This window comes from Pauljensenia sp. UMB0895 (assembly GCF_030218905.1).
Taxonomy (GTDB): Bacteria; Actinomycetota; Actinomycetes; order Actinomycetales; family Actinomycetaceae; genus Pauljensenia; species Pauljensenia turicensis_A.
Genome location: NZ_JASOQR010000012.1, coordinates 115,343 through 173,013, shown reverse-complemented (window position 1 = coordinate 173,013; position 57,671 = coordinate 115,343). Strand labels below are relative to the sequence as shown.

Annotated in this window: 53 protein-coding genes, 1 tRNA gene and 2 pseudogenes (2 of these 56 running past the window's edge); 38 read left to right on the top strand and 18 right to left on the bottom strand. The window is 54.7% G+C overall.

Annotated features, from left to right (window positions below):
- The 12 genes from alaS to QP503_RS05290 form a co-directional block, all read left to right on the top strand.
- A protein-coding gene (gene alaS / locus QP503_RS05345; protein ID WP_103632588.1) for an alanine--tRNA ligase crosses the window boundary here: on the top strand, positions 1–520 show its end. It extends 2,183 nt beyond the left edge of the window; the window shows 520 of its 2,703 coding nt (coding positions 2,184–2,703); the start codon falls outside the window, past its left edge; its stop codon occupies positions 518–520.
- Complete coding sequence (gene ruvX / locus QP503_RS05340; RefSeq protein ID WP_103632589.1) at positions 517–999, top strand: Holliday junction resolvase RuvX; 483 nt, start codon at positions 517–519, stop codon at positions 997–999. Before alaS ends, ruvX begins: the two co-directional genes overlap by 4 nt.
- The gene (gene mltG / locus QP503_RS05335) at positions 996–2,273 is read left to right on the top strand and encodes an endolytic transglycosylase MltG (RefSeq protein WP_103632590.1); all 1,278 of its coding nucleotides are present in this window, start codon (positions 996–998) and stop codon (positions 2,271–2,273) included. Before ruvX ends, mltG begins: the two co-directional genes overlap by 4 nt.
- Positions 2,274–2,277: 4 nt before the next feature.
- The gene (locus tag QP503_RS05330; RefSeq protein WP_006681085.1) at positions 2,278–3,105 is read left to right on the top strand and encodes a shikimate dehydrogenase; all 828 of its coding nucleotides are present in this window, start codon (positions 2,278–2,280) and stop codon (positions 3,103–3,105) included.
- Positions 3,102–3,809, top strand: coding sequence for a prepilin peptidase (locus tag QP503_RS05325; RefSeq protein WP_006681084.1), 708 nt, complete (start codon positions 3,102–3,104; stop codon positions 3,807–3,809). The genes QP503_RS05330 and QP503_RS05325 overlap by 4 nt, the downstream gene beginning before the upstream one ends.
- A 136-nt stretch (positions 3,810–3,945) precedes the next feature.
- Positions 3,946–4,311, top strand: coding sequence for a phosphoribosyl-AMP cyclohydrolase (hisI, locus tag QP503_RS05320; RefSeq protein ID WP_103632591.1), 366 nt, complete (start codon positions 3,946–3,948; stop codon positions 4,309–4,311).
- Between the two features lie 84 nt (positions 4,312–4,395).
- On the top strand, positions 4,396–5,241 hold the full coding sequence (gene trpC / locus QP503_RS05315) for an indole-3-glycerol phosphate synthase TrpC (protein WP_103632592.1): 846 nt from the start codon (positions 4,396–4,398) through the stop codon (positions 5,239–5,241).
- A 1-nt stretch (position 5,242) separates the two neighbouring features.
- Positions 5,243–6,544 (top strand): tryptophan synthase subunit beta, encoded by a 1,302-nt coding sequence (gene trpB, locus QP503_RS05310; RefSeq protein ID WP_103632593.1) that lies wholly within the window; start codon positions 5,243–5,245, stop codon positions 6,542–6,544.
- Complete coding sequence (trpA, locus tag QP503_RS05305) at positions 6,541–7,350, top strand: tryptophan synthase subunit alpha (RefSeq protein WP_006681080.1); 810 nt, start codon at positions 6,541–6,543, stop codon at positions 7,348–7,350. Before trpB ends, trpA begins: the two co-directional genes overlap by 4 nt.
- The gene (gene lgt, locus QP503_RS05300; protein ID WP_103632594.1) at positions 7,347–8,276 is read left to right on the top strand and encodes a prolipoprotein diacylglyceryl transferase; all 930 of its coding nucleotides are present in this window, start codon (positions 7,347–7,349) and stop codon (positions 8,274–8,276) included. Before trpA ends, lgt begins: the two co-directional genes overlap by 4 nt.
- Before the next feature lie 9 nt (positions 8,277–8,285).
- On the top strand, positions 8,286–9,731 hold the full coding sequence (gene pyk / locus QP503_RS05295; RefSeq protein WP_006681078.1) for a pyruvate kinase: 1,446 nt from the start codon (positions 8,286–8,288) through the stop codon (positions 9,729–9,731).
- A 298-nt stretch (positions 9,732–10,029) separates the two neighbouring features.
- Entirely contained in the window at positions 10,030–10,245 is a 216-nt protein-coding gene (locus tag QP503_RS05290) for a hypothetical protein (protein WP_006681077.1), read from the top strand.
- A 114-nt stretch (positions 10,246–10,359) separates the two neighbouring features.
- On the opposite strand, the gene QP503_RS05285 is transcribed toward QP503_RS05290, so the two are convergent.
- Positions 10,360–10,953, bottom strand: a complete 594-nt coding sequence (locus QP503_RS05285; protein WP_006681076.1) for an ANTAR domain-containing response regulator — start codon at positions 10,951–10,953, stop codon at positions 10,360–10,362.
- A 66-nt stretch (positions 10,954–11,019) separates the two neighbouring features.
- Here QP503_RS05285 and QP503_RS05280 point away from each other — a divergent pair.
- A tRNA-Leu gene (locus QP503_RS05280) sits at positions 11,020–11,093 on the top strand.
- 77 nt (positions 11,094–11,170) lie between these two features.
- Here the strand turns inward: QP503_RS05280 and QP503_RS05275 are convergent.
- On the bottom strand, positions 11,171–11,488 hold the full coding sequence (locus QP503_RS05275; protein ID WP_442953376.1) for a PaaI family thioesterase: 318 nt from the start codon (positions 11,486–11,488) through the stop codon (positions 11,171–11,173).
- Positions 11,489–11,647: 159 nt separating this feature from the next.
- Between QP503_RS05275 and polA the strand changes: the two genes are divergently transcribed.
- From polA to QP503_RS05245, 6 genes are all read left to right on the top strand, one after another.
- Positions 11,648–14,356: a DNA polymerase I gene (polA, locus tag QP503_RS05270; protein ID WP_103632596.1), complete on the top strand. Its 2,709-nt coding sequence runs from the start codon at positions 11,648–11,650 to the stop codon at positions 14,354–14,356.
- Between the two features lie 194 nt (positions 14,357–14,550).
- Positions 14,551–15,996, top strand: coding sequence for a 30S ribosomal protein S1 (rpsA, locus tag QP503_RS05265; RefSeq protein ID WP_101627759.1), 1,446 nt, complete (start codon positions 14,551–14,553; stop codon positions 15,994–15,996).
- Positions 15,997–16,280: 284 nt separating this feature from the next.
- Complete coding sequence (coaE, locus tag QP503_RS05260; protein ID WP_006681071.1) at positions 16,281–16,967, top strand: dephospho-CoA kinase; 687 nt, start codon at positions 16,281–16,283, stop codon at positions 16,965–16,967.
- Positions 16,968–17,043: 76 nt separating this feature from the next.
- Positions 17,044–19,113 carry an excinuclease ABC subunit UvrB gene (uvrB, locus tag QP503_RS05255; RefSeq protein WP_103632597.1) on the top strand — a complete coding sequence of 690 codons (2,070 nt, stop codon included), beginning with the start codon at positions 17,044–17,046 and terminating at the stop codon, positions 19,111–19,113.
- A 233-nt stretch (positions 19,114–19,346) separates the two neighbouring features.
- Positions 19,347–20,393, top strand: coding sequence for a TerC/Alx family metal homeostasis membrane protein (locus QP503_RS05250; protein ID WP_103632598.1), 1,047 nt, complete (start codon positions 19,347–19,349; stop codon positions 20,391–20,393).
- A 66-nt stretch (positions 20,394–20,459) separates the two neighbouring features.
- Positions 20,460–22,871, top strand: a complete 2,412-nt coding sequence (locus QP503_RS05245; RefSeq protein ID WP_103632599.1) for an HAD-IC family P-type ATPase — start codon at positions 20,460–20,462, stop codon at positions 22,869–22,871.
- A gap of 81 nt (positions 22,872–22,952) precedes the next feature.
- Here QP503_RS05245 and QP503_RS05240 read toward each other — a convergent pair whose 3' ends face one another.
- Positions 22,953–23,234 (bottom strand): YciI family protein, encoded by a 282-nt coding sequence (locus QP503_RS05240; protein ID WP_006681067.1) that lies wholly within the window; start codon positions 23,232–23,234, stop codon positions 22,953–22,955.
- Positions 23,235–23,301: 67 nt separating this feature from the next.
- Complete coding sequence (locus QP503_RS05235; protein WP_179369661.1) at positions 23,302–23,619, bottom strand: YciI family protein; 318 nt, start codon at positions 23,617–23,619, stop codon at positions 23,302–23,304.
- Between the two features lie 83 nt (positions 23,620–23,702).
- On the opposite strand from QP503_RS05235, the gene uvrA reads away from it, so the two are divergent.
- Entirely contained in the window at positions 23,703–26,573 is a 2,871-nt protein-coding gene (uvrA, locus tag QP503_RS05230) for an excinuclease ABC subunit UvrA (protein WP_103632601.1), read from the top strand.
- Positions 26,574–26,816: 243 nt separating this feature from the next.
- Here the strand turns inward: uvrA and mobC are convergent, their stop codons facing one another.
- The 4 genes from mobC to QP503_RS05205 form a co-directional block, all read right to left on the bottom strand.
- Entirely contained in the window at positions 26,817–27,071 is a 255-nt protein-coding gene (gene mobC / locus QP503_RS08870; protein ID WP_442822792.1) for a plasmid mobilization relaxosome protein MobC, read from the bottom strand.
- Between the two features lie 232 nt (positions 27,072–27,303).
- Positions 27,304–27,672 (bottom strand): helix-turn-helix transcriptional regulator, encoded by a 369-nt coding sequence (locus QP503_RS05215; protein ID WP_285101412.1) that lies wholly within the window; start codon positions 27,670–27,672, stop codon positions 27,304–27,306.
- 96 nt (positions 27,673–27,768) lie between these two features.
- Positions 27,769–29,133 carry a sensor histidine kinase gene (locus QP503_RS05210; RefSeq protein WP_103632603.1) on the bottom strand — a complete coding sequence of 455 codons (1,365 nt, stop codon included), beginning with the start codon at positions 29,131–29,133 and terminating at the stop codon, positions 27,769–27,771.
- Between the two features lie 4 nt (positions 29,134–29,137).
- Positions 29,138–29,839, bottom strand: coding sequence for a response regulator transcription factor (locus QP503_RS05205; protein WP_103632604.1), 702 nt, complete (start codon positions 29,837–29,839; stop codon positions 29,138–29,140).
- A 142-nt stretch (positions 29,840–29,981) separates the two neighbouring features.
- Between QP503_RS05205 and QP503_RS05200 the strand changes: the two genes are divergently transcribed.
- From QP503_RS05200 to QP503_RS05175, 6 genes are all read left to right on the top strand, one after another.
- The gene (locus tag QP503_RS05200) at positions 29,982–30,746 is read left to right on the top strand and encodes an ABC transporter ATP-binding protein (RefSeq protein ID WP_103632605.1); all 765 of its coding nucleotides are present in this window, start codon (positions 29,982–29,984) and stop codon (positions 30,744–30,746) included.
- Positions 30,743–31,468 carry an ABC transporter permease gene (locus QP503_RS05195; RefSeq protein WP_103632606.1) on the top strand — a complete coding sequence of 242 codons (726 nt, stop codon included), beginning with the start codon at positions 30,743–30,745 and terminating at the stop codon, positions 31,466–31,468. Before QP503_RS05200 ends, QP503_RS05195 begins: the two co-directional genes overlap by 4 nt.
- Before the next feature lie 16 nt (positions 31,469–31,484).
- Positions 31,485–32,249 (top strand): ABC transporter permease, encoded by a 765-nt coding sequence (locus QP503_RS05190; RefSeq protein WP_103632607.1) that lies wholly within the window; start codon positions 31,485–31,487, stop codon positions 32,247–32,249.
- A gap of 4 nt (positions 32,250–32,253) precedes the next feature.
- Entirely contained in the window at positions 32,254–32,550 is a 297-nt protein-coding gene (locus QP503_RS05185) for a hypothetical protein (protein ID WP_103632608.1), read from the top strand.
- Positions 32,551–33,092: 542 nt separating this feature from the next.
- Positions 33,093–33,527 carry a sigma-70 family RNA polymerase sigma factor gene (locus QP503_RS05180; protein WP_103632609.1) on the top strand — a complete coding sequence of 145 codons (435 nt, stop codon included), beginning with the start codon at positions 33,093–33,095 and terminating at the stop codon, positions 33,525–33,527.
- Positions 33,528–33,531: 4 nt separating this feature from the next.
- On the top strand, positions 33,532–33,666 hold the full coding sequence (locus QP503_RS05175; protein WP_219810934.1) for a helix-turn-helix domain-containing protein: 135 nt from the start codon (positions 33,532–33,534) through the stop codon (positions 33,664–33,666).
- Here QP503_RS05175 and QP503_RS05170 read toward each other — a convergent pair.
- From QP503_RS05170 to glnA, 4 genes are all read right to left on the bottom strand, one after another.
- Positions 33,659–34,393, bottom strand: coding sequence for an SDR family oxidoreductase (locus tag QP503_RS05170; RefSeq protein WP_103632610.1), 735 nt, complete (start codon positions 34,391–34,393; stop codon positions 33,659–33,661). The two genes, QP503_RS05175 and QP503_RS05170, sit on opposite strands and share 8 nt — an antisense overlap.
- Positions 34,390–36,309, bottom strand: coding sequence for an AMP-dependent synthetase/ligase (locus QP503_RS05165; RefSeq protein ID WP_103632611.1), 1,920 nt, complete (start codon positions 36,307–36,309; stop codon positions 34,390–34,392). Before QP503_RS05165 ends, QP503_RS05170 begins: the two co-directional genes overlap by 4 nt.
- On the bottom strand, positions 36,306–38,123 hold the full coding sequence (locus QP503_RS05160) for an AMP-dependent synthetase/ligase (RefSeq protein WP_103632612.1): 1,818 nt from the start codon (positions 38,121–38,123) through the stop codon (positions 36,306–36,308). Before QP503_RS05160 ends, QP503_RS05165 begins: the two co-directional genes overlap by 4 nt.
- 205 nt (positions 38,124–38,328) lie before the next feature.
- Positions 38,329–39,753, bottom strand: a complete 1,425-nt coding sequence (glnA, locus tag QP503_RS05155; protein WP_006681061.1) for a type I glutamate--ammonia ligase — start codon at positions 39,751–39,753, stop codon at positions 38,329–38,331.
- 284 nt (positions 39,754–40,037) lie between these two features.
- On the opposite strand from glnA, the pseudogene QP503_RS08865 reads away from it, so the two are divergent.
- From QP503_RS08865 to secG, 10 genes and pseudogenes are all read left to right on the top strand, one after another.
- Positions 40,038–40,259, top strand: a pseudogene (locus QP503_RS08865) (glutamate synthase central domain-containing protein); the annotation flags it as partial.
- Positions 40,260–40,279: 20 nt separating this feature from the next.
- Positions 40,280–42,292 (top strand): excinuclease ABC subunit UvrC, encoded by a 2,013-nt coding sequence (uvrC, locus tag QP503_RS05150; RefSeq protein WP_285084476.1) that lies wholly within the window; start codon positions 40,280–40,282, stop codon positions 42,290–42,292.
- 114 nt (positions 42,293–42,406) lie between these two features.
- Positions 42,407–43,633 carry a formate-dependent phosphoribosylglycinamide formyltransferase gene (purT, locus tag QP503_RS05145; RefSeq protein ID WP_103632614.1) on the top strand — a complete coding sequence of 409 codons (1,227 nt, stop codon included), beginning with the start codon at positions 42,407–42,409 and terminating at the stop codon, positions 43,631–43,633.
- A gap of 19 nt (positions 43,634–43,652) precedes the next feature.
- The gene (rapZ, locus tag QP503_RS05140; protein WP_006681057.1) at positions 43,653–44,600 is read left to right on the top strand and encodes an RNase adapter RapZ; all 948 of its coding nucleotides are present in this window, start codon (positions 43,653–43,655) and stop codon (positions 44,598–44,600) included.
- Positions 44,601–45,605: a gluconeogenesis factor YvcK family protein gene (locus QP503_RS05135; protein ID WP_103632615.1), complete on the top strand. Its 1,005-nt coding sequence runs from the start codon at positions 44,601–44,603 to the stop codon at positions 45,603–45,605.
- 22 nt (positions 45,606–45,627) lie between these two features.
- Positions 45,628–46,611, top strand: a complete 984-nt coding sequence (whiA, locus tag QP503_RS05130) for a DNA-binding protein WhiA (protein ID WP_006681055.1) — start codon at positions 45,628–45,630, stop codon at positions 46,609–46,611.
- 198 nt (positions 46,612–46,809) lie between these two features.
- A complete protein-coding gene (gene gap / locus QP503_RS05125; RefSeq protein ID WP_006681054.1) occupies positions 46,810–47,817 on the top strand; it encodes a type I glyceraldehyde-3-phosphate dehydrogenase in 1,008 nt (335 codons plus the stop codon).
- 124 nt (positions 47,818–47,941) lie between these two features.
- The gene (locus QP503_RS05120; RefSeq protein ID WP_006681053.1) at positions 47,942–49,132 is read left to right on the top strand and encodes a phosphoglycerate kinase; all 1,191 of its coding nucleotides are present in this window, start codon (positions 47,942–47,944) and stop codon (positions 49,130–49,132) included.
- Between the two features lie 3 nt (positions 49,133–49,135).
- Positions 49,136–49,912, top strand: a complete 777-nt coding sequence (tpiA, locus tag QP503_RS05115; protein ID WP_006681052.1) for a triose-phosphate isomerase — start codon at positions 49,136–49,138, stop codon at positions 49,910–49,912.
- Between the two features lie 144 nt (positions 49,913–50,056).
- Positions 50,057–50,302: a preprotein translocase subunit SecG gene (gene secG / locus QP503_RS05110; RefSeq protein ID WP_006681051.1), complete on the top strand. Its 246-nt coding sequence runs from the start codon at positions 50,057–50,059 to the stop codon at positions 50,300–50,302.
- A 370-nt stretch (positions 50,303–50,672) separates the two neighbouring features.
- Here secG and QP503_RS05105 read toward each other — a convergent pair whose 3' ends face one another.
- From QP503_RS05105 to QP503_RS05095, 3 genes are all read right to left on the bottom strand, one after another.
- Positions 50,673–51,179, bottom strand: coding sequence for a hypothetical protein (locus tag QP503_RS05105; RefSeq protein WP_285084477.1), 507 nt, complete (start codon positions 51,177–51,179; stop codon positions 50,673–50,675).
- A gap of 15 nt (positions 51,180–51,194) precedes the next feature.
- Positions 51,195–51,560, bottom strand: a complete 366-nt coding sequence (locus QP503_RS05100; protein ID WP_285084478.1) for a hypothetical protein — start codon at positions 51,558–51,560, stop codon at positions 51,195–51,197.
- A 78-nt stretch (positions 51,561–51,638) separates the two neighbouring features.
- The gene (locus QP503_RS05095; protein WP_285084479.1) at positions 51,639–51,848 is read right to left on the bottom strand and encodes an Eco57I restriction-modification methylase domain-containing protein; all 210 of its coding nucleotides are present in this window, start codon (positions 51,846–51,848) and stop codon (positions 51,639–51,641) included.
- A gap of 207 nt (positions 51,849–52,055) precedes the next feature.
- On the opposite strand from QP503_RS05095, the gene QP503_RS05090 reads away from it, so the two are divergent.
- A complete protein-coding gene (locus QP503_RS05090) occupies positions 52,056–53,291 on the top strand; it encodes a DUF6688 domain-containing protein (RefSeq protein WP_101627737.1) in 1,236 nt (411 codons plus the stop codon).
- Positions 53,292–53,540: 249 nt separating this feature from the next.
- Complete coding sequence (locus tag QP503_RS05085) at positions 53,541–55,388, top strand: phosphoenolpyruvate carboxykinase (GTP) (RefSeq protein WP_285101383.1); 1,848 nt, start codon at positions 53,541–53,543, stop codon at positions 55,386–55,388.
- A gap of 145 nt (positions 55,389–55,533) precedes the next feature.
- On the opposite strand, the pseudogene QP503_RS05080 reads toward QP503_RS05085, so the two are convergent.
- From QP503_RS05080 to QP503_RS05070, 3 genes and pseudogenes are all read right to left on the bottom strand, one after another.
- A pseudogene (locus tag QP503_RS05080) lies at positions 55,534–55,787 on the bottom strand (IS3-like element ISAar45 family transposase); the annotation flags it as partial.
- Between the two features lie 58 nt (positions 55,788–55,845).
- Entirely contained in the window at positions 55,846–56,889 is a 1,044-nt protein-coding gene (locus QP503_RS05075; protein WP_285084353.1) for a trypsin-like serine protease, read from the bottom strand.
- Between the two features lie 2 nt (positions 56,890–56,891).
- A protein-coding gene (locus QP503_RS05070) for a DUF418 domain-containing protein (RefSeq protein WP_285084352.1) crosses the window boundary here: on the bottom strand, positions 56,892–57,671 show its 3' portion. The gene runs 177 nt beyond the window's last position; the window shows 780 of its 957 coding nt (coding positions 178–957); the start codon falls outside the window, past its right edge; its stop codon occupies positions 56,892–56,894.

Sequence of the window (57,671 nt, the reverse complement as noted above, 5' to 3'; positions counted from 1 at the left end):
GGCAAAGGAACATGCTTTGGTTTCCCAGCTGTCGACCATGGTGGGGGGCCGTAGCGAAGAGCTTCCGGATCGTATTGCTTCGTTGCTTGCTCGAGTGAAGGAATCTGAGAAGGAACTCGAGCGCATGCGCACTGAGCAAGCACTGGCTCAGGCGCAGACGTTTGCTGATACGGCACAGTCGCTCAATGGCATTGCTGTAGTCGCCAATGATGCAGGCGTTATGCCGTCCGCTGACGCGTTGCGCACTCTGGCTCTTGAAGTTCGTGATCGTCTTGGCGATGCGAATCCGGTTGTTGTCGCTCTCATCGGCCGAGTGAACGACAAGCCCTCGATCGTCGTTGTGACAAACGAGAAGGCACGCGAGCGCAAGGCTAAGGCAGGCGCATTTGTTCGCGCTGTCGCCCAGCACCTTGGTGGTGGCGGCGGTGGCCGTGATGACATCGCACAGGGCGGTGGCACCAAGCTCGACGCGATCAAGGAAGCGCTTGACGCGATCCGTCGCGAGGTTGCTCATTCGTGAGTCTTCGTCGCGGAACGCGCATCGGTGTTGATGTTGGAACTGTCCGGGTTGGAGTGAGTCGCTGCGACCCGGACGGCATACTCACAATGCCCGTTGAAACTGTTATCCGAGCTGATGACGGTTCTGACGTTGAGCGTATCTGCTCAATCATCGACGAATACGATGCCTTAGAAGTCATCGTAGGCCTGCCGAAACATCTCAAAGGTGGAGAGGGAATTTCAGCAAAAGGCGCTCGGCGCTACGGCAGACGAATTAAGCTAGCTAGGCCACATGTTCGTGTCGCATTGGTTGATGAGAGGCTATCCTCAAATCAAGCGCATGCGCGCTTACGACAGTCAGGCGTTCCAGAGAGGGAACACCGAGCGGTTGTCGATCAGGTGGCTGCTCAAATCATTCTTGAGCAAGCACTTGAAGCGGAACGAATGAGCGATCGAGCCCCAGGGCTTGAGATCATCATTGAAGGGAAGGATCTTTCGTGACGACGCCCAACTCGCAACGCCCTCCATTTCCTCGACGACGAGATATGCAGGGACGAGCAGGCACTCAGGCTTCGCACCAGCGCGCGCAGACACCGCCCGCAACGCCACAGTCGAATGATCTTCCTCTTTTTGAAACCGTGAGTAGTGAAACGACCGGCATGCGTTCTCGACGCCTAGAACTAGAACGTCGTCAAGCCCGCCGTCGTAAGCGTAATCGTCGTATCCGCGCGTTCATTATCCTGGCAATCGTTATTGCTCTCATTGGCGGTGCAGCAGTGTATGCCGTACGCCAACTGACCGCGCCTTCATCTTCCTTCTCGCAATTGGACGATGACTATCCAGGTCCAGGTTCAGGCTCTGTTGAAGTGACGATCGATGTCGGCGAAACAGGTGCCGAAATCGGTCAGTCACTGGTTGATGCTGACGTCGTCAAGAGCGTTGCAGCCTTTATCCGCTCGTATGACGCGAATAAAGCAGCCACAATGATCCGTCCGGGCACATACACGCTGAAAATGCAGATGAGGGCGTCTGATGCGGTTGCCGCATTGCTTGATGACGCTAATAGGTCTGATAACACGGTGACTGTCACTCCGGGTCAAACCAAGGCAGAAATTGCCGAGCGTATTTCATCTGTCACCGATTTCAGCTTTGATGATGTCACCGCAGCATTTGAAGATGCCAGCGCTATTGGTTTGCCCGATGTGGCTGGGGGAAACGTTGAGGGGTGGCTTGCTCCGGGTTCATACGAAGTGGCGTCTTCGGATACTCCGGTGACTCTGGTTGCCCAGATGGTTGCCACTACGATTTCCACGCTCGATAGTGCCGGTGTCGCTGAAGACCAGCGCGAAATTGTTTTGAACAAGGCTTCAATTCTCGAACGTGAAGTGAATCTCGACGAGTACCTGCCCAAGGTCGCTCGAGTGATTGAAAATCGCCTTGCTGATACTGAAAACGAGACTCGTGGCTTGCTCCAAATGGACTCAACGGTTCTTTACGGAGTTGGTAAAACCGGTGGCGTACCAACTGCTTCCGATCTGCTGGATGAGAACCCGTACAACACATACCTTCATAAGGGGATTCCTCCGAGCCCGATCGCTCAGCCCAGTGAAGCAGCAATCAAGGCCGTGATGCATCCTGCGGATGGCGACTGGCTGTACTATGTGACCATTGATTTGGATACGGGTGAGACGGTGTTTGCTTCAACGCTGGCCGATCACGAAGCCAATCAGAAGAAATTCAAGGACTACTGCGAAGCTCACCCCGGGAAGTGCTGACACAATGAGTTGGGCTGGCGTAATCGGCTCACCCATTGAGCACTCACTATCGCCTCTTTTGCACAGGGCAGCGTGGGATTCTGTCGGCGTGGGTTCTGATTGGACGTACCGCACAATCGAGGTCACGAAAGAAACGTTGCCGTCTTTCCTGTCCTCGCTCGATTCAGGGTGCCTCGGTCTTTCCGTGACCATGCCGTGCAAACAGGACATCATGTCTTTGATTGATGTCTGCGATCCTTTGGCCCAAGCGGTTGGAAGTGTGAATACCGTTGTCCCATCGGCAGGCGTGTTGACCGGTTTTAACACCGATGTGCACGGGATCGTGATGGCTATCGATCAGGCTCGAGCGCGCAGGGGGTGTGATGCGCCGCATTCTGCAGTGATCTTGGGCAGTGGAGCGACGGCGGCCTCGTCCCTTGCAGCCTTGGGCACGCTTGGTATCACTCGCACAACTGTGATCGCGCGTCGTTTTGGCGGACCGGGTTCGATTGTTGTGGCAGCAACGCGGTTGGGTGTTGAGATTGACCAGGTTCTTTTCAGCGATCATGAACGAGTGATGCATGAGATCGCTTCGGCAGACATCCTCATCTCTACGTTGCCCGCACATATTGGCGATGATATTGCCAAGCAATTGAGCCCGAGAACCGATCAGTGTCTGCTTGATGTCATTTATTCGCCTCGTGACACGCAGCTTGTACAGGTGTATGAAGCCAATGGCGCGTGCGTTGTCTACGGTGTCGAGATGCTTCTTCATCAAGCGCATCTTCAGGTTCAGCTAATGACGGGGAAGAACGCTGATGTGGAGGCGATGCGTCAGGTGATTCCTCAATGAGCGATTTTTTAAGTCTTCTGCGCGTCCGTGAAGCAACAACGGTCCAGGACTTGTCGCTTGCGTTAGCACTCGCAACATGGCTGATCATCATCTATTGGCTGTGGCGCTACGGCTGGCGCGTCCAACGCCGATATTTCATTGAAGCGACGCTGACACCGTATAAGCGCACGGGTATCGTGTGGACCTCCGCTTTGTTTGGGGCTGCAACGATTGTGACGCTGCAACTGAAACCGTCGGCACCGGCTATTGTGTCGGTTGCGATGATTGGGGCGCTCTCTGCTTTGGTTGATGCTCGAACGCACAAGCTTCCCAACGCATACACGGCTACGATGGCGATCGGCGTGACCTTCGGTGCGCTGGGCATGATTTTTCACTCGGAAACGCCCGTGAAAGTGATCGTGCGTATTGTCCTGTCGATGGCAATTTGGGCGGTTCCCTTGTGGATCCTTTCTAGGATCCCGGGCGGTGTCGGTTTTGGCGACGTGAAGATTGCTCCTGTCCTTGGAGCGTTGCTTGGGTGCGTTGGTATCCAAGCTGCCTACGGTGGTTTGATTATTTCCTTCGTTTTGGCCGGTGGCGCCGCGTTGTGGCGATTGGTCGTCGGCAATGCGGGGACCGGGGCGCGGATACCTCTTGGACCGTGGCTGATTCTTGGTGCTGCCGGTGGGTATATCGGCTGGGGTGCGATTCTTCAGTGGCAGTAGGCGGTTCTTTCGCCTACGCAGTTGACTGCATTCTTTTTGAGGGTACGAGGCCGGTCGCTTCGATGTGTGCGATGGCGTTATAGCCGGAGAATGAACGGCAGAGGTCGTGTTGACCTGTTCGTGTCAAGATAGATGAATGACTTTAGATCCTTCGATTGCTCAGCGTTTAAAGCGTAATTCTGCCGGTCTTGTTGCTGCTGTCGTTCAGCAGTGGGATACCCGTGAAGTTTTAATGCTTGGGTGGATGGATGACGAGGCTCTTCATCGGACGCTGACGACAGGGCGAGTGACCTTCTGGTCGCGAAGTCGCCAAGAGTATTGGCGCAAAGGTGATACGTCCGGACACCTCCAGTTTGTGAAGGCTGTCAGTCTTGATTGTGACGGCGATGCGTTGCTCATCGAAGTGGACCAGGTTGGGGTTGCCTGTCACACGGGGAAGCGTTCCTGTTTCGAAGAAGGCGGTGACCTTGGTGCAGTCATCGGTCAGCGAGGTGACGTATGAGCACACATGATGAGCCCATTTCAGTATCTCTGCTAGTACCCACTAGCATCGAATTGACGACGGTAGTGGCGAAGGAGCGCAATCATGACAGTCTTAGATGACATCATCGCAGGTGTCCGTGAAGATCTTGCCTTGCGCGAGGCCCACGTCCCCATGGACGAAATCAAGCGACGTGCACTGCGTGCCCCCGATGCCCATGACGCATTCGCAGCCTTCAAGGAACGCGAAGGCGCCGTATCGATTATTTCCGAAGTGAAGCGTTCCTCTCCGTCAAGGGGCGCTCTTGCTGATATTCCTGATCCTGCGCGTCTTGCGTCGATCTACGAAGAAGGTGGCGCAACCGCCATTTCTGTTCTAACGGAAAAACGTCGTTTCTCTGGCTCCCTCGCTGACCTTGATGCAGTGCGTGCCGCAGTGGATATTCCAGTGCTCCGCAAGGATTTTATTGTTACTCCGTATCAGATTCACGAGGCGCGGGCACATGGAGCGGACCTCGTCCTCTTGATTGTCGCCGCACTTGAACAGCCGGCACTTGTCTCGCTTCTGGAACGCGTCCATTCGCTGGGGATGAATGCTCTGGTTGAAACGCATTCGCGTCTTGAGGCGTTGCGAGCGCTCGAAGCGGGAGCACGGATTATCGGGGTCAATGCTCGAGATCTGAAGACCCTTGAAGTTGACCGCGACACCGTTAACCAGGTGATTGATGTGATTCCAGCTGACGTTGTCGCCGTCGCGGAGTCAGGTGTACGAGGCCCCCACGACGTTTTCGAATACGCCAAGTGGGGTGCTGATGCTGTTCTCGTCGGAGAGGCTCTGGTGACCAGCGGTGATCCGTTGTCCTCCATTCGTGACATGGTATGTGCCGGCTCTCATCCGGCTCTCCTGACCGACCGTAAGGCGCGCGTTCGCGCCGCTCTAGAGGAGAAGTAACGTGGCACTGTCAAACGTTCAAGGCCCCTACTTTGGCCAATTCGGTGGACGGTTTGTCGCCGAATCATTGATGGGACCACTCGAGGTTATTGAACGTGAGTGGAAGCGCTTATGGCCCGATCCTGCGTTCCAGAAGCGTCTTCGTGACCTGTTTGTTGGGTATGCGGGTCGTCCGTCTTTGCTGACCGAGGCGCCTCGTTTCTCCCGCGAGCTTGGGGGAGTGCGCGTCTTTTTGAAGCGCGAAGACTTGAATCATACGGGCTCGCACAAGATCAACAACGTGCTTGGCCAAGCTCTTTTGACGAAGGAACTGGGCAAAACCCGAGTCATCGCTGAAACCGGTGCCGGGCAACACGGTGTTGCGACCGCCACTGCAGCGGCGCTTCTTGGCTTGGAGTGCACCGTCTACATGGGCGAAGAAGATACTCGACGTCAAGCACTGAATGTTGCTCGAATGCAGATGCTTGGGGCGGAAGTTGTCGCCGTAGCATCCGGTTCGAAGACTCTGAAGGATGCAATCAATGAAGCATTCCGCGATTGGGTGACGAACGAAGCTACAACCAACTACATCTTCGGTACCGCGGCTGGTCCTCATCCATTCCCGGAACTTGTTCGTGATTTACAGCGAGTGATTGGTGATGAGGCTCGAGCACAGCTTCTGGCAATGGAAGGCCGTTTGCCGGACATCGTCTGCGCATGTATCGGTGGTGGTTCGAACGCAATCGGTACTTTCACCGCATTCCTCGACGATCCCGATGTCGAACTACTCGGGTGCGAAGCTGGTGGAGACGGGGTTGAGACCGGTCGCCATGCCGCTTCGATTACCGCGAATGAAACCGGTGTTCTTCACGGAGCCCGCACGTACCTGCTTCAAGAACGAGACGGTCAAACGAAGGAATCACATTCGATTTCGGCGGGTCTCGACTACCCGGGTGTTGGCCCCGAACATTCGTGGCTCGCTGCGATCGGTCGCGCTCGCTACATTCCCATCAACGATGCCGATGCGATGGATGCTTTCCGGTTGCTATCGCGCACCGAGGGTATTATTCCCGCAATTGAGTCTTCGCATGCTCTTGCAGGTATCCGCCAGTGGGCCGCGCAGAAGGTTTGCGAAAACGGCGGTCCCTTTGCTGAAGGTGAAGGTCCGATTGCCATTGTCACTGTGTCGGGACGCGGAGATAAAGACGTGGACACGGCATCGAAGTGGTTCAACTTGGGTCATGCGACTCGTCAAGTGATTGACCCCAGTGCCGGTTCGACTGGCATTTCCCAGTTGGACGATGATGAAGAGGCGGGCAAGTGAGCAAAGAATTGAAAGCTGGGCATCGCATCGACGAAGCTCATTCACGAGGCGACGCAGCTCTCATCGGATACCTTCCCGTTGGTTTTCCGTCGGTTGATAATTCCATTCGAGCGGGCAAAGTCCTTGCAGATTGTGGTTTTGACGTACTAGAACTGGGCTTCCCCTATTCCGATCCAGGAATGGATGGACCCACGATTCAGAAGGCAACAGTTGCTGCTCTTGAACACGGTACTCACCTTGAAGATCTGTTTCGAGCTGTTGAAGAACTGACCAGTTATGGACTGACCACCGCGGTGATGACCTACTGGAATCCTGTCGAGTGGTGGGGGGTGGAGCGCTTTGCCCGTGATTTTGCTACTGCGGGTGGTTCCGGTCTGATTACCCCCGACCTTCCTCCAGAAGAAGGGGCGCAGTGGGAAGCAAGCGCAGAAGAATACGGCTTGGAGCGCACGTACCTTGTCGCCCCCTCGTCTCCGAGGCGCCGGTTGGAACTGATCAGTGCGCATAGCGAAGGCTGGGTGTACGCTGCCTCGACAATGGGGGTTACCGGTGCTCGCGCATCCGTGGGAGAGCACGTCAAGGACCTCGTTGAACGCACGCGAGATGCCGGGGCTCAGCGCGTGTGCGTTGGTCTTGGTATTTCGAACGGCCAGCAGGCGAAAGAAATCGGTGCGTACGCCGACGGCGTTATCGTGGGCTCCGCACTGGTGAAGACACTGTTTAACGAGCCAATTGACCGCGGCCTTCGTCTTCTTGAAGAACGTGCTCACGACTTGGTTTCAGGAGTGAAAGGAGCCCGATTGTGATCAGCGCCTCCATCCCTTCGCCGTCGCAGGGTGTCTGGTACATCGGTCCGCTACCGCTACGCGCGTACGGATTAATCATCGTTATCGGCATGTTTATCGCCGTCTACTGGACGTCCAAGCGCTACGCACAACGTGGCGGTGACCCTGAACTGATGTATGACGTGGCCCTTTGGGCGATCCCGATCGGTATTATCGGAGCTCGCCTGTACCATGTCTTCACATCACCCGAAGCCTACTTTGGTCCAAACGGTGATCCGGCTCGAATCATTCAAATCTGGGAAGGTGGCTTGGGCATCTGGGGCGGTGTCGCTCTGGGTGCAGTCGGCGCTTGGATTGCAGTGAAACGTTCCGGGAAGCGCCTTGGCCCGCTTGCTGATTCGCTTGCACCAGCATTACTGGTCGCCCAGGCCATTGGTCGCTGGGGGAACTGGTTCAATCAAGAGCTTTTCGGTGGCCCCACGACGTTGCCATGGGGTTTGCAGATCGACGACGCGCATCTGCCCGATGGTTTTGCCTCGGGAACCCTGTTTCACCCAACATTCCTCTATGAGTGCCTGTGGAATTTGACGATGGCAGCAATCATCGTGTGGTGCGATCGTCGTTTCCGTTTCGCCTCTGGACAGGTGTTCGCGCTCTACCTGATCGCATATCCACTTGGACGAAGCTGGATTGAAATGATGCGCATCGACACGGCTCACACCTTCTTCGGAGTGCGCCTGAACGTATGGACATCGCTCGCCATTTTTGCGCTAGGCCTCATTGTCTACTTCGTTGCCGGGAGACTGGGACGATCCACTATCTTGCAGGGCGACGAACGCTTCGTGCCTGCTGAAAGTGGCGAAAACGCTTCTAAAATCGCTGAACATGGGAACGATCACCTTGAAATTGAATCCCAGGATAAGAGTTTTGACGCCCAATCACGGTAGACTTGGGCTATGCGTCGAGCAAAAATTGTATGTACTCTCGGCCCTGCCACTGATTCTTCGGAGCAAGTCCAAGCACTGGTTGACGCCGGTATGGATGTCGCCCGAATCAATCGATCACACGGCACGGCTGCAGAGCACGAAGCTGTTATTGAAAAGGTCCGTCGTGCTTCCGCGACTTCAGGGCGTGCCATTGCAATCCTCGTTGACCTGCAGGGCCCGAAGATTCGCCTGGAGACGTTCGAAGAAGGGCCCCAGGTCCTCGCTGTTGGTGACACGTTCACCATCACAACCCGCGACGTGCCTGGAACTAAGGAACTCGTTGGTACGACCTTCAAAGGTCTGCCTGGTGACTGTGCTCCCGGCGATCGCCTGCTGATTGACGACGGAAACGTCGCAGTCCGCGTTGTCGAGGTCACCGATACCGACGTCATCACCAAGGTTGAGGTCCCCGGCGTAGTTTCCGACCACAAGGGCTTGAACCTTCCCGGCGTCGCAGTGTCCGTTCCTGCTCTTTCCGAGAAGGATAAAGAGGACCTGCGTTGGGCAATGGAAAACGACGCAGACTTCATCGCTCTGTCGTTCGTCCGCAATGCAAAGGATATCAATGATGTCCACGCGATCATGGACGAATACGGTCGTCGTCTTCCGGTGATCGCCAAGATCGAAAAGCCGCAGGCTGTCGAAGCGCTCCAGGAAATCGTCGATGCGTTTGACGCGATCATGGTTGCCCGCGGTGACCTTGGCGTTGAAATGCCGCTCGAGTCCGTTCCGCTGGTTCAGAAGCGCGCCATCGAACTGGCTCGCCGTGCTGCGAAGCCGGTGATCGTCGCAACCCAGGTCATGGATTCCATGATTAAGAATCCTCGACCGACCCGCGCTGAAGCTTCTGACTGTGCAAACGCCATCCTTGACGGTGCCGATGCGGTCATGCTTTCCGGCGAAACTTCAGTGGGTGCGTTCCCGATCGAAGCTGTTCGCACGATGGCTCGTATTATCGAGTCCACCGAAGAAAACGGTGGCGAAATGATCGCCGCACTGACTGGTTTCTTCGTCAACGACCGTGCGGCCGTCATCTGTGAAGCTGCCGCTCAGATTGCTGAGCATCTTGATGCTCGCTACCTGGTGACCTTCACTCAGTCCGGTGCTTCGGCTCGCATGATGTCGCGTCTGCGTCGCCCGATTCCGATGCTCGCATTTACTCCGCTGGAATCAACGCGTCGTCGCCTGGCATTGACGTGGGGTATTCAGACCTACCGCGTTCCTGAGGTCCGTCACACCGATGACATGGTGTGGCAGGTCGACCAGGTTGCGCAGTCGTCGCGCCTCGCTGAAATTGGTGACGAACTCGTGATCGTTGCAGGTATGCCACCGGGGACCGCAGGTTCCTCGAACATGCTTCGCTTGCACAAGGTGGGCGATGAAGTCGACTACTCAATCGGTGGCGGACTTCGCTGACACCAGCATGTGAAAGGTGGCCAGACTGCTTCGGTAGTCTGGCCATTTTTATTCGTGACACGGACGCTTTGATTGTTCGTGATGGACTAGGGACTTCATGGCGTGCAACACGAAGGGGCGCTTCCGATGGCGGACTACGCGAAATCGTGTAGGGTAGTGGGAGTGCCACGGCGAGTAAGAATGCCGATGAGGGTATTTGAGAAAGCTTTCGGCACATACGACCTACCGTATGAGGTTGCCTGCGCGAACAACGCGCATACCTGCATACGGTCTGATGAATGAATGATGGAGAAGAAAAATGAATACGCGTACCCGGACTGTGTCAGTCCATTCTCAGGCACTGAATCGTCAGGCAAACAACCTGGATATCGACCAGCTGGCCAATGCAGTCAAGCCTTGGTTTGACGAAATGATTGATGTGAGTATTGCTCGCGCAATTTCAGATCTTTCCAACCCGCGTTCACGTGGACGCGCAGCTGACTTCCTCGGCCTTGAGCTGATCGAAGCAGCATGATCTGAACGGTGCAGTGGCCTCACTCAAACGGTGATGTAGCTGTGACCAGTACACACTCAAGGTGGCGGGCAGTTCGAAAGAACTGCCCGCCACCGTTTGTGTCAGCCTTCGGGTTTAGTCGTCAACCTGATCGATAACAGCGTCAGCGACCTCGCGCATTGACAGACGACGATCCATCGAGGTCTTTTGGATCCAGCGGAAGGCCTCGGGCTCGGTCATGCCCATGTTCTTCTGCAGCAGGCCCTTCGCGCGGTCAACGCGCTTACGCGTTTCGAAACGGTCAGAAAGATCGGCGATCTCCTCTTCGAGAGATTCGATTTCCTGATGACGCGAAAGGGCAATCTCAACGGCAGGAATCAAATCCGCGGGGCTGAAGGGCTTCACAACATACGCCATTGCGCCCGCATCGCGAGCACGTTCAACAAGCTCTGTTTGGCTAAACGCGGTCAGCATGACGACAGCACACGAAAGCTCCTGAAGGATCTTTTCAGCGGCGGTGATGCCATCCATGCGGGGCATCTTCACGTCCATGACACAGAGATCAGGTTCGAGCTCAAGTGCAAGCTGGACGGCTTCTTCACCGTCTGCGGCCTCACCAACAACCTCAAATCCGGCAGAAGTGAGGGTTTCAACGATATCCAGACGAATCAGGCCCTCATCTTCTGCGACAAGAACGCGGCGTGGTTCGTTTTGAACTTCAGTGGTCATAACTGATCCTCGGTTTGTAGGTTTCCTAGCTCTATCATAAACTTAAACGGCGCCGATTACGGCGACGCCCCGATAGCCCAACTGGCAGAGGCGGTCGGCTCAAACCCGGCTTGTTGTGGGTTCGAATCCCACTCGGGGTACTTGCGAAGGGCGCCACGGTAGTTTTCGTACTACCGTGGCACTTTTCATTTCGCTGATCGTGGTGTGCTGGGAACCATCAAGCTCGTCGCGCCATAATCCGGTTCGTTACGCGCGCCGACGAAATCAGCTTCCCGGCCTCGTTCTTTATTTCAACAAGATGGACTGTCGATGAACCACCCAGGTGAATAGCCGTTGCCGTCGCGATCACTCGACCGGTAGAAACCGACGAGATGTGGGAAATCGTCAGTTCAGTGCCCACCGCGAACCCGCGATCGGCGCCGTGAACGTTACGAGCGTGAATCTGGGAAGCAAATGATGCTGCGGTTTCCGCGAGCGCTGCGCTTGCCCCACCGTGAAGAATCCCAGCTGACTGGGTGTTTCCTTCGACGGGCATTAAGATCACTGTTTTTTCGGGCGAATGTTCTAACACATCCATTCGCATGGCTTCCATCAGGGAATGTGGCCAATGTGCGCCCACGAATCCGCCATTGTGGGAAGGATCGGGCGCGGTTTGTCGTGCGGTTTGTCCATGCATACCTCTAGGGTTACATGTGTGAGTGACACTTTGCTGATTATCGACGGCCATTCGATGGCTTTTCGCGCCTTCTATGCTCTTCCGGCTGACCGTTTCGTGACACATTCGGGGCAACATACGAATGCGGTGTACGGCTTCATCAAGATGATGGTGAAGATGCTCCAAGAGGAAAAGCCGACCCATGTTGCGGTGGCGTTTGACGTGTCGCGCCATTCTTTCCGCACCGAGGAGTATCCGGAGTATAAGGGAACGCGTGATGCGACGCCGGAACCCTTTAAAGGCCAAGTTGAACTGATTAGCCAGGTTTTGGAACTGATGGGTATTCGTTCCCTGCGCAAGGACGGCTACGAAGCCGACGATATTTTGGCGACGCTTGCTCACCGTGGTGAGAAAGCCGGGATGCGTGTCTTGGTCGCGTCGGGGGATAGGGATTCTTTCCAGACGGTGACTGAGAATGTGACGGTTCTCTATCCGGGTGCGTCGACCGAGAACTTGAAGCGCATGACGCCCGCTGCTATTGAAGAAAAGTACGGTGTCCCACCGTTCCGTTACCCGGAAATTGCGGCTCTTGTCGGTGAGACCTCCGATAATTTGCCCGGCGTTCCCGGTATTGGACCGAAGACAGCGGCAAAGCTGATTAACGAGTTCGATGGCCTCGATAACCTGATGGCGAATGCTGATCAGGTGAAGGGTAAGCGTGGCGAGGCTCTGCGCGAACATGGCGATGATGTTGCGCGTAATCGTCGTTTGAATCGTCTGCTCACGGATCTGGACCTGGGGGTTGAGCTGGGGGATCTTGTCCCCGGGGCTACTCAAAAGACTGAATTGCTTGCGTTGTTCGATACGTTGGAGTTTGGGCGCCTGCGTAACCAGGTGCTTGCGGTCAGTGTAGGCGATGACTCAGTAGAAGAATCGGGGAACGAGGCCGACCAGGCTTTTTGGACGGCGCCCTTAACGGTGTCGGTCGCTTCCGCTGCTACTGACATTTCCGGCTGGGCACGCTCGGTCGGCCATATTGATGCGATTTGGGCCGACGGGGAGGGGATCCCTGCTCATGGACACATCGATCTTCTTGCGTTGAGCGCAGGAAGTCGCGTCCTTGTCATTGACCCGACCACGCTCTCTCCGGTGCAGGATCAGGCTTTAGTGAAGGTCCTGAAGCACAGCGATTCGCACGTCGTTCATGATGCTAAAGCCTTGTCTCACGCTTTGGCAGGACACGGGTGGGCGATGGCCTGGCCTTCGAAGGACGTTCAGCTTGCCGCCTATCTTGCACGCCCCGATTCGAAGAACGTCGAGATCAAAGAAATCTTGAACCGCTATTTCAACATTGAGTTGCCCGAAGAAGAAAAGAAGACGGACGCTCTCTTCGAGATCGTTGGCAGCGGTGAGATTCAAGAACGTATTCAACGATGCGCGCGTATCTGCTACTCCCTGCCGTTTGTGTGGAAGACCTTGAGCGCGCTTTTAGCGGATAACGGTGAACTGGACCTGCTGACACAGATGGAGCTTCCCGTATCTAGGGTCTTGGCGAAGATGGAAGCGACAGGTATTGCCGTTGATAGTGACGAGCTGCGCTCCCAGTCGACGCAACTGGGATTCGAAGTTGATGCGGCCCGCAAGAGTGCTCTTGATGTGATTGGTGAAGATGTGAATCTTTCCAGTCCCAAGCAACTGCAGAGGATTCTTTTCGAGGTCCTCGATCTTCCCAAGACGAAGAAGACGAAGACCGGCTACACAACGAACGCTGAAGCTCTTGCTGACTTGCGCGAAAAGACGCGAGATTCGGGTGGTCCAGGCTTCGTATTCCTTGACTCGTTGCTGATGCACCGTGATCGAATCAAATTGAAGCAGATGGTGGACACGCTGATTTCCTCCACCAACCCCGATGGGCGCATTCACTCGACGTTCTCACAGGTTGTTACCACAACTGGCCGTTTGGCATCCAAGGACCCGAATCTGCAGAATATTCCAGCTCGTAGCCCAGATGGTCTGAAGATCCGTTCCGGTTTTGTTGCTGGCCCCAGCTTTGAGTCTTTGATGAGCGCCGACTATTCCCAGATTGAAATGCGCATCATGGCGCATTTGTCGGGAGATGAGGGCTTGATCGAAGCTTTCGCTACCGGCGAGGACCTGCACAAGACGATGGCTGCGATGGTTTTCGATACGCCCGTTGAAGACGTGACGGGTGAGCAACGCTCTCGCATCAAGGCCACGTCATATGGTCTCGCGTATGGATTGTCCTCGTACGGTCTGTCCGCACAACTGCATATTCCAGTCCACGAAGCAGCCGCGTTGCGTGACCGCTATTTCGAACGTTTCGCGGGGGTAGGCGACTATCTGAATTCGCTCGTCGACGAGGCTCGGATCAACGGCTACACGGAAACGATGTTCGGTCGTAGGCGCTATCTGCCCGACCTGACCTCATCGAACCGGCAGCGCCGCGAGATGGCCGAACGTGCTGCTTTGAATGCGCCGATTCAGGGGAGTGCAGCGGATATCGTGAAAATTGCGATGGTCAACCTCATCGACGCTCTGCATCAGGCTGACATGAAGTCACGCGTACTGCTCCAGATCCACGACGAATTGTTACTTGAAATAGCACCGGAAGAACGTCAGCAGGCTGAGGAGCTTGTCCGCGACAAGATGAGCTCGCCAGTCCAATTGAAGGTGCCTTTGGATGTCGCAGTGGGAGTGGGAGCGAACTGGATGGCCGCCGCCCACTAGGTGGATGGGTGATCACATGTGTGTCCGTAACAGATAAACGCGACCGAAACCACGTTTTTATCCACCAAACAGTGGAAAAGATCGCGTTAATGAACTGGTAGACTTACTAGCGGTGTCTTGGCACTCGTGTACGCGAATGCCGATTCGCCACTTCTGTACACCTACTATTCAGTCCGTTTCGGAGACACAACTACATGACCACCAATACGCCGCAGGTCGCGGTTAATGACATCGGCTCGACCGAAGATCTGCTTGCCGCCATCGACGCAACCATCAAGTACTTCAACGATGGCGACATCGTCGAGGGCACTGTCGTCAAGGTTGACCACGATGAGGTCCTCCTCGACATCGGCTACAAGACTGAGGGCGTTATCCTCTCTCGCGAGCTCTCCATCAAGCACGACGTGAACCCTGACGATGTTGTTGCTGTTGGCGACAAGATCGAAGCCCTCGTCCTCCAGAAGGAAGACAAGGAAGGCCGTCTGCTCCTGTCGAAGAAGCGCGCACAGTACGAGCGCGCCTGGGGCCAGATCGAAAAGGTCAAGGAAGAAGATGGCGTTGTTACCGGCACCGTCATCGAGGTCGTCAAGGGTGGTCTTATCCTCGACATCGGCCTTCGTGGCTTCCTCCCCGCATCCCTCGTTGAAATGCGTCGCGTCCGCGACCTCGCACCGTACATTGGTCGCGAGATCGAAGCGAAGATCATCGAGCTCGACAAGAACCGCAACAACGTTGTGCTCTCGCGTCGCGCATGGCTTGAACAGACCCAGTCCGAGGTTCGCACGAACTTCCTCCACACTCTTGGCAAGGGTCAGGTTCGTACCGGTAACGTCTCCTCGATCGTTAACTTCGGTGCGTTCGTCGACCTCGGTGGTGTCGACGGCCTCGTCCACGTCTCCGAACTCTCCTGGAAGCATATCGATCACCCGTCAGAGGTCGTTGAGGTTGGCCAGGAAGTCACCGTCGAGGTTCTCGACGTCGACATGGATCGCGAACGCGTCTCCCTGTCCCTCAAGGCAACCCAGGAAGATCCGTGGCAGGCATTTGCCCGTACCCATGCGATCGGTCAGGTCGTGCCGGGCAAGGTCACGAAGCTTGTTCCATTCGGCGCATTCGTCCGCGTCGAAGACGGCATCGAAGGCCTCGTCCATATTTCCGAGCTTGCTCAGCGTCACGTCGAGCTGCCGGATCAGGTCGTCAAGGTTGGCGACGACGCATTCGTGAAGGTCATCGATATCGACCTCGAACGTCGTCGCATCTCCCTGTCGCTCAAGCAGGCAAACGAAGGCATCGATCCGACCTCCGAAGAGTTTGATCCCTCGTTGTACGGCATGGCCGCTGAGTACGACGAAGACGGCAATTACAAGTACCCCGAAGGCTTCGATCCGGAAACCCAGGAATGGATGGAAGGCTACGAGGCACAGCGCGAGGCTTGGGAAGCACAGTATGCCGAAGCGCAGGCACGCTGGCAGGCCCACAAGGCTCAGGTCGTCAAGGCGCAGGAAGAAGATGCCGAAGCAGCTCCGGTTGCTCCCGAGGCCACCTCTTCCTCGTCCTCCGTCGAGCCGGAGACCGTTGGTACCCTCGCTTCCGATGAGGCTCTCGCAGCTCTGCGTGAGAAGCTCACGAACGGAAACTGAACTGATCACAGAGCCTCGGCTCTGATGTGATGAACGTGTGCCCCACGAACGGTGTTCGTGGGGCACACGCGTTTATTCACACCACGCGTCGAATGATTCTCCTATGACTGCATTCTCCAGCCTGTATGGACGTTGAAGAATATCGGACGCTAGTCGCTCGTCGACTCATATAGGACAATGAAGCTATGACTCATATTGAGGTGTGTTGAGGATCTTCCTAGCGTTGCGATTGCAACGGATCAGGATGAAGTCGCTCGGATCGTAACAGCCGTTAGGAATGCATCATGACCCAGATTCACATGGGAGGCGCATCTGCTGACCTTCTTCGTCCTTTCGTCATTCCAACAGACCGCGCACTGCTCGTCGGTTTGAGCGGTGGAATTGGCTCTGGAAAGTCATCTGTTGCCACTGCGTTTGCGAGTCTTGGCGCGGTCGTTGCCGACGCAGATGCCATCGCACGTGAAGTGGTCGAACCTGGAAGCGTCGGTCTTCGTCGTATCGAAGAAGTGTTCGGCGACGCCATCTTGAATGATGACGGGACTCTCAATCGAGGAGCACTAGCCCAGCAGGTCTTCACCGATGCCAGTGCTCGAAAGACAGTGGAAGCAATCACTCATCCTTTGATTGCTGAGCGTTCCCGCCAGATTCTTTCAAGCGCCCAACCGGGGAACATTGCTCTTTACGATGTTCCTCTGCTGACTGAGCAACATATGCAAGACCAGTTTGACGCCGTGATCATGGTCGATGTTCCGCTTGATATGCGCCTGAGCCGTCTACAAGCCCGCGGGATGACGATTGACGAGGCCCGAAAAAGAATCGCATCCCAAGCGAACAGTGATGAACGACGTGCGATCTGCCACATCTGGATAACCAACACCGGCTCGCTCGTGGATCTTCACCGTCTGGTTGCGACAGTTCATGCCCAATGGCTGACACACTCGGGCACAACTGGCAGTCCGACCGGCAGATGATTCCGGCCTCGTACATCACGAGCAGGCGATAGGTCCTCAATCGGCATGAGTCTGACAAAGTGACTACGGTAGGACTGTGAGCAAACGAGTTGTGCGGCAAGAAGCGTCGTTTGAGGTTGTCTCTGACTACACGCCATCGGGCGACCAGCCGACTGCAATCGCAGAATTGGTCAAGCGCCTGAATGACGGCGAACAGGATATTGTTCTCCTCGGCGCTACGGGCACGGGTAAAACCGCAACGACTGCGTGGCTCATTGAGCAGATTCAGCGACCGGCGCTCATTATCGAGCCGAATAAAACGCTTGCCGCCCAGCTTGCCGCTGAATTCCGCGAACTGTTGCCTAATAACGCTGTCGAGTACTTCGTGTCGTACTACGACTACTACCAGCCGGAAGCCTATATTCCGCAGACGGATACATACATCGAGAAAGACTCGTCGATCAACGATGAGGTCGAACGTCTGCGCCACTCGGCGACGAACAACCTGCTGACCCGTCGTGACACGGTGGTCGTTGCTTCCGTGTCGTGCATCTACGGCTTGGGTACTCCACAAGAGTACGTCGAGCGCATGATTGAGCTGGAACGTGGCATGATCGTCGACCGCGACACCCTTCTTCGCGCCTTCGTCAACATGCAGTACGTGCGCAATGATGTCGCCTTCACGCGAGGCACTTTCCGAGTTCGTGGCGACACCATCGAAATCATCCCAGTGTACGAGGAGCTGGCGATCCGCATCGAAATGTTTGGGGATGAAATCGATTCTCTGGCAGTCCTGCATCCCCTGACCGGTGACGTCATCAACGAAGTCGATCACGTCTATCTATTCCCGGCCAGCCATTACGTTGCCGGCGAAGAGCGCATGAAGCGAGCCATTGCCTCGATTGAAGAAGAACTGGCAGAACGCCTCACGTGGTTCGAATCCCAAGGCAAGTTACTTGAAGCCCAGCGTCTGCGCATGCGCACCACATACGACCTGGAAATGCTCAAAGAAATCGGATCGTGCGCGGGCATTGAAAACTATTCGCGTCATATCGATGGACGAGGTCCCGGCACTCCGCCCCATACGCTGATGGACTATTTTGCCGATGACTTTGTCCTGATCATCGACGAATCGCACGTGACAGTTCCGCAGATCGGTGCCATGTTCGAGGGCGATATGTCGCGCAAGCGTACCCTGGTCGATCATGGTTTCCGACTGCCCTCAGCAATGGACAACAGACCGTTGAAGTGGGACGAATTCGTTGAACGCATCGGCCAGACAGTCTACCTCTCGGCAACCCCGGGTGACTACGAACTTGAACGAAGCGATGGGGTAGTGGAACAGGTGATTCGCCCAACTGGTCTGGTGGATCCAAAGATTATCGTCAAGCCCACGAAGGGACAGGTTGACGATCTTCTGGAACAGATCCGCGAGCGTGTCGAAAAGGATGAGCGTGTTCTTGTCACGACGCTCACGAAGAAGATGGCGGAAGACCTGACCGAGTACCTCGCTCGCCGTGGCGTCCGTGTCGAGTACCTGCACTCTGACATCGATACCCTGCGTCGCGTTGAGTTGCTCAGAGAACTGCGTCAAGGCAACTTCGACGTCCTGGTCGGCATCAACCTGCTACGTGAAGGTCTGGATTTACCGGAAGTTTCCCTTGTTTCGATCCTCGATGCGGACAAGGAAGGCTTCCTGCGTTCGACCCGATCGCTGATCCAGACTATCGGTCGTGCAGCACGCAACGTGTCGGGCGAAGTGCATATGTATGCCGACAACATCACGCCATCTATGGAAGCTGCGATCAGCGAAACTGAACGTCGTCGTGAGAAACAGATTGCCTACAACACCGAGCATGGTATCGACCCGAAGCCACTGCGTAAGAAGATCGCTGACGTCACCGACATGCTTGTGCGTGAAGAAGTTGATACGCGCACGCTACTCGACGGCGGATACCGTAAGGAAAAATCAGCGTCTGCTCGTTCGAAGCCTGATGCACTCAGCCTCGCGGGTGTAGCGCAAGCAGATCTTGAAGAATTGATCGAAGACCTGACGAAGCAAATGATGCTAGCCGCCGAAAACCTACAGTTCGAGGTCGCTGCGCGTCTACGCGATGAGTTGCAGGATCTGAAGAAGGAACTGCGCCACATGAGGGCAGCTCAGTAGTGAGAGCTGAAGCGTCCGCTTGGGGGTAATCTCGTTAGGTTCTCCACATACTGGCTTTTCATCGGGGCATCGTAGCGCGATCTAGGTAGACTAGTTCGCGAGGGGAGTAATCCCACGAAGTGCTGGTTCGTCACCACGGCGTTGGACACGAGCATCGCTCGGATCAGCAGCCCGAACATCGGGTGGGAAGAGACCTCACCATAGTTGCTCGTACCTCAGAGAGGTTCCCACCCGTGCATGTTCACGCCCTCGGCTGGTTTGGTCTGGCCGTCGCAATTCTTGCCCTCATTACCGTTGACATCGTTGGCCACGTCCGTAAACCGCACGCTCCGACTCTTAAAGAATCGACCTGGTGGTCGATCGGTTACGTTCTTCTTGGTCTTGCCTTTGGCCTCATCATTTGGGGCGTCTACGGTGGCCAATTTGCCGGCGAATACTACGCTGGCTTTCTGACAGAAAAAGCTCTGTCACTCGATAATCTGTTCGTCTTTATCATCATTATGTCGTCGTTCAGGGTGCCTCGTAACTATCAACAGAAGGCACTGCTATCCGGCATCATCATCGCCCTCGTTCTGCGCCTCGTCTTCATTCTTGTTGGCGCAGCGCTGATTGAACGCTTCACGTGGATCTTCTTTATCTTTGGCGCCTGGCTACTCTGGACCGCCTTCTCGCAAGCACGTGAAGGTGTTGGCGGAGAAGATGAACACGAAGAGGAGGAATACCACGAGAATTCCTTCGTCAAACTGATGCGTCACGTTTTCCCGGTGACCGACGGTTTCATTGGTGACAAGTTCCTGCACCGCCACGGTGGTCGCACGTACCTGACGCCGATGCTCCTGGTGGTCTTCGCGCTGGGCACTGCTGACCTGATGTTTGCCTTCGACTCGATTCCGGCAATTTTCGGCCTGACCCATGAACCCTATTTGGTGTTCGCATCGAACGCGTTCGCTCTGCTTGGTCTGCGTCAGCTGTATTTCCTGATCGAACGTCTGCTGGAAAGACTGGTCTACCTGAACTACGGCTTGGCAGCAATCCTTGCCTTCATCGGAATGAAACTGGTTTTCCACGCGATGCACGAGAATACGCTTCCGTTCCTTAACGGAGGCGAAGGCATTCACTGGGCACCGGAAATCGGAATCCTTCCATCCCTGTCCTTTATCATCGTGACTATCGTGGTGACGGTCGTGACATCGTTGCTGAAGAGCCGTTCGATGGCGTTAAAGGACGCTCCAGACACCCACGTTCTGGAGAAGGAAAAGCCCGCTCGTACTTTTGACTGACACGTTGCCCCGACGGGGCTTACGTACCCGTCCAACGTAAAACCGTCGCCCACACCGAAGGACGTAATGACGCACTCTTCAACACTCTCCGGTCTGACGCACGCTGAGGTGAGAGAACGCGTTGCACGCGGTGAAACGAATGATGTTCGCCAAAGGACCTCGCGATCGATTGCCTCGATTATTCGCGAGAATGTTCTCACGCTGTTTAACGCGATCCTGATCAGTGCTGCGGTGCTGGTGCTCATCTTTGGGCATCCTCAGGATGTTGTCTTCGGGGGAGTGCTGATTATCAACGCGATTATCGGCATTGCTTCGGAATTGAAGGCGAAGCGGACTCTTGATTCACTCGCAATCGTCGATGCTCCAACAGCGTTGGTTATTCGTGGTGGAAAAACTCAAGAGATCCTGGCCAAGGATGTTGTGCTTGATGATGTCATGTGCCTTGAACTGGGTACGCAGATTTGCGCAGATGGCGTCGTTGAAGAATCCTCGGGCCTCGAGGTTGACGAGGCACTACTGACCGGTGAATCAACACCCGTCAAGAAGAAAGTGGGCGATCAGGTTCTTGCAGGAACCTCGGTCGTTGCTGGTAGTGCACTCATGGTTGCCCACGCGGTGGGAGCACAGACATACGCGCAGGATCTTTCTCGCCGAGCTCGCGTCTACACGCGGACTATTTCGCATATTCAGGTGAGTATCAACAAGGTTCTGCGTGTCATTTCCGCGCTACTCATTCCGGTGATTGTGCTGACCATGTGGTCGCAAACCCGTATTGCCGGCACTGATGCGGCCTGGAACCAAGCGATCGTGTTGGCGGTCGCGAGCGTTGTGGGAATGATTCCACAGGGCCTCGTGCTCCTGACTTCAATGAACTTCGCGATCGGTTCGGCGACGTTGGCGCGCAGGGGAGTGCTTGTCCAAGAACTGCCCGCGGTGGAAGTCCTCGCACGAGTCGACAGTGTCTGCGTTGATAAGACGGGCACTCTCACCACAGGCCATATTCGGGTGCGCACGCTTCGCATTGGTGCGAATGTTTCGGAGGATGAGGCCACGCTCGCTTTGAAAGCTCTGAGCGCCAATCGTGCGAATGCAACAGCGCAGGCGATTGACGACTATTATTCCGACGCGGATCTAGGCCAGGTGAATTGGGCGATTCCGTTCTCATCAGCTCGCAAGTGGTCAGCGTGTGGGACTACGAGTGGCAGCTGGTATTTGGGCGCTCCGGAGATTCTTCGTTCTTCGGAAGAACCCGGGGACTTTGATCAGCTCATCGACGAGTATTCGGCGGAAGGTTTGCGCGTTGTTGCCCTGGCTCGTAGCCAAGAGTGCGACGAGGCAACGGCATTCGACGCCTCTTCCGGTGACTACTTGCTTCCAGACACACGACGCGTTGTGGGCATCATTGTCTTGGAAGAAGACTTGCGTGTAGACGTAGCCGATACGCTGACATATTTTGCTCGCCAAGACGTCCGCGTTCGAGTGATTTCGGGTGATAATCCGGTGACTGTTGGCGCTCTGGCACGCCAAGCGGGTTTGAGTCGTCCTGACGGGAAGCCTTTGGTCATCACGGATGCGCGCACTCTCCCCGTAGATACTTTGTCAGATGAGTTCGGCCAGATCGTTGAGAAAACGGATGTGTTCGGGCGTGTGACGCCGGAGCAAAAGCGCGCGATGGTCCAGGCACTGCAGGCTAATGGACACACGGTCGCAATGACAGGCGACGGAGTGAACGATGCCCTTGCTCTGAAAGATTCCGACCTTGGAATCGCGATGGGCAACGGGTCTCAGGCAACGAAGGCTGTTGCGCAGATCGTCTTGATTGATTCAAAGTTTGCTGTATTACCAGGAGTGGTGGGCGAAGGGCGACGCATCATTGCGAATATGGAACGCGTTTGTGCTCTCTTCCTTGCCAAAACCGTTTACGCGGCGTTGATTGTTGTGACGTGTGCTCTGATGGCGTGGGAATACCCGTTCCTTCCACGTCACTTCACCTACATCGATGCACTGACGATCGGCATCCCCGCATTCTTCCTTGCTCTCGCACCGAATGCTAGGCGTTACGTGCCTGGGTTCCTGCACCGAACACTTGCCTTAGCGCTACCCGCAGGAATTGCCTTGACGCTGGCAGCGCTAGGTAGCTACGCAATCGTGGGCCCTGGAGATGAGTACGCGAGGACCATTGCCACGCTTTCGCTGATTGTCGGTGCGCTCTGGCTAGTCTCGGTCACCGCTCGTCCGCTCTTAGGCTGGCGTGGTGGACTCGTGCTCCTCATGGCGCTCGGAGCGTTCATGGGAGTCTCCATTCCCACCATCCGCACCTTCTTAGCGCTCAGCTGGCCCACGCACGAACATTGGCTTGTGATCGGGGTGTCAGGAGTCGGTGCCGGACTTTTGATTGAAGCCAGCCACCGCCTGTACCACAAGCGTCAACACGCTCATGCAGAGGCCATCGGTGCCTCTGACACGGCGCAATTCTGAGCATCGGCGCGAGCTTTAACAGATGCCGTACATGCATGTGTGGGAGAACGCCAAAACGTTCTCCCACACTGTACTGAACAATCAGAAGCGGTTAATCACCGGATTCCACTCGCCGATGATACGTTCACGAATGACACCGGCCTCCTTGAACGGATCCTCATCAAGAAGTGACGCGACCTTATCGGCGTTCTCAGCTTCGAAAATCAGCAGAGCCGTCGGATGACCGCCGGTAACGGGGCCCGAGGCCACGTTAAATCCGTCGTCCTTCAACTGCGTTAAGAATGCGCGGTGCTTGGGACGAACCTCGTCCATCAGCGCTGATTGGGCAGGGTCATAAACGTAAGTCACTGCAAAGTAAGCCATGACTCAACGGTAGGCGCAACGGGCGGTGATTGCATATGAAACGCCACGCCAGGCCTCGTCAATTCTCTTACGAAAAGGGGAATTCCGTATCGAACCCTTCGGCCCCGAAGCCGATCGTCGGCACCCATTCGCGAATCTTGCAGGTTTCGACAAAACCCTGAAGAGCAAAAGGGTCGTCAGCGAGGATCTTGAAAACATCCTGAGCCGAATTGGCGCGAAGAATAATCAGCGCATCATTTTCTCCCCTATCACGCAGGAAGCCGGAAGCCACCACAATGTCGCGTGAATGCAGGTCTCGCAGGAACTGGCGGTGAGCGGGCCTGAATGACTGGATCAACGACTCGAGTGAATGGTCGTAGGTGTATTCGATCATGTAGAGGCTCATTGCCTCATAATGCCAGTTAAACTGCCGTTTGACGATGGAACACATGTACGACATTCGAACTCGGCGCCGAGTAGACTGTTAGGGTGCATGAATCTTTAGTTATTTCTGGTGCTCGCGAGCATAACTTGAAGGATGTCAGCCTCGAGTTGCCTCGAGACACAATGATTGTTTTTACGGGACTTTCCGGCTCCGGTAAGTCATCGTTGGCATTCGATACGATCTTCGCAGAGGGCCAGCGTCGATACGTGGAGTCTCTGTCGTCGTACGCGCGCCAGTTCCTCGGTCAGATGGACAAACCCGACGTCGATTTCATCGAGGGTCTGTCGCCCGCGGTCTCGATTGACCAGAAGTCGACATCGCGCAACCCGCGTTCCACGGTTGGCACGATTACTGAGATTCACGACTACCTGCGTTTGCTGTACGCGCGTGCGGGGATCGCTCACTGCCCGAAGTGTGGCGCACGCATTCAGGCGCAGACTCCCCAGCAGATTGTGGACCGAGTGCGTTCCATGGACGAGGGAACGCGTTTCCAGGTTCTGTCGCCGGTCGTGCGTGGACGCAAGGGTGAGTATCAGGACCTGATCAATGAGCTGAAGACGTCCGGCTACACGCGTGCGATCATCGACGGCGAATTGGTTCGACTCGAGAACGCTCCGGTTTTGGAAAAGAAACTGCGCCACACGATCGAGGTCGTCATTGACCGGCTCGTGGTGCGTTCCGGTATGCGCCAGCGCCTTACTGATTCGGTAGAAACAGCTCTCCGTCTGTCCGATGGCCTCGTCATTATTGACATGGTCGACTTGGACGAGGACGATCCTGATCGTCGTCGCCGATACTCGGAAAAGCGTTCGTGCCCGAACGACCACCCGCTAGCGTTGGAAGAAATCGAACCTCGTACATTCTCTTTTAACGCTCCCTACGGTGCCTGCCCAGACTGTACGGGTATTGGGTCGAAACTTGAAGTTGATCCTGACCTACTGGTTCCCGACGAGGAACTGTCGCTGGCCGACGGTGCGGTGATCGTGTGGAACTCGAACTTCAAGTACCACAAGCGCCTGCTGGAGTCCTTGTCCGGTGAACTCGGATTCGAGATGACAACTCCGTGGAAGGCCCTGCCCGACAACGTCCGCGAAGCCATCCTGTTTGGTAAGGACTACGAGGTCAAGGTCAAGTTCCGCAACAGATGGGGACGCGAACGCTCGTACACGACGGGCTTCGAAGGTGCCGTCACCTACGTTGAGCGCAAGCGCCAGGAAACCGAATCGGAATGGGTGTCGGAGAAGCTCAACGCCTATATGCGTGAGGTTCCGTGTCCGACGTGTCAGGGGGCTCGTCTGCGTCCCGAGGTTCTTGCGGTGACAGTGGGCGATCTATCGATTGCTGAACTGTCTGACCTGTCGATTTCAGATGCCCGCGCACACCTCAATGCGTTGGAGTTGGATCAGCGTTCGCAGGCGATTGCCAAGCCAATCCTGCAGGAGATTCGTGCTCGCCTCGATTTCCTTGTCGATGTTGGCCTGACCTATCTGACGCTGTCACGTGGTGCCGGAACACTGTCGGGCGGCGAAGCGCAGCGTATTCGTCTAGCCACGCAGATTGGCTCCGGTTTGGTTGGCGTCCTGTATGTGCTCGACGAACCGTCGATCGGTCTGCACCAGCGTGACAATCGCAAGCTCATCGATACCTTGAAGCGTCTTCGCGACCTTGGCAATACGCTGATTATTGTCGAGCACGATGAAGAAACGATGGAAGCCGCTGACTGGATCGTCGATATCGGTCCAGGCGCCGGTGAAACGGGTGGCTGGATTGTCCACTCCGGCACTCTGGAAGACTTGAAGAACAACAAGAAATCACTGACTGGCGACTACCTGTCGGGCCGTCGTTCCATCGGAGTGCCAGCTACTCGTCGCCCGGTTGATCCCGAGCGCATGCTGACGATCAAGGGTGCACGCGAGCATAACCTCAACGACGTGACAGTTTCGTTCCCTCTCGGCACCTTTACCGCTGTGACGGGCGTGTCCGGTTCGGGAAAGTCCACGCTGGTGAATTCGATTCTGTACCGCACGCTGGCATCGCGCTTGAACGGTGCGCGCCTTGTGTCAGGTCGTTACCGTTCAATGAGTGGCCTCGAGCATCTCGATAAGGTTGTCCACGTTGATCAGTCGCCGATCGGTCGTACGCCACGTTCGAACCCTGCGACGTATACGGGCGTGTGGGATGCGATTCGTAAGCTGTTCGCGGAAACACAGGAAGCGAAGGTACGAGGCTACGGTCCGGGCCGTTTCTCCTTCAATGTGAAAGGCGGACGCTGTGAATCCTGCAAGGGCGACGGCACGTTAAAGATCGAAATGAACTTCCTGCCTGACGTGTACGTTCCCTGCGAAGTGTGCCATGGTGCACGGTACAACCGTGAAACCTTGGAGATTCTTTACAAGGGGAAGTCAGTCGCAGACGTTCTGAATATGCCGGTGTCTGAAGCGGCGGAGTTTTTCGCGCCGATCTCCAGGATTGCGCGACATCTCAATACCCTTGTCGAGGTTGGCCTGGGTTACGTGCGATTGGGGCAGGCGGCAACAACACTGTCGGGTGGCGAAGCACAGCGTGTGAAGCTCGCGTCCGAACTGCAGCGTCGTTCGACTGGACGAACGATCTATGTGCTGGACGAGCCGACGACCGGCTTACATTCCGAGGATATTCGCAAGCTCCTGCTGGTTTTGCAATCGCTGGTTGACAAAGGCAATACGGTCATCGTCATTGAGCACAACCTGGACGTCATCAAGTGCGCTGATTGGATCGTTGATATGGGCCCCGAAGGTGGTTCCGGTGGTGGTCGCGTCATTGCTGAAGGAACACCAGAAGCAGTTGCGAAGGTGAAGGGGTCGTTTACCGGGGAGTTCCTGGCAGATATTCTCGCGAGTGCGAAGAACCAGTCTGTCGCGAAGAAGAAGGTCTGAGCCAAGAAGAAGTAAGGACGATGCTTCTGCTACTCCTTTGATCTGCGAATAGGCGAGCATAACGAGGGGGCACCGATCATGATTGATCGGCGACCCCCTTTTGTCCGGTCAAGTTCGGGCAGTAACAGTGGCGGCGGGTCCAGGAAAATTCGATATCCGCGGTTTCGGCGGCGCAGCCATGGGCGGATACAAGCAGCTTCCCATCCGTTTTCTCCGGGTTGCAGATATAGTCAATGGCTGCTTTCAGCGTTGACTTGATAGGATGCGTCTTTGTAACTGCCATATCTCGTCCAGCCTTTCCCGTATCTCATCCATGTCGGCCTGATACGCAGTGCCTCCGGCATTGATCCGCTTGGCGATCTGGTTGATGTTCCGACCGATGATGGAAAGCTCTTTGGTAAATGCCTTGATATCTGCGGTGTCCGTATAGGTGATATACCCGTCAATCGCCATCTTTCGGAGGTAGGCGCCATATCTGCGTGTCGGTAACTGGCTCATTTTTGTCTATGAGCCGTTTTTATCCTCCGTGACATAAAATTTCATTTGAATATTCCGTTTTCGACTTGCCATGTGCCGCCGACCTTCCGCATAAGGGTTTGGAATTATCCCAACAAGCAGAAATTTCGCAAGTGGGTACTCACTTGCTGTGCTTGCTACCGTATCTTATCCCTACTTATAAAGCGTTTCGGAAACCTTAAAATGCCCGCAAAATAAGAAAAACAGAGGATGTTCAGACACCCTCCGTTTCTTCATTCGGCTTTTCAATTTTTAAGGCCCCGTCAATGGCACCCTCCACGATAGGAAAATACTGTTCTGGGCAGGGCTTTAACTTCTGTCCGACCCGCTGGCGCAGCTCGCTTTCCTCTCGCATGACCTCTGGATTGAAATATCTCTCCATCGACAGGCCGCAGATTTTTACAAGCTGTATGATGACCGGCAGGCTGGTGATCGTACCCTCGTTTTCAATGTTGGCAAGATACCTGGTATCAATATTCACCTTTTCGGCTAAATCTTTTCGTGCAAGGTTCTTCGCCTTCCGTGCTTCTTTTACATCCGCACCGAAGGTTTCAAAGCCAGGGCAGTCTTTAACTTTTGCTATTTAGCATCACCCACATACATTCTATATTTCATAGATTGCCCGTGGAATGATGTCATATGCAGTTTTCTTAAACTTTATATTTCATATTTCTGTGAACTAATCAGAATTCGAAAATGTCAATATCGTCTTACATCCATGTGGCACTACGTTTTCGATTTGCATTGTGCCTTTATGTGCTGCCATAATCTGCTGAACAATCAAAATCCCCAACCCATGCCGCAAATCCAGACGCTCATCTATACTTTCCATGTAGTGTGGCTTTTCTTCTAGGTCTTGTCGCTTTTCAGGAGACAGACCTACTCCGTTATCTGCAACAGAGAGCGTAAGACCATCATGTGCATTTTCCAGATCAAGCCGAATTTCGCAGCCTCCCGGATTGTGTTTGATGCTGTTCTGCACAAGATTGTTGATTGCCCGTGAAATCAAGCGGGTATCACATTCCAGCCTGGCATTTTCTGCTTCTGGCGTAATTTCAATTTCAACCGTATAGGCATCCAAAATCCCGGAGTTGAGCAGTTCCGACACATAGGAACGAAGGAGTTTAGACAGGCGTATTTTCTCCTTGTGAAGCGGCTGCATTTCATATTCCAGTTGAGACACTAAATTCAAATCCTGCACGAGTTCTTTGATTTTAGCGCTTTGCTTTTGCACGATCAGAGCCTGCTCTTTTACCCCCTCACTGGCTGTTTTGTCTGCGGCGATCCGGTCTGCATAGCCCATAATCATAGAAAGCGGAGTTCGGATGTCATGAGAGACCCCGCTGATCCAGTTGGCTCTGGCTTCGTTTTGCCTGCTTAATATCAGAGAGGCTTTATTTACGCTGCCCGCAATTTCGGATAACTCTCTATCAATATGGAGAGAAACGGGTTTGCCATCGGCCAATGTTTCAATGGCATCTACAATCGGTTCCGTGTTCTGGATGATCCTGCGTTTTGAAAAATAGTAGGCCAAAAACAGGCACAGCACATCCATGCCCAACGTTCCTATCACATAGAGGGGAATTTTCTGAATAGCCTCCATGGAATAGTAGTTGCTGGTGAGCTTCATATAGCTATTCTTTGGATACCCTAAAACTAACAATCCATCCTCTGTACTCCAGACAAAAACGGGATAATCCTCCAGATAGCCTTTGGAAAATGAAGCTACCTCTTGAATGCTGTAATGTTGCGGCACTTCTTGTGGCACATCGAGCCGCCAGAAACATTCGCCCGTTGACGTTAGATACATGGCCCAGATATTGTACTGGCGCAATTTCTGCTCTGCGTAATCGGGCAAACCCTCTATGGTAGCCGCAGTAGAGGTCAGCTCAAGCATGGCGCGCGGGGACGCTTCTCCGTAATCCTCTGAAACTGTGTGATAGAAAGTCACGCCAAACAGAACGACATTGACAATTACCAGGATCAGAAGAAATGCAGCGAAAGACACCAAGTGCTTTGAAATATAGGTGCCAAAAGATTTCAAGGCGTCACTTCCTTGTAATCAGTTTATAACCCAGCCCCTTAATCGTAATCAGGGAAACGGGCTTTGAGGGATCGGCTTCAATTTTTTCCCGAATCCGCCGTACATGGGCATTCAGGCTATTTTCATAGCCGAAAGGATTGTCGCCCCATAATGCTTCACAAAGAGCGTCAACCGTAACAATCTTTCCCTCGTTGCGGGCCAGCGTTTCCAACAGGGTATGCTCTTTTGCGGTCAGGAGGATAATCTCGCCGCCTTTGTTGACCTCTGCCCGGCTAAAATCAATCGTACATCCATCCAGGAAAACCCGCGGGCTGTCCTCTTTATAAGTTCGGCGCAAAACCGCATAGACACGCAGCAATAGCTCCTGCGGCATAAAAGGCTTTGAAATATAATCGTCTGCTCCAAGGCCAAGACCGGCCAGCTTGTCTGCTGCTTCGTCTTTTGCGGTCAGAAAGATGATTGGCACATTTGTAAAAGTGCGGAGCTGCTTCATCAGGGAAAAGCCGTCCCCATCTGGCAACATGACATCCAAAACCATCAAGTTGGGTTTTTCTTTTTCTGTCATTAGTATGGCTTCTTTTACTGTTGCGGCAGTAAGTATGGTTTCAAAACCGGCATCGCTTAAAATATCGGATACCATTTTCAGCAGATCCGGCTCATCGTCTACAAGCAAGAGCTTCTTTCGATGCAGAAAAGAGTTGTCCATAGCGTCACCTCCCGAAAGTATTATAAAAAAGGATTTAAAGTCTGCGGAGGGCATCCTCAAAAAGTAAGGTAAAAGTAAGGACGGGAGAATGTAGATGTCAGGTTGAAGTTGTACCGTAGAAGCATCGAAAGGAGATGTTTCTATGGACTATATCATTACAACGGAACATTTGACCAAGAAATATAAGAACTTCACTTCGGTCAATCATGTTTCGCTTCATATTCGCAAGGGCAGCATTTATGGTTTTCTTGGCCCGAACGGGGCAGGCAAATCCACTACCATGAAAATGCTGTTGGGGTTGACCGCTCCCACAAAAGGCAGCTTTACCATTGATGGGAAACAGTTTCCGCAGGATCGGATTGCCATTCTCAAAGAGATCGGCTCTTTCATCGAAGCGCCATCTTTCTACGCAAATCTCACCGGGCGGGAAAATCTTGACATTATCCGCCGCATTTTGGGACTGCCGAAAGCTGATGTGGAAGATGCTCTGGAACTGGTAGGGCTGACCGAGTTTGGCGACCGGCTGGCAAAACAGTATTCGCTGGGAATGAAGCAACGCTTGGGCCTTGCCGGGGCGCTCTTGGGGCGTCCGCCGATTCTGATTCTGGACGAACCCACAAACGGTCTTGACCCGTCTGGTATCCACGAAATCCGCAATCTGGTAAAATCTTTGCCCAGCCTTTACGACTGCACGGTGCTGATCTCGTCCCATATGCTGTCTGAAATCGAATTGATTGCAGATGACATTGGGATTCTCAACCACGGGCGGCTGCTGTTTGAGGGAAGCATGAATGATCTGCGTCAATACGCCCTGCAATCCGGCTTCGCTGCGAACAATCTGGAAGATGTGTTCCTTTCTATGGTTGAGAAAGATAACATGGACAGAAAGCAGCGGGCAAAATTATGAAAACGCTGGCAATCGAACTTCGGAAAGAAAAGCGAACCGGCGCGATTCCCGTGCTGCTGGCCGTTGGTGTCTTGGGAGCCGCCTGCGCATTTGTCGATTTCATTGTGCGGAAAGACACGCTTCTGAATCTGCCGCTGGCCCCGATGGATGTCTTGTTGACCCAGCTCTACGGCATGATTATGGTGCTGAATCTGTTCGGTATCGTAGTTGCTACCTGCATGATCTACAACATGGAATTTAAGGGAAGTGCCGTAAAGAAGATGTATATGCTTCCCGTCAGCGTCCCGACCATGTATCTGTGCAAATTTCTGATTCTGACGGTCATGTTTTTGATTGCAATCGTGCTGCAAAACCTGGCACTTGCACAGATCGGAATGACGGACTTGCCGGACGGAGCATTTGAGATGGGTACGCTGGTACGCTTTGCCGGATACTCTTTTCTCACATCCATGCCGGTACTGTCGTTTATGCTGCTGATTTCCTCGCGCTTTGAAAATATGTGGGTGCCGCTTGGAATTGGTGTTGCCGGTTTTCTGAGTGGTATGGCCCTTGCAAATTCGGGACTGACGCTTTTGCTGGTGCATCCTGTTGTGATTATTCTGAAACCAGCAGTAGCCAAGAGCGCCCAGCCTGATTCGACGGTTGCCCTTGTCGCTTTGGTGGAAACACTGTTGTTCCTTGCTGTGGGCTTGTGGCTGGCGAAGTACAGACGCTACGAGTAAGGAGGGATAATAAGAAATGAGCTTTTTGGATTTACTCAAAATCGAGTTTATGAAAGTAAAACGCTCCAAAATCGTACCCCTGATTTTCATTGCACCTTTATTGGTGGTGGTTTCCGGGGTTGCGAGTTTGAGCAACTACTTTACACCGGAATACACCAATGCGTGGCCTGCCATGTTTATTCAAAGTGCGCTTGTTTACGCCTACTATCTGCTTCCATTCAGCATGATCGTGGTTTGCGTGATGATCGCAGGACGAGAAACAGGAAATAACGGGATTCTGAAAATGCTGGCGCTACCGGTCAGCCGCTGCGCATTATCCATTGCCAAATTCTGTGTGCTTACCTTTTATCTGTTTATGGAGATGGTGGTGTTTCTTGTCGTATTTGTAATCGCTGGGCTGATTGCGACACAGACAATGGGAGTAACAGAAACCCTGCCGATCCTATATCTTCTGAAATGGTGCTTGGGGCTGTTTCTGACTATGTTGCCGTGCATTGCGGCTATGTGGGCCATCACTGTGCTGTTTGAAAAACCGCTTCTTTCTGTTGGATTAAATCTGCTGCTTGTGATTCCCGGTGTATTGGTTGCAAATACGCCGCTGTGGATCGCCTACCCGTACTGTTACAGCGGTTATCTCGTTTCCTGCTCTCTCCATGACTTTACAGCAGAAACTTCCGACGCCGCTTTTTCGGTGTTTCCGTTCCTGCCGTGCGCGATTGTGGTGTTTGGCCTGTTTTTCGCGCTGGCTGTCACCCAATTTGGGAAAAAAGAAATGAGGTAAAACTATGGAAAAGAAAAAACTTCAACCAGTTAGTATCGCTGCGCTCATTGTGAGCATCCTACCGCTGGCGGCTCTTGCCCCATCGCTTCTGCACCTTTCGCTGTCGGACGGAGTCCGAACCGCTTGGGCCGGAGCCAATATCGCTTTTGTCCTGCTGGGCCTGATTCTTTCGGTGGTATGTGTGCGGAGCAGGGAAAGCCGCAGTATAATCAATATTGTATCAACTGCAATCAGCGTTTTTTGGCTGCTGCTGATGGTGGGAATTGTCGCGCTTGCCATGTTCCTTACTTTCGTTCAGTGAAGAAACAGTTATGCGTAGAGTTGAGAAATTTATTGGATGATGCCTGATCGCGGTTTCTTTGCTGGCTTGTATTGCCTGCTCCGGCTTCGATAGGTTAAGTGATAACCTCAAAGACAGAGCAGAGCAGACATATTTTCATGCGCGTATGAAGCGGCGGCTTTGATTTTCAGAGCCGCCGCTGATGACCTGCAAGGGCGCGGTAGCCGATTGGAGGTTAATTTGCCGTATCCTTCTTCTTATTTCGCAGTATCCATGATCTGCACCAGTTAAAAAGCGTAGCCCCTCCGTTGGAGTTGTACGGCTTTGGATATGAACTATACCATGTATAGCAATCATCTTTATAAAACATTTCTGCGCCCAGCAGGTCCATTGCGACTTGCTGGGCGCTTTTGCTGTTTTCCGAAGACAAGCCCACTTCGAAAAAATTTTTTAAGAAATTTTCAAAAAGGAGGCTTTTAGCGGGTAGCGAGCGGCTTTGCGTTCGCCTTGTTAGCGGAAAGGGAGAAACCCACCTCATTCCCCCAGGAAAGGGGGGGGAAAAGATGGATGTGATCCCCCGCAATGACTATGGCGAGCGGTGCCAGTTTGATGCTTACTGCAAGCTTGTACTATACCATGAGGCAATCGACTACCTCCGGGAAATGCAGAGGCGCCGTGACAGGGAACTGTCATTCAGCGACCTTCCACAAATGGAGATGGACAAGCTCTGCGTTGTAGATCATTACCCCAGTGACAGATTTACATTCTCGTCCCACGGGTATGACCTGCATATCGAAAACGAGCTTGTGGCTGATGCCTTCGCCGGTTTGTCCGTTCAGGAGCAGAGTATTTTGATCCCGCATTTTGTTCTGGACTTGCCGGATCAGGAGGTTGGCCGCCTTGTTGGAATGTCTTGCAGCGCCGTTCAGCGGCGAAGGGCAAAATCATTGACCGAGCGGCGGATCAAGTTGGCCGCACTCATGCCGAAGGGAGGTTGAAGGTATGAAGAAACCCACTTACAAGGGCAAGGAGCTTCTTCCTCTTTCGGTGATTGACGCCGCCCGTGACGGGGACTCTCAGGCTGTGGATCAGGTACTCCGGTATTATGAGGGTTTCGTAGCGAAGAAACTCAGATAGACGGGTTGGTTTTCTTCGCTTCGGTCGTTCGAATGTGTAGCTCGTCGACATTCGTCGAGGCTGGCATATCGACGGCAAGACGCACAGTCTTCGCAACATCAAAAGCACGCATGTGATCATCAGGGTTGTAGGTCTTGCCAGCCTGAGCCTGCATAGCGACCTGCATATCAGTATCGATACGTCCAGGGTGAATAGCGACAACGCGAACCCGGCCACGTTCAGCTTCACGCAGACAATCGGTGAAAGAACGCAATGCCCACTTCGAGACCGTGTACGCAGCATCAGAGGGATAGATGCGCACACCAGCACCGGAGTTGATGACAACGACCGTGCCGCAATTCTCGCGTAGCTTCGGCAGACACATCCGTGTCAGGTCAGCGGCAGCAATGACGTTGGTTTCCAAGACCCAGCGCCAATCGTCGCGAGTCGTGTGATCAAGCGTCGCCTTCTTGCCAACACCAGCATTGTTGACGAGGACATTGAGACGCCCCACTGTGGCCAACACGTCCGAAAGAGCTTGGGCGGCCTCGTCCTCATTCGTCAGATCGGCGACAAAGGCGGAAGCATCACCCAACTCGTCGACCACGCGACCTACTGCTTCGGCTGATCGTCCGCCAACGATGACGTGATGCGTCTTCGCCAGTTCAACGGCAATCGCATGTCCGAGGCCACGAGTGGCACCGGTGACCAGAGCGACTGGGCGATTGGACGATACTGTAGCGGTCATCGCGCGTCTCCATTCTGAGTTGTGTCGGAGTAGAGTGCATCGACCTCGTGGGCAAAGTCGCGCAGAACGACGTTGCGCTTCAGCTTCTGGGACGGGGTCATGTAGCCGTTCTCGACTGTGAATTCGGCGTTGACGATGCGATATCGGCGGATCGATTCTGCGCGCGACACCTTTTCATTCGCTCGAGCAATCGCCTTTTCGAGCGATTTACGCACGACCGGAAGGTTCGCAGCAGATGCCGTATCTACAACATCCTGTCCCTTCGATGCGAGCCACATCGGGAGCATTTCAGCATCCAAGGTGATGAGCGCTCCAATGTACGGGCGAGCATCACCGACAACAACCACGCTCGAAATCAACGGGTGTGTTTGCAAGGAATCTTCCAAAACCTCGGGCGAAACATTCTTACCACCCGCGGTGACAATCAATTCCTTCTTACGGCCCGTAATACGCAGGTGGCCCGTTTCGTCGATAGCACCCAAATCACCGGACTTGAACCAGCCATCAACGAAGGAGGCTTGAGTTTCCTCCGGCAGGTTGTGATAGCCCTTCATGACGCTGACACCCTTCATCAGGATCTCACCGTCGTCATCGATACGAATCGTGTTACCCGGCCAGGGGAAGCCCACCGAATCCGGCGGGAAGTCCGAGGGCCATTCGACGGCAATCGGCCCAGTCGACTCCGACAGACCGTAGCCCTGCAGAAGGGTAATACCAAGGCCACGGTAGAAGTGAGCAAGGTCAGCTGCCAGGGGAGCGCCACCGCAAATGATCGTGTGGAGGTTCGGGCCAAGCACTGACTTCACCTTGCGCAGAGCCAGAGCATCGGCAACACGTAGGCGAGACTTCAACGCAAAGGAAGGACCGGGAGAAGGGGCTGCAGACGCTGAAGGAATCTGAGTTGTGTGGCTGGTCGGAGCGCCTACGGCCGAGGTCTGTTCGATTTCAGGAGCCTTCGTGTATGCGGTCGCATGCGACAGTTGTTTCGCCTGGTTTGCTGCCCATGAGAAAAGCGAGCCCTTGATACCGCCACCGGCCTTCGCGGTTGCAGCGTTGTACACCTTCTCCAGAACACGAGGCACGACAAGGAGCATTGTGGGCTTGAAGGTCGAAATGTCCGTCAGCAGGTTACGCATATCCGGAACGAACGCGACGCGTCCCTGACCGCCAAGCAACGCGTACATGACGAAGCGTGCCAGAGAGTGCGCGACGGGCAGGAAGAGCAGTGAGCGCGACTTTGGAGAATTGATGAGGTCCGGGAGGAAGTCGTAGGCCTGAATGGCAGAAGAAATGAAGTTTCCGTGCGTCAGCTCAATGCCCTTTGGGCGACCCGTTGTCCCCGAGGTGTAGATGATCGTTGCAACGTCGTGAAGTTTACGGAGCTCAAGGCGTTCGTTGACCTGTTCGAGCCTCACGCCTTTAGCAGCAGCGAGAATTGTGCGCTCGGCGCCTTTATCGAGCGACATGATGGTCACGTTATCGCGTGCAACCGAACGGACAAGGTCTGCCTGTTGCGTTGTTGCCGTGACAACAATCGTCACTTCAGAGTCGACAAGGATGTGTTCGATCTGTGCTGCAGAATCTGTTTCATAGATCGGAACCGTGACTGCGCCACAGCTGAGCGCTGCGAGGTCAATGAGCGCCCATTCGAACGACGTGGGCGCAAGAATGGCAAGATGCGCGCCCGGTTGCAGGCCAAGGCCGATCATGCCACGTGCCGTATCGTCGATACGACGAACGAACTCATTGATCGTCATCGGACGCCACTGACCAACGCCGTTTCGGCGTTCAATCGCCACTTGATTCGGGTGGTCAATTGCGCGCTGTCGGATCATCTTGGGCAGGTTCCAGTCAGGATCGGCTACGCGAGTAGCAGGATTATCCCATGTTGATGCGTCAACGTGGATCAATGTCATTTCTTTTGCCCTTCGGCGTAGAGTGCGTCGACCTCGTGAGCGAAGTCTTTGATCACAGCATGGCGACGAAGCTTCAGCGACGGAGTCATATATCCATTTTCCACCGTAAACGTCTGATCGATGATCCTCAACCGCCGAATGGACTCTGCACGCGACACCCTTTTGTTTGCACGCGTGACTGCTTTCTCCAAGGAATCGCGTACTTCTGGCATATCCGCAGCCTGTGCGGCGTCCACAATTGGGAGACCGTGATTCTTCAGCCATGTGGGCAACATATCGGAATCGAGGGTGATCAGCGCGCCAATGTAGGGGCGAGCATCACCGACGACAACAATATGTGCGATCAGCGGGTGGGTGATCAGCTGTTCTTCGAGGACCTCGGGCGAAACATTCTTTCCACCGGCGGTGACGATCAATTCCTTCTTACGGCCGGTGATTGATACTCCGAGGTTCTTATCCACGGTGCCAAGGTCACCTGTACGGAACCATCCGTCAATAAAAGAGTCTGCGGTCGCGTCGGAGAGATTGTAGTACCCCGACATCACCGAAACGCCTTTCAGAAGAATCTCGCCGTCATCAGCGATCTTGACGTAATTACCAGGCAGAACGGGGCCGACATAACCAGACGGGTGGTTATTCAGTAGCTGGACACATGCGGGACCGGTCGTTTCAGAAAGACCGTAGCCCTGCAGCACCTTCAGGCCGAGGCCACCGAAAAACTGTGCAAGATCCGATGCAAGCGGGGCTCCGCCGGACACGATGTACTTCAGGTTCGGGCCCAGGATCTCACGAATCTTCTTCAGAACCAGAGTGTCAGCAACCGAGTGGCGCACGCGCTTCAACGGCGATGGGCCAAGCGTCTTTTCTTTCGAAGTTGCCCACGACCTTGCCTGCTTGGCGGACCAGGAGAAAATCTTGCCTTTAATGCCCTTACCGGCCTTCGCGGCTGCGGAGTTGTAGACCTTTTCCAGGACGCGCGGGACAACCAACAACACGGAGGGCTTGAATGAGGCAATGTCGGGAAGCAGGTTCTTAATGTCGGGGGAGAATCCGAGTGTTCCTTGGCCGGAGATCACCACGTGCATGACGAAGCGAGCGAGTACGTGTGCCACGGGAAGGAACAGAAGCAGGCGGGTGTCGGGGGAGTCAATGACCGCTCCGAGTACCTGTCGAGTTGCGTAGGCTGTGCCGACAAAGTTGGCGTGAGTCAGGCAGACACCCTTCGGCATGCCGGTTGTTCCCGACGTGTAAATGATGGTTGCCAGATCACTGCTCTTGATTTTGATACGGCGTGCTTCAACTTCTGAAGCCTCGATGCCGAGCGCAGCTGTAGCGATATTGCGCATGGCGCCACGGTCAATGGAATCAATGAAGCGAACGTTGGGAGTACGGACGCTTTCCACAAGTTCCGCCTGCTGGCTGGTCTGGGTGAAGACCTGAATAACCTTCGCGTCGGTCAGGATGTGTTCGATTTGAGCAGCAGAGTCTGATTCGTAAATGGGAACGGTGATAGCTCCGATAGACAGGATGGCATAGTCCAGTAGCATCCATTCATACGAGGTTGATGAAAGGATCGCGACGGCATCGCCGGGGTGAATGCCCTGGCCGATCAAGCCGCGAGCCACATCGTTGACTTGAGCAAGAAGCTCTTCGGCGGTCACCGGTTGGGGAAGACCAACGGGAGTGCGCTGTTCGACGGCGACCTGTTTGGGGTGCTTCTGAGCACGCGCAATCAAGAGTGAGGATACTGATTCGTGTGCCCCAACCTTGAACTTTGGTTTCACTGTGAATGAGCCGTCGCGTAGCTTTTTCATGGATTCCTCCCGTGGTCGCGAACTTATTTCAATTCTTTTATTAACTTGAGCCTACCTACATCTCCTTCAACTAGTGTGCGACCCTCCGGTTTTGGGTGGCGTTTGATTGCTCACGATTCGCGCGGTGGTGTGTATGACAATGTGTATGACAAAAGGCCCCGCCGATCCGAAAACGGATGAGCGGGGCCTCCCTCAAGTACTCGGCTCAGAGATCGAAGTACATGTGATACTCGTAGGGGTGTGGGTACACGCGCATAGGAGCGACCTCGTTCGCCTCCTTGTAGTCGAGCCATGTGTCGATGAGGTCCTGGGTGAAGACGTCGCCTTCAGTGAGGAACTCATGGTCGTTGCTCAGGGCCTCAAGGGCTGCTTCGAGTGAGCTCGGGAGCTTCGTGATGTCCTGGTATTCAGCCGGCGGAAGCTCGTAGAGATCCTTATCGATTGGGGCAGCAGGCTCAATACGACGCTTGATGCCGTCGATGCCGGCCATCAGGCAGGCCGCGAAAGACAGGTACGGGTTGGCCGACGGGTCCGGGACACGGTATTCGACGCGCTTCGCCTTCGGGGACGTACCTGTAACAGGAATGCGGATACATGCCGAGCGGTTACGCGCCGAGTACACCAGGTTAATCGGGGCTTCGAAGCCGGGAACCAAGCGACGGAAAGAATTGACCGACGGGTTCGTGAAAGCAAGCAGTGCCGGAGCGTGTTCAAGCAGACCTCCGATGAACCAACGAGCAGTGTCGGAGAGTGAACCGTAGCCTCGTTCGTCGTAGAACAGCGGCTCGCCGTTCTTCCAGAGCGAAAGGTGGGTGTGCATACCCGAACCGTTGTCACCGAACAGTGGCTTCGGCATGAAGGTTGCCGTGTGGTCAAAGTCAAGAGCGGTGTTCTTGATGACGTACTTGAACTTCATCATGTCGTCCGCAGCCTTTTGCAGGGTTGCGAAACGGTAGTTGATTTCCTGCTGACCACCGGAACCAACCTCGTGGTGAGCGCGCTCAATCTTCAGGCCGACTGCGGCAAGGTTGCGAACCATTTCATCGCGGATATCCGCGTACTGGTCCTGGGGTGAAACAGGGAAGTAGCCGCCCTTAACGCCAACCTTGTATCCGCGGTTGCCGCCTTCTTCTTGCCGGCCTGTGTTCCACCATGCTTCGGGGGAGTCAACCTTGAAGAACGTTGAGTTCGGCTTGACCTCGTAACGGACATCGTTGAAGAGATAGAACTCAGCTTCGGCGCCGATGAAGCATTCGTCAGCGATACCGGTGGAACGTAGGTAGGCCTCAGCCTTGGCTGCAACCTGACGAGGATCGCGAGAGAAGGGCTCGTCGGTGAAGGGGTCAACGATCGAGAAATTGACGACGAGAGTCTTGGCGACGCGGAAAGGGTCGACGAATGCTGACGTGATGTCGGGGATGAGCTTCATGTCAGACTCGTGAATAGCAGTGAAACCGCGCACGGACGATCCGTCGAACATCAAACCATTCTCAAGGGCGTCGTCAATGAACTCCTGTGCAGGAATTGTGAAGTGCTGCTGGACGCCGGGAACGTCGCAGAAGCGAACATCAACAAATTCAATGTCCTGTTCAGTAATAAACGAAACAACCTCTTCGGAGGTGGTGAACATAAGGTGTCCTTCCATCGCACGTTATTAATGCGTTGATGCCAAGACGTTTGGTAAAAACTTTGCCAAACAACCGCTAAATAGATGGTATTACATAGCGTTTCATGCGCGAAAAAGATTGTCCGAAATGTGGCGCATTTGTCCTGTTTGTGGCGTGAATTCTCCAAGATGAGCCCGTTCTTTCCACAAGTGTTTACTATTACTTTGCAATTGTGGAATAGATGCATTTTCGACGCGAGAAGACATCATGAGTGCTCGAGTGCGTGAACAACGCGCCAGTGGTCTCTATGATCCGGCGAATAAACACGATGCGTGCAGTGGCAACGGTTGAAACGATTGCTCGTGAAGAGGGGCTGCGCGTTCTGGCGTGGCGAGACGTTCCGGTCGAAGATGGTGTTTCATTCCTCGTTCTTTCTGACCGTGAAACAAACGCTGAAATGGCGCCAATCCCGTCACTTCTGGCTACTGCAGCTGTCCATCATCATCTTCTGCGTCGGCATACGCGCACCCAGGTACGTACACTATTCAGGTGGCCGATCCGTCAACGTACCGTCCGAAAACCGGTGATATTCCTTCGTCACCGGGCGTCTATCGTTTTTCCGATAAAGACGGTCGAGTTATCTATGTCGGTAAAGCAAAGAACCTTCGTAATCGTCTGACGAACTATTTCCAGGATCCAGGCAATCTTCACCCTCGTACGCGCCAAATGGTGTTTACGGCGACGCACGTTCAATGGACCGTTGTTCGTAGCGAAATTGAAGCCCTGACGCTTGAATTCACGTGGATCAAAGAGTTTAATCCACAGTTCAACGTCATGTTTAAGGACGATAAGTCCTATCCTTACTTGGCTGTGACCATGGGGGAGAGATACCCCCGCGTTCATGTCACGCGTCAGGCGAAACGTGCCGGAACGCGTTACTACGGCCCGTATACGCAGGTGTGGGCGATTCGTGAAACGATCGATTTGCTCTCACGTATCTACCCCGTGCGTACGTGCACCCCGGGAGTTTTTCAGCGTGCGAAAGCCCAAAAGCGAGCCTGTCTTCTGGCGCATATCGACAGGTGTTCTGCTCCCTGTATCGGTGCGATTAGCGAAGAAGATCATCGTCAGCTTGCGCAGAATTACTGCGATTTCATGGAGGGGAAGACCGGTCCCATTGTCCGTGAGTTGAAAGAACGGATGAAAGAATCCGCAGAGAACCTTGACTTTGAAACTGCCGCGAAGACCCGCGACGACCTGAAAGCGATTGAGAACGTTCTGGAAAAGAACGTTGTTGTCCTCGATGATGGTACAGACGCTGATGTCTTCGCGCTTGTTGCTGATGAACTCGATGCTGCTGTCCACGTTTTCTTCGTTCGTGGTGGTCGTATCCGTGGCACGCGAGGATGGGTGATCGATCGCGTCGATGGTGCAGATGAGCAGGTCTTGATGGCTCGTTTGCTTGAACAGGTCTACTCGCAGCTTCCTCCTTCTGATCCGAGCACCCCGACAAGGCGCGAGAAGGTCAAAAAGAAGTCGGTTGACGACATCGCACACACTCCAACGTCGGCGATTCCGCACGAAGTTTTCGTCTCGATCGAGCCGGACAACAAGCAAATGATTGCGTCCTGGCTGAGTGAAGTGCGAGGGGCGTCCGTGCGCATTCACGTGCCCTCGCGCGGTCCGAAAGCCCAGCTGATGGAAACGGTGCGTGAGAACGCTCGCCAAGCGCTGGAACTCCATCAGACCAAGCGAGCAGGCGATCTGACTGTTCGTTCCCAAGCACTTGAAGAACTGGCTGAAAACCTCGGACTGGATGCTGCCCCGTTGCGCATTGAGTGCTACGACATCTCGCACACCATGGGTACCCACCAGGTCGGTTCCATGGTCGTCTTCGAAGACGGCGCTCCGCGTAAAGACGCTTATCGGACATTCAATATTCGAGGCACAGATGGCAACGGTACCCCCGATGATACGTCCGCGATGGACGAGGTTCTGCGCAGGCGTTTCTCCCGTCTGCTTGCAGAAGAAGCAGGGGTTGCCGGTGAAGACGATGAGGGCGTCGCCTTCGAGTCCGGTCCGATTGATTCACTCACAGGAAAGCCACGCAGGTTTTCTTATCGGCCCGACCTTGTGGTCGTCGACGGTGGTCTGCCTCAGGTGAATGCAGCGCGTACTGCACTCGATGATCTTGGCGTCGACATTCCTCTTGTGGGATTGGCTAAGCGTCTTGAAGAAGTCTGGATTCCCGGCGACGAATTTCCAATGATCTTCCCGCGCGGCTCGTCTGCCCTCCACTTGCTGCAGTACCTGCGCGATGAATCCCACCGATTCGCAATTACGAAGCACCGTAAGCGTCGAACGAAAGCACTAACGAGGTCCGCCCTTGACGCCATTGAAGGCGTCGGCCCCGCGCGGCAATCAGCGCTACTCACGCGATTCGGATCAGTGAAAAAGCTTCGCGAAGCAAGCGTCGACGAAGTAGCTTCGGTGCCCGGCATTGGCTCAGTGCTTGCTCAATCGATCCTCGAAGCACTGAATCCACAGTCCGAACACGCCTGATCGGCCTCGTGATACTTTCGTTCAGTCGCCCGAGTCAAACGTGAGCACACCCGCACACGCGCGCTTTGGTCCACTAACCTGAAGAAAACTCAATTCACCAACGGGGAGCACACTATGACGCCGGCGTTTCATCTTCCGTGTCGCGTTTTGTTGCTGGGTAGCGGAGAACTAGGAAAAGAAGTCACAATCTGTCTGAAACGCTACGGCGTATACGTGATTGCTGTAGATGTCTACCCGGTAGCTCCCGCGATGCAGGTCGCCGACGAGTACGCGGTTCTCGATATGTCGGATGATGACGAGCTTTTCGCGTTGCTCGACCGGGTGAAACCAGACCTTGTTGTCCCCGAAGTTGAAGCAATCGCCACTGACGCACTGGCAAAGTTTGAAGCAACGCATCAGGACACGCGTATCGTGCCCAACGCATTTGCCGTCCAAGCAACGATGGATCGCAATCGCATTCGTGGCCTTGCTGCGAGCCTCGATGGTGTTGTCACTTCTCAGTTCCGCTTTGCTTCAAGCGCCGATGATATTCGCGAGGCACTGAATCACACCGGCCTGCCTGCTTTCATCAAACCAACAATGTCATCGTCTGGCCACGGACAGTCCCGCATTACCTCCGAGGAACAGGTTAATGAGGCCTGGAATGCGGCTCAGGAAGGCGCCCGCTCTCAAACTGGTGAAGTTATCGTCGAAGAAGAAGTACGGTTCGACTGCGAAATCACGCTTCTGACCGTCCGCTGGTGGAATGGCGAATCGGTCGAAACGTCCTACTGCAGTCCCATCGGACACCGACAGGTCAACGGTGACTATGTTGAATCGTGGCAACCGGCAGCGATTTCGCCACTGGCGCTTGAGCGCTGCCAGGCCATGGCGAAGCTCGTAACAGACGCATTGGCATCCAACGGAGCATCGCCTGCTCTCGGCCTCTTTGGCGTCGAGTTCTTCATCAAGGGCGACGACGTCTGGTTCTCCGAATTATCCCCACGCCCGCACGATACTGGCATGACCACTATGGTGTCCCAAGCACAGTCTGAGTTCGAGCTTCACGTCCGCGCAATCCTCGGCCTGCCCATCGATACGACGCTACGCACACCGGGTGCATCTGCAGTCATCAAATCAACAAAACCCCTCAAACACCCCGAATACCTAGGCGTCGCCGAAGCCTTGTCCAAGGCCGATGGAGTCAGAATATTCGGCAAGCCCGTCACACGAGCCGGTCGTCGAGTCGGCGTTGTTCTGGCAAGCGGTGCCAGCAGCGACCTGGCACGCGAGCGCGCAAATCGAGGAGCCGACGCTATCACGCTTGTTGAAGCAACGTCGCTACCCGGCGAAAACAATTGAAAAGTGCGATAGTTACACCATGACTGACGAACTCGATAACAACCCGCCAACCGTACCTGCAGGCATCCCGTTGCTTGACATGAACAGCCCGGTCGTTGCCCCCATAGCATCGAACGAGGTCCTCATCATCACCGGTGCATCTGGCGCTGGACGTACCGGGGCAGGCAGAGCGCTTGAAGACCTCGACTGGTACGTCGTTGATAACCTGCCACCTTCAATGTTGCCCGCGTTGGTTGGCATGATGTCACCGGCAGGCGGAGGCGTCCACCGTCTGGCAGCAATCGTTGACGTACGCTCACGCACATTCTTTGCCGATCTGACGAAGACGCTGGATCAAATGAGAGAAATGGGTGTCGCCTACCGGGTTATCTTCCTCGAGGCAGACGAACGCACTCTGGTGAAACGCTACGAGTCCAACCGTCGCCCACACCCGTTGCAGGGGCAGAAGACAATCCTGGACGGCATTGAAGCCGAACGACGCATGCTTGCTCCCGTTCGTCGCATCGCAGATGAAGTGATTGACACGTCGAATATGTCCGTCCATGACCTGACGCGTCATATCCGCGATGTCGTTGCGGGAGAGGGCGATCGTCCGCTCCAAATCACAGTTGAATCTTTCGGCTTCAAACGAGGAATCCCGATTGACGCTGATCATGTGCTTGACGTGCGTTTCTTGAAGAACCCGTACTGGGTGGATGAACTCCGTCATCTGACCGGTCGCGATAAGCCGGTTGCGGATTATGTGCTGGATCAGCCCGGAGCTCGACAGTTCGTTGTGTCATATGCGGACCTGCTTGCCCCCATGCTTCAGGGCTACATTAGTGAGCTCAAACCATTCGCAACAATTGCCGTGGGATGTACCGGCGGTCAGCATCGCTCGGTCGCATGTGCGGAACTGATTGCCAACAGGCTTCGTGAAAACGGCTATCCTGTCCGAGTCCACCACCGTGACCTCGGGAGAGAGTAAATGTCATACGTCGATGCAGCAGGTTGGACACTACGCGGAGAAACCGGTCCTTCCGTTGTCGCTCTCGGTGGTGGCCACGGTCTTTCCGTCACTCTGCGCGCTCTTTGTCACATCACGCGATCGCTGACTGCGGTAGTTACCGTCGCCGATGATGGGGGATCATCAGGTCGTCTGCGTCAAGAGATGGAGATCCTGCCACCCGGTGATCTTCGCATGGCTCTTGCTTCTCTCTGCGAAGAAACCGAGTGGGGTCTGACGTGGCGCGATGTCCTGCAAACGCGTCTTGAAACAACCGGGCCGTTGAATGGGCACGCTTTAGGTAACCTTTTGATCTCCGGCTTGTGGCAGTTGCTTGACGACCCGGTTGAGGGTCTTGATTGGGTTGGGCGCCTTCTTGGTGCGAGCGGCCGTGTGCTTCCAATGTCCATCGATCCTCTCCAGATCGAAGCGGACATGGATGATGACGGACGTAAGTACACGGTTTCGGGACAGTCGAAGGTGGCGGTTGCACCAGGAACTGTCGAACATATTCGTCTTCTTCCCAAAAGCCCGCGTGTTCCAGCAGAAGTTGGGACGGCGATCGAACAGGCGGATTGGGTTTTGCTTGGTCCTGGCTCGTGGTACACGTCCGTGATTCCGCATGTGTTGGTGCCAGACGTTCACCGTGCACTTGTGACGACCGATGCCCACCGTGCGTTGATCTTGAACCTATCGCGCCAGCGTGGCGAGACAGATCGTATGACCACTGCCGATCATGTTCGCGTGATCCGCGACTATGCTCCAGATTTCAAACTGGATGTGATTATTGCCGATCCAACCGCCATCGATGATGTCGACGACCTTATTGTTGCTTCAGAGGGGGTGGGCGCTCGCGTGCTACTTCGACAGGTTCGTACCGGTGATGGGCAACCGCACCACGACCCGCTCCGCCTTGCCGCAGCGCTGAGGGATGCGTTTGACGGCTTCCTTGGAGAAGTCGGCAAAACTGAGACTTGGTTGCCCTGAAGCGACATCTGAGGAAATGAACGTGTCACTAACTACTGATTTAAAAGACGAACTTGCGCGCGTTGCGCCACAAACTCAGTCTGAGATGGCTGCTGAAACCGCTGCGATTCTGCGGTTCGCTGGTGGACTGCACCTTGTTTCCGGCCACATTCTGATCGAAGCAGAACTGGATACCCCCGCAGCGGCGCTCCGTCTTCGCCTGTTTTTGCAGACGCTCTACAACGCTGAATCAACGGTTGTCGTTGTTTCAGGTGGTTCGCTGCGTCGCGGTAAGCGTTTTGTTGTTCGCGTTGTGCATAAGGCTGACGAGCTTGCTCGTATGACCGGTCTTGTCGATTCTCTTCGCCGGCCAGTACGCGGTCTCCCCGCCACCTTAGTAGCGTCGGGGAACGGTGAAGCGGCCGCGGTCTGGCGTGGAGCGTTCCTTGCGCGGGGGTCGCTGATGGAGCCCGGGCGCTCGACTTCGCTGGAAGTGACATGCCCGGGACCTGAGGTTGCGCTCGCTATGGTCGGATGTGCGCGAAAGTTGGGCGCCGCTGCACGTTCGAAAGAAGTACGAGGAACGGACCGCGTCTCTGTCCGCGATTCAGAGGCCATCGGACAACTGATTGGCAAGATGGGTGCCTCCTCTACTCAGAAGACGTGGCAGGACCGTCGAGAGAAGCGCGAAGCCCGCGGATCGGCGAATCGTCTGGCGAACTTTGATGACGCAAACCTGCGTCGTTCTGCGCGTGCTGCTGTAGCCGCGGGAGCCCGACTAGAACGTGCCTTCGAAATCCTTGGCGACGACATTCCGCCTCATCTTCTTGAAGCGGGAACTCTGCGTCTGAAGTACAAGCAGGCGTCCTTGGAGGAACTGGGAAAGCACACGGATCCGCCGTTGACGAAAGATGCTGTTGCCGGTCGTATTCGTCGCCTGCTGGCCATGGCTGACAAGGTTGCTCACGATCGCGGGATTCCGGATACGGAAGCTGCACTCACGATCGAAATGCTCGAGGACGACTGAGGACTTTAGTCCACCTCAAGCCACGAACGTTATTATTGCCACGTAGGGGTTCGTTCCCTGAAGGTGCCGTAGACCACCGTGGGGTGTAAATTGGATCTTGCTAGAACCGCAGATAACTGCGGGCCGGATTCGCACCGTGCGGATACCGGTTGCACATTCGAAAACGTGCCCGTGCAGGGCATGAGCAGGAGGACAATAGTGACCACCCGCGTTGGCATCAATGGCTTTGGCCGTATTGGACGCAACTTCTTCCGCGCAGCACTCGAGCAGGGCGCGGACATCGAGATCGTTGCAGTGAACGACCTCACCGACACCAAGACTCTCGCTCACCTTCTCAAGTACGACTCGATTCTCGGTCGTTTCAATGGTGAAGTTTCCTACGACGAGTCCTCCATTATCGTGAACGGCAAGGCCATCAAGGTCCTCGCACAGCGCAACCCGGCCGACCTCCCCTGGGGCGAGCTCGGCGTTGAGGTCGTTGTCGAGTCCACCGGCTTCTTCACCGATGGCACCAAGGCTGTAGCTCACATCGAAGCTGGCGCCAAGAAGGTCGTTATCTCCGCTCCGGCGAAGAATGTTGACGGCACCTTCGTTATGGGCGTGAACCACGAGGATTACGACAACGCAACGATGAACATCGTTTCGAACGCTTCGTGCACCACCAACTGCCTCGCACCGCTGGCCAAGGTTCTCCACCAGGAGTTCGGCATCGTTCGTGGCATCATGACCACCATCCACTCCTACACCGGCGATCAGCGCGTCCTTGACGCACCGCACTCGGACCTCCGTCGTGCACGTGCAGCAGCACTGAACATGATCCCGACCAAGACCGGTGCGGCACAGGCTGTTGCTCTGGTTCTCCCGGAGCTCGCTGGCAAGTTCGACGGCCTCGCAGTCCGCGTTCCCACCCCGACCGGCTCCCTCACCGACCTCACCTTCCAGGCAGAGAAGCCCGTCACCGTTGAATCCCTCAACGCTGCAGTCAAGGCTGCTGCTGAAGGCGAACTCAAGGGCATCCTCGAGTACACCGAAGATCCGATCGTTTCCACCGATATCGTCGGCGATCCGCACTCCTCGATCTTCGATGCATCCGAGACCAAGGTCATCGGCGACCTCGTCAAGGTCCTGTCCTGGTACGACAACGAGTGGGGCTACTCCAACCGCCTCGTCCAGCTGACCGCTCTGGTTGGCTCGAAGCTCGCCTGAATCGCACCTCGTACGCTGTGAGCAGCAAACACTTGCGCCCGCGCACCCCTATGAGGTGTGCGGGCGCTTGTGTACTCACGATTTTCGGGCGGATACTCCGCCCCTTTAATGAAAGGTTGGTTCTATGAGGACCATCGAAACTCTCGGCGAACTGCGTGGCAAGCGCGTTCTGGTTCGTTCTGACTTCAACGTTCCGTTGAAGGACGGTGTCATCACCGATGACGGTCGTATTCGCGCAGCACTGCCGACTCTGAACCTGCTGACCAAGGCTGGCGCCAAGGTTATCATCATGGCTCACCTCGGTCGCCCGAAGGGCAAGGTCGATCCGGCATTCTCGCTGGCACCTGCCGCAGCTCGTCTCGGCGAACTCATCGACGCCCCCGTCAGCCTTGCAGGCGACGTTGTTGGCGAATCCGCCAAGGCTACCGTTGCAGCTCTCGGAGAAGGCGAAATCGCTCTTCTCGAAAACGTCCGCTTCGACGCACGCGAGACCTCCAAGGTTGACGAAGAACGCGAAGAACTGGCCAAGGCATACGCAGAACTCGGCGACGCATTCGTCTCCGATGGCTTCGGTGTTGTGCACCGCAAGCAGGCTTCCGTCTACGACATCGCCAAGCTCGTTCCTTCCGCTTCCGGCCTGTTGGTTCTGAAGGAAATCGAATCCCTGCGCAAGGCAACTGAGAACCCGGAGCGTCCCTACGGTGTCGTCCTCGGCGGTTCCAAGGTTTCTGACAAGCTCGGTGTTATCGCCAACTTGCTGAAGAAGGCTGACCGCCTCTTCATCGGTGGCGGCATGGCCTTCACCTTCCTTGCAGCTCAGGGCTACTCGGTCGGCAAGTCCCTGCTCGAAGCAGACCAGATCGAAACCGTGAAGGGCTACATCGCCGAAGCAGCAGAGCGTGGCGTTGAACTGATCCTCCCGGTCGACGTCGTCGTTGCTCCCGAATTTGCAGCTGACGCACCGGCAACCAACGTTGCTGTCGACGCTATTCCGGATGACCAGATGGGCCTCGATATCGGCGTTGAATCGCAGAAGCTCTTCGCCGAAAAAATTGCATCGGCGAAGACCATCGCATGGAATGGCCCGATGGGCGTCTTCGAATTCCCGGCATTTGCAGCAGGCACCAAGGCAGTTGCTCAGGCACTGTCTGACGGCAATATGTTCTCCGTCATCGGTGGTGGCGACTCTGCAGCTGCAGTTCGTACCCTCGGCTTCGACGAATCCACCTTCTCCCACATTTCCACCGGTGGTGGCGCTTCCCTCGAACTCCTCGAGGGCAAGGTTCTGCCGGGTATTGCAGTTCTGGAGGACTGAAAAATGACACGTACCCCGCTGATGGCCGGCAACTGGAAGATGAACCTCGATCACCTCGAGGCCAATCATCTTGTCCAGGGCCTGGCAATGGAACTGAAGGATCACAACCACGACTACTCCAAGTGTGAGGTCCTGGTTATTCCTCCGTTCACTGACATCCGTACCGTTCAGACTATCGTTGACGCCGATGAACTCGGCATCAAGTACGGTGCACAGGACGTTTCCATCCACGACAACGGTGCATACACCGGTGAAATCTCCACCGCTATGCTCGACAAGCTCGGCTGTACGTACGTCGTCATGGGCCACTCGGAGCGTCGTGAGTACCACAACGAATCCGACGAACTCGTTGGTGCGAAGGCACGTAAGACCCTCGACGCAGGCATGACTCCGATCCTCTGCTGCGGTGAAGCCCTTGAAATCCGCAAGGCCGGCACCCACGTTGAGTTCGTCCTCGGCCAGATCCGCGCAGCACTCGCTGGCTGGTCCGCTGAAGACGTCGCCAAGATCGTCATCGCCTACGAACCCATCTGGGCAATCGGCACTGGCGAAACCGCGACCAGCGAAGATGCACAGGAAGTCTGCGGTGCAATCCGTGCAGCACTGGCTGAAGACTTCGGTGCAGACACCGCTGAAGCAACTCGCGTTCTCTACGGTGGTTCGGCAAAGCCGGGCAACATCAAGGAACTCATGGCTCAGCCCGACATCGATGGTGCACTCATCGGTGGCGCATCGCTGAAGGCTGATTCCTTCGCCGAGATGGCACGCTTCTACGCCTGAGCAATTCTTAACAATTGGCTCTGAAGGGGGAGTCAACCGGCTTGCCGGTTGGCTCCCTCGGGCTTTAACCCGCTAGACTAGCGACAGTTACGTTTCAGCGATGCGCTTACGCGTGTATCGCCTACTCAAGAATCGGATTCAACAGTGACCGCACTCAAAATTACCCTGCTCGTCCTCATCGTGCTGACCAGCCTTTTGCTGACCCTCACGGTCCTTATGCACAAGGGCAAGGGTGGCGGTATCTCCGATATGTTCGGTGGTGGCATTTCGTCTACCGCCGGTTCATCCGGTGTTGCAGAGCGTAACCTGAATCGAATCACCCTCGGCATTTTGATCGTGTGGGTCGTGTGCATCGTTGCCTACGGTCTGATGCAAAAGTGGGTTTTCTGACCCGTTAGTCTTTCGAAAGTTTGGGCTCCAACCGCGCGTGATCTGTCCCCCGGAAGTTGGACTGATTTATTCAGTTTTTCTTCCGGGGGATTTGTATGCATTCGGGTTCTCAGTTGACTGATGACCGGTTGGCGGCGTGGGTGGGTTTGTTTGAGCAGGGGTTTGGTTATAGAGGTTCGGCTAGGCAGGTCGGTGTGGGTCTTGAATCGGCTAGGTCTTTGTATAGGCGCTGGAGGATTCGCGGCAGTTTTTGTATGATTTTTTGCTTTTATATATCTCTCTTTCCGTCATACCTGTTTCCGATTTTCGTACCCCTCGGAGAGCAATCGTTAAAAAGTGTCAGTAATCGTTAAAAGGTTCAGATTGCTCATCAATTTGCCAAAAATTCAACAACGAACGCCTGAACGGCAGCTACGATTGGTATCAATAAAAATGGCACGAACAAAAAATGCTCCGCAAGAGCCAAGTGCTTCATCCAATTCTTAAATTTATAGTCCTTGTGGCCCTCTGTGCCGGGAATAACAATTTTTTCCTTATATTTACCTTGAAATAACAGGCAATCTAGCAGCAAAAAATCTCCTGCATTTAAGATACTCCAGTGAATATAGCTCATCCAAAATAAATTCCAAAAACCAAAAGTTTTTGAATGCAAAAGGCTTACAACTGAATAAACAAAACACATCCCGGTGAGAGTGATGCTTAATATGAGATTTATTTTTTTCTCTTGCTTTGTCATGGGTAAAGGAGCTGCCTTTTGAATGGCTTTAGGATAAGAGTCAAAAAACCATCTCGGATTTATAAGCACCAAACTTGCGACTGCCCCGTTAAAAATAGTAGCGATAGCTACCCCATCCAGTATTGCTCGAAGGGTATCCATAAACCCATATTCTCCTTAATCTATACATCCTTTTACAAAAGCCCTATAGGCCTCTGTGTTTTGTGTCATTTCTTCGCAGTGTCCATAGCCTTGCCAGATTTTTAATTTTGCCTTGGGATAATGTTTCTTGATGCTTCTTCTTGCGTGTTCGACATTCGGATCCTTATCCCCATAAGAAAAGATGGTATCTTGTTGCGTATCCTCCGATAAATGTGGCAAGCGGATATGTCCGCAATCATAAACAATATTTTTGATACTCTGCTTGTCCATCGTAACAAGCGTATCAACCAGCATGTTCGCATAGATCCCATAGCGTTTGGCGACCTTATCGATCACCGGTTTTGGATCTTGCCGCGCCTTCTTTTGTTTGCTCAGAAACACATGCTCCAGCATTTTTGATAGAAGTCCGGCTTGTTCAAAAAGCTGGTCCCTTCAAAGAACAGAGGTCTGCGTTCCGTTTCACGGTTGGAAGGTATCCGCATGCAAATCAATGCTGGCAATGATGCGATGATTTTGGATTAGCCATTCTCGGATATATCCAAGTCCGGGAGAGCCGAGGATAGAATCCGGCAACACGATACCCATGCGACCGCCCGACTTTAAGAACTGTGTGCAGCGCTCGATGAATAATATCTCCGGAGGAACAGATGATTGCAGGCGTTCGGCCATCGTCCAAATGTTATTTTCTTATCCTGCTGCCAGATATGAGCCAGCTCAAACTGCTCCAGAATGGCTTTATCCTTAATGGGGATCTTGCTGCCAAAAGGTGGATTCGTCACAATCACGTCAAAGTATCCGAAACGTGTGTCATCGCCGTAACCAAAAACCCACCTGTGCCGCACACGAGCTATCGTGTTTTGCAGGAGAGGAGGACAAGTGAAGCTGTACCGCTACGCCAGCAAGCACCCCTCTTTTTCGCGAATCGTTTTGGCTCTGTTGATCGGAATCACCGGAGCGATTGCCTCCCTCGTATCCCAACCTCCTTCAGGCGCAAGTCAGATTCTCGGGCAGATTCTGGTTGGAGGAGCCCTCGTCGCGCTCGTGGTCGGTTACCCAGTAGCGCTGACTGTCAGCCAAATAATCCGTGCGGCCAGAGCGGGGAGTGGTAAGGACCTGCCGGTTCTCGATGCAGGCCTGGACGTTTGGACCCTGTGTGTCTTAGCGGTTTATGAGTTCGGATACCTAGGGTTCTTCAAAGAGGTTGTGCCTACTGCGGACTGGCACGTTCAGCTGGCAAACTATCAAACTCATGCGCCGATTTACACGCGGGCATGGCCACACGTGCTGTTCATCTCGTTACTGTTCGTATTCGGGTTCCTCATTTTGCGCTTCAACGAGGCCAAGCAGTTGCCGCCCCTCGTAGTTGTGATTGCGATTGCGGGGCTCTACTTGGGTGTCGCGTTCGACCTGGCGTGGACTATTCAGATCACAACCTTTGAAAAGCGCCTAGACGCGCTGTTAGTTCTACCTTTGCTGGCTGTGCTTGCGATTGTGGTGAAAATAGTTGCGATCCAAGTTCGAGCCTACGAAGCTGATGAAGACAGACGAGGCCGCATTGATGGCTCCTCGATATTGAGCACACTGGATGCAATGGTGGCTGATGCGAAACGCTGGCCCCTTCTGGGGTTTGTAGCGGCGCTCCCGCTGCTTGCCGTGCTGGTCGGGATTCTAGCTTTGTTTGGCCAATCGCCGAGCTTAGTGGTGAGGGCGTTTACAGAGACCAGTGATTGGAACCTGTCACAGCAGGTTGCCCCGCAAAACGTGTATTTTGACGAACACTACCTGTGCACCGTGGCGGCTGGCGGACACCGAACGGTGGTAAAGCCGATTCGCATGGGATTGCGTCATGGACGGCCGGTAGTTGTCAATCGCCAGTTGCTTGTGGCAAATGCGTTTGAGCAGATGCTGGAAGAGCGTGTGCCCAGAACCCATCGGGTTATTCGGCGCTTATATGACACGTATGGCTTCCCGATTGCCAAGCTGATCAGATCGCAATGGGCGGCTGATGCTGTATGGTTTTTGATGAAACCAGCGGAGTGGTTCTTCCTGGCCGTCCTCTATCTGAATGATCGTCATCCGGAAGATCGCATAGCCCTCCAGTACACGGCCTAACGGAGCCGTACACTTTTAACGCCCGTGTTTCGTGGATTTCGTGGACCCGAGCACGGATTGAGCCAGGTTTCGGTTACTGGTTTTCTATGATCTTCGCGTTGGTTCAGCAGACCCAGGATTATCCCGATGTAAACCATATTTCTTCCAGGCGGGATTTCTGCCAGGCGGGACATAAGTCCAAATTCGCTTCAAAAATTCGGGTATGCTGAACTTAATTTTCGGATACCCGAAATTTTAGGAGAGATGAATATGGATAACATTGCCAAGATCCTCAGCGATGCCGGACTGGAAAATCCTGCAGTGGCTGAGTACGTAGCGCATTGGGCTGGAATTACCGAACCCGATGCCATTGAAGTCATTTCCGCAAAGGATGACGATCGGCTCATCGCCGAAGGCCTAGACACCGGTGAGATCGCACCTGCGGGCGAGGGACTCTACTACTCCCGCTCCTACTACAAGGACACGGCGCGCAGCGAGGAACGCACCGTCGTAGCCACTCACAAGCCGCAAGAAGCCGGAATCTACAACAACTGGCACGACGCCACGGAAGTAACTGCCCGGCAGCTGGAAAGTATGAAGGGCGCCTCCCGGGGTAAAACCATGTACGTGGTGCCCTACCTGATGGCACCGCCGAAAGCGCCGCTGGAAAAGTGGGCTCGCGGGGTGGAACTTACCGACAACCTCACCGTGGTTCTTCACATGATCCGCATGGCCCGGGTTGGTGTAGAACATCTGAACAATTTGGAAGATCCGGGACATTTTGTGCGTGCAGTGCACGTGACCGGCGACCTGGAGAACTTGGGGCAGGGCACCGATAAGGATAAGCGTCTGTTTGCCACGGTAGCCGACGAACGCACAATTTTGCACTTCGGTTCCTCCTACGGTGGCAACGCGCTACTTGGGAAGATCGCCCACGGTCTGCGCCAAGCTTCTTACGACGGCTGGGCTTCCGGGGAATTCCTTTCCGAACAGTTCATGCTGATCGGGATTAAGGATAAGCTCAAGGATCACACCTACTATGTGTGCGGCGGCTTCCCCTCAGCTTCCGGTAAAACCAACCTTGCTATGATGCTAGCCCCGGACGCCTTGGGTGAGCGCTACGAAGTTTACTTCTACGGCGATGACATCGTGTGGCTGCGCGTTGGCGAAGACGGCAAGATTTACGGCATGAACCCCGAATACGGCGCGTTCGGCGTGGCAAAGGACACCAACTGGAAGTCTAATCCCACCGCCATGGACGCCATCAAAGAAGGCTCTAAGACGCTCTTCACCAACGTCGCTTACAACCCCGAAACCCAGGAGCTGTGGTGGGAAGGTAAGACCCCGGATTACCCCGAAGATGTTACCGGATGGCTGGATTGGAAGGGTGAAAAGATTTCCGACCGCCCGGCCGATCGGCAGCGCTCCGAGGCCAAGGGCGACGAGTGGGCACACCCCAATTCCCGCTTCACCACGTCTTTGGCTAACGTGCCCAACGTGGCCCCCGACTACGAAGAACCGCAAGGTGTGCCAATTGACGCCATCATTTTTGGCGGGCGAGTAAAGGACCGGGAGCCGCTTATCCGGGCAATCACCGACCTAACCGAGGGCGTTTACGACGGCTTGACCCTGGGCGCCCAGGCTACTTTCGCGGCCGAGGGCAAGGAGGGCGTGCTGCGTTACGATCCGATGTCGATGCGCCCCTTCATGTCCTACCCCGAAGGGGACTATGCGGCCCACTGGTTGAAGGTAATTGGTTCCGCGAAGGAGCAGCCCATTTTTGCGCACGTGAACTGGTTCCAGCGTGATTCGGAAGACGGTCACTTCCTCTGGCCTGGCTACCGCGACAACCTGCGGGCACTGCTTTGGCTGCTAGATGTTAAGGAAGGGCGCGCTGAGGGCGTGCAAACGCCAGTAGGTATTTTGCCGAAAAAGGAAGAGTTGAATCTTGATGGTTTCGAAGGTGACGACGCCGATCTGGATAAGCTTCTTTCCATCGACGCCGAACTGTGGAAGAAGGAGATGAGCTACCGCCGCGAACACCTTGCACAGTTCAAGAATCTGCCTGAGCAGATCTGGGCCGCGCACGAGCGCATAGAGCAGGCGTTTAACGCCTAATCGGCCACCTGGTTTTGCACTAGCGACGGGTGAATTTCCTCCAGGCGGGTTAATTCCAACGGGCAGCTACAATTCCTGTTGGGATTAACCCGCCGCTTTCGTCGTAGGGGTCTGCTGAAGGTTTGGTTGAGTCCGGGGGTTTATGTCGCCACACGCGCCGTTCACTGATCTTGTAGCCGAGGTCGTGCAGATCATCGGCCAGAACTCGGTAGCCGCCTTCGGGGTCGTCTTCGTGGAGCTGGCGCAGCGCCCCGATGAGGTCTTCCTCCTCGACCTCGCGCGCGGATCTCAGGCTTTCAGCCACTGATAGTAGGCCTGCTCACTGAAGCCAAGTAGCCGGCACGTCACCGCGACCGGCACCCGAACCCGGGCTCCGGTCGCGGCCAGCTCTCGGACGAGCGGGTAGATCATTTGGGGGGCGTGAAATGCTATTCGCTCGACAGTCCAGTAGGAATCCTTACTGGCGCGCATTGCGGATACGTGAGCCGATTGCTCCCACAGCAAGGCCTACGAGTGCGATCGCAAGGTAGCCCCAAATGTTATCGCTACTGGTTTGAATGTTCTCTGGCGGTGCAGGAGTGTTTTCTGCAGTGAGAACGCTTTGGGTGTCGCGGCCAGAGATAATGTTGTCGATCCATTCGGCGGTGCCTGCAACTGCGGTGATTGCAGCACTAGGGGAGGGAAGATCCGGATCCCCATTGGCAGTTCCAGCGGCGGTAGCAAGTCCCGCAAGCTTTCCGTCGACAAAGAACGGGCCACCAGAGTCACCACCCTGCATGCCAGCTCCAGAAACTGACTGCACATCCAAGATAGAGGTTTCGATCCTAGGCTGTATGGAGTTGTCGGCTGGGCCTTCCGACATCCCCTCAGGCTTAGACTCGGTTTGGCCAGTTTCTGTCATTCCAGGTTTTGACTGTGGAGCCTGTGGCGGGGCAGTCTCTGTAGACGCATCAGCGCCGGTAGGTGCCTTGGAATCGGAAGGAGTTTCGGGAGCACTCGGCGTGTCAGAACCGGAAGGCGCGCCACCTAGTAGCTCTTTGACAACCATTGTGGCCATTGGTAGCTGTCCAGATCGTGCCATTGACGAGCTGCTACTCCAACCGTAAAGAGTTCCCGTCTGCCCTGGGGTTGGAATATCGTGGGAGATTTTTGCGGGGGTTGCGTTAGTCACTTTCTCAGTCAGGTGAAGTAACCCCGCGTCAGATGTGGGCGAAAGAGCCCAGGAATCAGCGTTGTAGACCTTTCCAGCGATGCGTGCCTGGGTGCCTTCATTGTTGACTGACTCTAGACAGTGGCGGGCTGTGAGTACCCACTGGTCGGCAACGAGTGTGCCCGTGCAGTCACCAAAGCTACCGATTTTGCCCATTTTGAGCGCGGCAACGGAACTGCTTTCCGCATTTTCTGGCGCCGGCTCGCCATATTCGAGTGCGAGAGCCGGAGTGGCAGTCATGAGCAGGGTGGCGCTGACAATGGCAGCGACCGAAAAAAGTGATTTTTTCACGGTTAATTCCCTTTCTGAGAAGGAACAATGGCCTTGATCGTGGTGGCAACGAGTTTCTCAGCAGGACCCTGTCCTACAAACTTCTTCCACAGGCTGGCTGCGATGAGGAAAAATACGATGAAACCGATTGCTGACACAGTGGAATGTAACGCGACGTTTTGCTGCCAGTAGAAAGCGGTAAGAATGTGCAGAATGTAAATGGTTAGCGACATTGTTCCCATGGCCGCGAAAGGATAGGCCACGATTCGAGAGTGGTCTCCTACAATCAGGCACAGGTGAATCACTACGGCTGCAACGGCAACGGCGAGGATAACTTCGCCTAGGACGCCGGTGTGACCGGTAAAGCTGAGCCAGCTGGGAATGTTTGGGTCAAATCGGAAGTAGATTCCGATACCAGCGATGACAACGCTGATAGCGGTTACGATCCAGCTCAGTCGAGTGTGAGGGGTGCTGTTCGCATCGGGGGTGCGCTGTAGTCGGCCGCGCAGGTACACATCGAAAAGGAGCATGCCACCGATGAAGTATGCAATCCATGCCAATAGCGGATAAATCTGTGGCAGTTCGATGGGGGCGTACACGATTGTTGCGGCGATTGTGGCGGCAATAAATAGACCGAGCCTCCACCACGTTCCCAATGCGGGCATCCAGGAAACTAGGATCATTACCAGGCCCATTACGATGAGGACCACTTGGATTTGTCCGCCCACGGGCAGCAGTGCCAGGCCGATGAGGATGATTAAAGCGCCTCGGGCTATCAGCCGCAAGAAAGTGGTGCTGGTGTA

Bases quoted from the DNA above. Each gene is read 5' to 3' on its own strand.
- QP503_RS05330 (WP_006681085.1), top strand. From the start codon at position 2,278: ATGAGTTGGGCTGGCGTAATCGGCTCACCCATTGAGCACTCACTATCG.
- QP503_RS05325 (WP_006681084.1), top strand. From the start codon at position 3,102: ATGAGCGATTTTTTAAGTCTTCTGCGCGTCCGTGAAGCAACAACGGTC.
- hisI (WP_103632591.1), top strand. From the start codon at position 3,946: ATGACTTTAGATCCTTCGATTGCTCAGCGTTTAAAGCGTAATTCTGCC.
- trpC (WP_103632592.1), top strand. From the start codon at position 4,396: ATGACAGTCTTAGATGACATCATCGCAGGTGTCCGTGAAGATCTTGCC.
- pyk (WP_006681078.1), top strand. From the start codon at position 8,286: ATGCGTCGAGCAAAAATTGTATGTACTCTCGGCCCTGCCACTGATTCT.
- QP503_RS05290 (WP_006681077.1), top strand. From the start codon at position 10,030: ATGAATACGCGTACCCGGACTGTGTCAGTCCATTCTCAGGCACTGAAT.
- QP503_RS05285 (WP_006681076.1), bottom strand. From the start codon at position 10,953: ATGACCACTGAAGTTCAAAACGAACCACGCCGCGTTCTTGTCGCAGAA.
- QP503_RS05275 (WP_442953376.1), bottom strand. From the start codon at position 11,488: ATGCCCGTCGAAGGAAACACCCAGTCAGCTGGGATTCTTCACGGTGGG.
- rpsA (WP_101627759.1), top strand. From the start codon at position 14,551: ATGACCACCAATACGCCGCAGGTCGCGGTTAATGACATCGGCTCGACC.
- coaE (WP_006681071.1), top strand. From the start codon at position 16,281: ATGACCCAGATTCACATGGGAGGCGCATCTGCTGACCTTCTTCGTCCT.
- QP503_RS05245 (WP_103632599.1), top strand. From the start codon at position 20,460: ATGACGCACTCTTCAACACTCTCCGGTCTGACGCACGCTGAGGTGAGA.
- QP503_RS05240 (WP_006681067.1), bottom strand. From the start codon at position 23,234: ATGGCTTACTTTGCAGTGACTTACGTTTATGACCCTGCCCAATCAGCG.
- QP503_RS05235 (WP_179369661.1), bottom strand. From the start codon at position 23,619: ATGAGCCTCTACATGATCGAATACACCTACGACCATTCACTCGAGTCG.
- mobC (WP_442822792.1), bottom strand. From the start codon at position 27,071: ATGAGCCAGTTACCGACACGCAGATATGGCGCCTACCTCCGAAAGATG.
- QP503_RS05205 (WP_103632604.1), bottom strand. From the start codon at position 29,839: ATGGACAACTCTTTTCTGCATCGAAAGAAGCTCTTGCTTGTAGACGAT.
- QP503_RS05200 (WP_103632605.1), top strand. From the start codon at position 29,982: ATGGACTATATCATTACAACGGAACATTTGACCAAGAAATATAAGAAC.
- QP503_RS05195 (WP_103632606.1), top strand. From the start codon at position 30,743: ATGAAAACGCTGGCAATCGAACTTCGGAAAGAAAAGCGAACCGGCGCG.
- QP503_RS05190 (WP_103632607.1), top strand. From the start codon at position 31,485: ATGAGCTTTTTGGATTTACTCAAAATCGAGTTTATGAAAGTAAAACGC.
- QP503_RS05185 (WP_103632608.1), top strand. From the start codon at position 32,254: ATGGAAAAGAAAAAACTTCAACCAGTTAGTATCGCTGCGCTCATTGTG.
- QP503_RS05180 (WP_103632609.1), top strand. From the start codon at position 33,093: ATGGATGTGATCCCCCGCAATGACTATGGCGAGCGGTGCCAGTTTGAT.
- QP503_RS05175 (WP_219810934.1), top strand. From the start codon at position 33,532: ATGAAGAAACCCACTTACAAGGGCAAGGAGCTTCTTCCTCTTTCGGTG.
- QP503_RS05170 (WP_103632610.1), bottom strand. From the start codon at position 34,393: ATGACCGCTACAGTATCGTCCAATCGCCCAGTCGCTCTGGTCACCGGT.
- QP503_RS05165 (WP_103632611.1), bottom strand. From the start codon at position 36,309: ATGACATTGATCCACGTTGACGCATCAACATGGGATAATCCTGCTACT.
- QP503_RS05160 (WP_103632612.1), bottom strand. From the start codon at position 38,123: ATGAAAAAGCTACGCGACGGCTCATTCACAGTGAAACCAAAGTTCAAG.
- glnA (WP_006681061.1), bottom strand. From the start codon at position 39,753: ATGTTCACCACCTCCGAAGAGGTTGTTTCGTTTATTACTGAACAGGAC.
- purT (WP_103632614.1), top strand. From the start codon at position 42,407: ATGACGCCGGCGTTTCATCTTCCGTGTCGCGTTTTGTTGCTGGGTAGC.
- rapZ (WP_006681057.1), top strand. From the start codon at position 43,653: ATGACTGACGAACTCGATAACAACCCGCCAACCGTACCTGCAGGCATC.
- QP503_RS05135 (WP_103632615.1), top strand. From the start codon at position 44,601: ATGTCATACGTCGATGCAGCAGGTTGGACACTACGCGGAGAAACCGGT.
- QP503_RS05120 (WP_006681053.1), top strand. From the start codon at position 47,942: ATGAGGACCATCGAAACTCTCGGCGAACTGCGTGGCAAGCGCGTTCTG.
- tpiA (WP_006681052.1), top strand. From the start codon at position 49,136: ATGACACGTACCCCGCTGATGGCCGGCAACTGGAAGATGAACCTCGAT.
- QP503_RS05105 (WP_285084477.1), bottom strand. From the start codon at position 51,179: ATGGATACCCTTCGAGCAATACTGGATGGGGTAGCTATCGCTACTATT.
- QP503_RS05095 (WP_285084479.1), bottom strand. From the start codon at position 51,848: ATGGCCGAACGCCTGCAATCATCTGTTCCTCCGGAGATATTATTCATC.
- QP503_RS05085 (WP_285101383.1), top strand. From the start codon at position 53,541: ATGGATAACATTGCCAAGATCCTCAGCGATGCCGGACTGGAAAATCCT.